Annotated in this window: 59 protein-coding genes, 1 tRNA gene and 2 pseudogenes (1 of these 62 only partly in view); 38 read left to right on the forward strand and 24 right to left on the reverse strand. The window is 64.7% G+C overall.

The features are described from left to right. Nucleotides 1-67 precede the first annotated feature (67 nt). Nucleotides 68-919, reverse strand: coding sequence for an MBL fold metallo-hydrolase (locus ACZZZM_RS00005; RefSeq protein WP_463593062.1), 852 nt, complete (start codon nucleotides 917-919; stop codon nucleotides 68-70). A gap of 69 nt (nucleotides 920-988) precedes the next feature. Continuing rightward, a complete protein-coding gene (locus ACZZZM_RS00010; RefSeq protein ID WP_463593063.1) occupies nucleotides 989-2509 on the reverse strand; it encodes an MFS transporter in 1521 nt (506 codons plus the stop codon). A 168-nt stretch (nucleotides 2510-2677) separates the two neighbouring features. On the opposite strand from ACZZZM_RS00010, the gene ACZZZM_RS00015 reads away from it, so the two are divergent. Both ACZZZM_RS00015 and hemW read left to right on the forward strand, forming a co-directional pair. Next, nucleotides 2678-2751, forward strand: a tRNA-Gly gene (locus tag ACZZZM_RS00015). 14 nt (nucleotides 2752-2765) lie between these two features. Continuing rightward, complete coding sequence (gene hemW / locus ACZZZM_RS00020) at nucleotides 2766-3896, forward strand: radical SAM family heme chaperone HemW (RefSeq protein WP_463593064.1); 1131 nt, start codon at nucleotides 2766-2768, stop codon at nucleotides 3894-3896. Between the two features lie 35 nt (nucleotides 3897-3931). On the opposite strand, the gene ACZZZM_RS00025 is transcribed toward hemW, so the two are convergent. Further along, nucleotides 3932-5137 carry a penicillin-binding protein activator gene (locus tag ACZZZM_RS00025; RefSeq protein ID WP_463593065.1) on the reverse strand — a complete coding sequence of 402 codons (1206 nt, stop codon included), beginning with the start codon at nucleotides 5135-5137 and terminating at the stop codon, nucleotides 3932-3934. Nucleotides 5138-5148: 11 nt separating this feature from the next. On the opposite strand from ACZZZM_RS00025, the gene rsmI reads away from it, so the two are divergent. From rsmI to ACZZZM_RS00045, 4 genes are read left to right on the forward strand one after another with little or no spacing between them, the layout of a single operon-like run. Next, nucleotides 5149-5985, forward strand: coding sequence for a 16S rRNA (cytidine(1402)-2'-O)-methyltransferase (rsmI, locus tag ACZZZM_RS00030; protein WP_463593066.1), 837 nt, complete (start codon nucleotides 5149-5151; stop codon nucleotides 5983-5985). Next, the gene (locus ACZZZM_RS00035) at nucleotides 5982-6335 is read left to right on the forward strand and encodes a YraN family protein (protein WP_463593067.1); all 354 of its coding nucleotides are present in this window, start codon (nucleotides 5982-5984) and stop codon (nucleotides 6333-6335) included. Before rsmI ends, ACZZZM_RS00035 begins: the two co-directional genes overlap by 4 nt. A gap of 43 nt (nucleotides 6336-6378) precedes the next feature. Further along, on the forward strand, nucleotides 6379-7335 hold the full coding sequence (gshB, locus tag ACZZZM_RS00040) for a glutathione synthase (protein WP_463593068.1): 957 nt from the start codon (nucleotides 6379-6381) through the stop codon (nucleotides 7333-7335). 10 nt (nucleotides 7336-7345) lie between these two features. Further along, nucleotides 7346-7930, forward strand: a complete 585-nt coding sequence (locus tag ACZZZM_RS00045) for a DedA family protein (protein WP_463593069.1) — start codon at nucleotides 7346-7348, stop codon at nucleotides 7928-7930. On the opposite strand, the gene ACZZZM_RS00050 is transcribed toward ACZZZM_RS00045, so the two are convergent. From ACZZZM_RS00050 to ACZZZM_RS00065, 4 genes are all read right to left on the reverse strand, one after another. Further along, entirely contained in the window at nucleotides 7908-8387 is a 480-nt protein-coding gene (locus ACZZZM_RS00050) for a GAF domain-containing protein (protein ID WP_463593070.1), read from the reverse strand. The two genes, ACZZZM_RS00045 and ACZZZM_RS00050, sit on opposite strands and share 23 nt — an antisense overlap. A gap of 31 nt (nucleotides 8388-8418) precedes the next feature. Continuing rightward, nucleotides 8419-9309 carry a tyrosine recombinase XerC gene (locus ACZZZM_RS00055; protein WP_463593071.1) on the reverse strand — a complete coding sequence of 297 codons (891 nt, stop codon included), beginning with the start codon at nucleotides 9307-9309 and terminating at the stop codon, nucleotides 8419-8421. A gap of 150 nt (nucleotides 9310-9459) precedes the next feature. Continuing rightward, nucleotides 9460-10113: a fructose-6-phosphate aldolase gene (gene fsa / locus ACZZZM_RS00060; protein WP_463593072.1), complete on the reverse strand. Its 654-nt coding sequence runs from the start codon at nucleotides 10111-10113 to the stop codon at nucleotides 9460-9462. A 61-nt stretch (nucleotides 10114-10174) separates the two neighbouring features. Beyond that, complete coding sequence (locus ACZZZM_RS00065) at nucleotides 10175-10570, reverse strand: hypothetical protein (protein WP_463593073.1); 396 nt, start codon at nucleotides 10568-10570, stop codon at nucleotides 10175-10177. 85 nt (nucleotides 10571-10655) lie between these two features. Between ACZZZM_RS00065 and ACZZZM_RS00070 the strand changes: the two genes are divergently transcribed. The 6 genes from ACZZZM_RS00070 to ACZZZM_RS00095 all read left to right on the forward strand — a co-directional run bounded on the left by ACZZZM_RS00070 (nucleotide 10656) and on the right by ACZZZM_RS00095 (nucleotide 18148). Continuing rightward, the gene (locus ACZZZM_RS00070; protein WP_463593074.1) at nucleotides 10656-11306 is read left to right on the forward strand and encodes a DUF2490 domain-containing protein; all 651 of its coding nucleotides are present in this window, start codon (nucleotides 10656-10658) and stop codon (nucleotides 11304-11306) included. A gap of 46 nt (nucleotides 11307-11352) precedes the next feature. Beyond that, nucleotides 11353-13521, forward strand: coding sequence for a primosomal protein N' (locus ACZZZM_RS00075; protein WP_463593075.1), 2169 nt, complete (start codon nucleotides 11353-11355; stop codon nucleotides 13519-13521). Between the two features lie 104 nt (nucleotides 13522-13625). Further along, complete coding sequence (locus ACZZZM_RS00080) at nucleotides 13626-13943, forward strand: hypothetical protein (RefSeq protein WP_463593076.1); 318 nt, start codon at nucleotides 13626-13628, stop codon at nucleotides 13941-13943. A 55-nt stretch (nucleotides 13944-13998) separates the two neighbouring features. Further along, nucleotides 13999-14904: a hypothetical protein gene (locus tag ACZZZM_RS00085; RefSeq protein ID WP_463593077.1), complete on the forward strand. Its 906-nt coding sequence runs from the start codon at nucleotides 13999-14001 to the stop codon at nucleotides 14902-14904. Between the two features lie 73 nt (nucleotides 14905-14977). Next, nucleotides 14978-16513 (forward strand): tetratricopeptide repeat protein, encoded by a 1536-nt coding sequence (locus ACZZZM_RS00090; RefSeq protein WP_463593078.1) that lies wholly within the window; start codon nucleotides 14978-14980, stop codon nucleotides 16511-16513. 93 nt (nucleotides 16514-16606) lie between these two features. Next, complete coding sequence (locus tag ACZZZM_RS00095) at nucleotides 16607-18148, forward strand: S1C family serine protease (RefSeq protein ID WP_463593079.1); 1542 nt, start codon at nucleotides 16607-16609, stop codon at nucleotides 18146-18148. A gap of 115 nt (nucleotides 18149-18263) precedes the next feature. Here the strand turns inward: ACZZZM_RS00095 and ada are convergent, their stop codons facing one another. Then, nucleotides 18264-19301 (reverse strand): bifunctional DNA-binding transcriptional regulator/O6-methylguanine-DNA methyltransferase Ada, encoded by a 1038-nt coding sequence (gene ada, locus ACZZZM_RS00100; RefSeq protein WP_463596348.1) that lies wholly within the window; start codon nucleotides 19299-19301, stop codon nucleotides 18264-18266. 177 nt (nucleotides 19302-19478) lie between these two features. On the opposite strand from ada, the gene ACZZZM_RS00105 reads away from it, so the two are divergent. From ACZZZM_RS00105 to ACZZZM_RS00120, 4 genes are read left to right on the forward strand one after another with little or no spacing between them, the layout of a single operon-like run. After that, complete coding sequence (locus ACZZZM_RS00105; RefSeq protein WP_463593080.1) at nucleotides 19479-20909, forward strand: MFS transporter; 1431 nt, start codon at nucleotides 19479-19481, stop codon at nucleotides 20907-20909. After that, entirely contained in the window at nucleotides 20906-22513 is a 1608-nt protein-coding gene (locus ACZZZM_RS00110) for a glycoside hydrolase family 43 protein (RefSeq protein WP_463593081.1), read from the forward strand. The genes ACZZZM_RS00105 and ACZZZM_RS00110 overlap by 4 nt, the downstream gene beginning before the upstream one ends. Before the next feature lie 5 nt (nucleotides 22514-22518). After that, on the forward strand, nucleotides 22519-22920 hold the full coding sequence (locus ACZZZM_RS00115; RefSeq protein WP_463593082.1) for a cupin domain-containing protein: 402 nt from the start codon (nucleotides 22519-22521) through the stop codon (nucleotides 22918-22920). Further along, nucleotides 22917-23453 (forward strand): hypothetical protein, encoded by a 537-nt coding sequence (locus ACZZZM_RS00120; RefSeq protein WP_463593083.1) that lies wholly within the window; start codon nucleotides 22917-22919, stop codon nucleotides 23451-23453. Before ACZZZM_RS00115 ends, ACZZZM_RS00120 begins: the two co-directional genes overlap by 4 nt. On the opposite strand, the gene ACZZZM_RS00125 is transcribed toward ACZZZM_RS00120, so the two are convergent. Both ACZZZM_RS00125 and ACZZZM_RS00130 read right to left on the reverse strand, forming a co-directional pair. Further along, nucleotides 23450-24382, reverse strand: a complete 933-nt coding sequence (locus ACZZZM_RS00125) for a 3-keto-disaccharide hydrolase (protein ID WP_463593084.1) — start codon at nucleotides 24380-24382, stop codon at nucleotides 23450-23452. The genes ACZZZM_RS00120 and ACZZZM_RS00125 overlap by 4 nt on opposite strands. 60 nt (nucleotides 24383-24442) lie before the next feature. Next, nucleotides 24443-24874, reverse strand: coding sequence for a PilZ domain-containing protein (locus ACZZZM_RS00130; RefSeq protein WP_463593085.1), 432 nt, complete (start codon nucleotides 24872-24874; stop codon nucleotides 24443-24445). Nucleotides 24875-25155: 281 nt separating this feature from the next. Between ACZZZM_RS00130 and ACZZZM_RS00135 the strand changes: the two genes are divergently transcribed. After that, the gene (locus ACZZZM_RS00135; protein ID WP_463593086.1) at nucleotides 25156-26616 is read left to right on the forward strand and encodes a DEAD/DEAH box helicase; all 1461 of its coding nucleotides are present in this window, start codon (nucleotides 25156-25158) and stop codon (nucleotides 26614-26616) included. A 131-nt stretch (nucleotides 26617-26747) separates the two neighbouring features. On the opposite strand, the gene ACZZZM_RS00140 is transcribed toward ACZZZM_RS00135, so the two are convergent. The 3 genes and pseudogenes from ACZZZM_RS00140 to ACZZZM_RS00150 form a co-directional block, all read right to left on the reverse strand. Continuing rightward, the gene (locus tag ACZZZM_RS00140; protein WP_463596477.1) at nucleotides 26748-26882 is read right to left on the reverse strand and encodes a hypothetical protein; all 135 of its coding nucleotides are present in this window, start codon (nucleotides 26880-26882) and stop codon (nucleotides 26748-26750) included. Between the two features lie 210 nt (nucleotides 26883-27092). Next, nucleotides 27093-27167: pseudogene (locus ACZZZM_RS00145) on the reverse strand (hypothetical protein); the annotation flags it as partial. A 171-nt stretch (nucleotides 27168-27338) separates the two neighbouring features. After that, a complete protein-coding gene (locus ACZZZM_RS00150; RefSeq protein WP_463593087.1) occupies nucleotides 27339-28250 on the reverse strand; it encodes a tetratricopeptide repeat protein in 912 nt (303 codons plus the stop codon). A 213-nt stretch (nucleotides 28251-28463) separates the two neighbouring features. Here ACZZZM_RS00150 and ACZZZM_RS00155 point away from each other — a divergent pair, with 213 nt between their 5' ends. The 5 genes from ACZZZM_RS00155 (at nucleotide 28464) to ACZZZM_RS00175 (ending at nucleotide 33373) form a co-directional block, all read left to right on the forward strand. Further along, on the forward strand, nucleotides 28464-29018 hold the full coding sequence (locus ACZZZM_RS00155) for a F0F1 ATP synthase subunit delta (RefSeq protein WP_463593088.1): 555 nt from the start codon (nucleotides 28464-28466) through the stop codon (nucleotides 29016-29018). Nucleotides 29019-29020: 2 nt separating this feature from the next. Then, nucleotides 29021-30550 carry a F0F1 ATP synthase subunit alpha gene (atpA, locus tag ACZZZM_RS00160; protein WP_463593089.1) on the forward strand — a complete coding sequence of 510 codons (1530 nt, stop codon included), beginning with the start codon at nucleotides 29021-29023 and terminating at the stop codon, nucleotides 30548-30550. A gap of 80 nt (nucleotides 30551-30630) precedes the next feature. Beyond that, nucleotides 30631-31521: a F0F1 ATP synthase subunit gamma gene (locus ACZZZM_RS00165; protein ID WP_463593090.1), complete on the forward strand. Its 891-nt coding sequence runs from the start codon at nucleotides 30631-30633 to the stop codon at nucleotides 31519-31521. A gap of 20 nt (nucleotides 31522-31541) precedes the next feature. Continuing rightward, a complete protein-coding gene (gene atpD / locus ACZZZM_RS00170; protein ID WP_463593091.1) occupies nucleotides 31542-33065 on the forward strand; it encodes a F0F1 ATP synthase subunit beta in 1524 nt (507 codons plus the stop codon). Nucleotides 33066-33115: 50 nt separating this feature from the next. After that, nucleotides 33116-33373, forward strand: coding sequence for an ATP synthase F1 subunit epsilon (locus tag ACZZZM_RS00175; RefSeq protein WP_463593092.1), 258 nt, complete (start codon nucleotides 33116-33118; stop codon nucleotides 33371-33373). A 137-nt stretch (nucleotides 33374-33510) separates the two neighbouring features. Here ACZZZM_RS00175 and ACZZZM_RS00180 read toward each other — a convergent pair whose 3' ends face one another. Beyond that, on the reverse strand, nucleotides 33511-33972 hold the full coding sequence (locus ACZZZM_RS00180; RefSeq protein WP_463593093.1) for a DUF6265 family protein: 462 nt from the start codon (nucleotides 33970-33972) through the stop codon (nucleotides 33511-33513). Nucleotides 33973-34114: 142 nt separating this feature from the next. Between ACZZZM_RS00180 and ACZZZM_RS00185 the strand changes: the two genes are divergently transcribed. Next, entirely contained in the window at nucleotides 34115-34576 is a 462-nt protein-coding gene (locus ACZZZM_RS00185) for a hypothetical protein (RefSeq protein ID WP_463593094.1), read from the forward strand. Between the two features lie 2 nt (nucleotides 34577-34578). Here the strand turns inward: ACZZZM_RS00185 and ACZZZM_RS00190 are convergent, their stop codons facing one another. Continuing rightward, entirely contained in the window at nucleotides 34579-35670 is a 1092-nt protein-coding gene (locus ACZZZM_RS00190; protein ID WP_463593095.1) for a GNAT family N-acetyltransferase, read from the reverse strand. 60 nt (nucleotides 35671-35730) lie between these two features. On the opposite strand from ACZZZM_RS00190, the gene ACZZZM_RS00195 reads away from it, so the two are divergent. Then, entirely contained in the window at nucleotides 35731-36189 is a 459-nt protein-coding gene (locus ACZZZM_RS00195) for a DUF2721 domain-containing protein (protein WP_463593096.1), read from the forward strand. Next, nucleotides 36186-36581 carry a DUF4345 domain-containing protein gene (locus tag ACZZZM_RS00200; protein WP_463593097.1) on the forward strand — a complete coding sequence of 132 codons (396 nt, stop codon included), beginning with the start codon at nucleotides 36186-36188 and terminating at the stop codon, nucleotides 36579-36581. The genes ACZZZM_RS00195 and ACZZZM_RS00200 overlap by 4 nt, the downstream gene beginning before the upstream one ends. Here ACZZZM_RS00200 and ACZZZM_RS00205 read toward each other — a convergent pair. Further along, nucleotides 36574-38175, reverse strand: coding sequence for an amidase (locus tag ACZZZM_RS00205; RefSeq protein ID WP_463593098.1), 1602 nt, complete (start codon nucleotides 38173-38175; stop codon nucleotides 36574-36576). The two genes, ACZZZM_RS00200 and ACZZZM_RS00205, sit on opposite strands and share 8 nt — an antisense overlap. Before the next feature lie 133 nt (nucleotides 38176-38308). Between ACZZZM_RS00205 and ACZZZM_RS00210 the strand changes: the two genes are divergently transcribed. From ACZZZM_RS00210 to ACZZZM_RS00220, 3 genes are all read left to right on the forward strand, one after another. After that, the gene (locus ACZZZM_RS00210; protein ID WP_463593099.1) at nucleotides 38309-40267 is read left to right on the forward strand and encodes a hybrid sensor histidine kinase/response regulator; all 1959 of its coding nucleotides are present in this window, start codon (nucleotides 38309-38311) and stop codon (nucleotides 40265-40267) included. A gap of 535 nt (nucleotides 40268-40802) precedes the next feature. Next, entirely contained in the window at nucleotides 40803-42731 is a 1929-nt protein-coding gene (locus tag ACZZZM_RS00215) for a ribonucleoside-diphosphate reductase subunit alpha (RefSeq protein ID WP_463593100.1), read from the forward strand. Nucleotides 42732-42790: 59 nt separating this feature from the next. Beyond that, nucleotides 42791-43270: an SPFH domain-containing protein gene (locus ACZZZM_RS00220; protein ID WP_463593101.1), complete on the forward strand. Its 480-nt coding sequence runs from the start codon at nucleotides 42791-42793 to the stop codon at nucleotides 43268-43270. A 68-nt stretch (nucleotides 43271-43338) separates the two neighbouring features. On the opposite strand, the gene ACZZZM_RS00225 is transcribed toward ACZZZM_RS00220, so the two are convergent. Continuing rightward, entirely contained in the window at nucleotides 43339-43608 is a 270-nt protein-coding gene (locus tag ACZZZM_RS00225) for a DUF2171 domain-containing protein (protein ID WP_463593102.1), read from the reverse strand. 86 nt (nucleotides 43609-43694) lie between these two features. Between ACZZZM_RS00225 and ACZZZM_RS00230 the strand changes: the two genes are divergently transcribed. From ACZZZM_RS00230 to ACZZZM_RS00260, 7 genes are all read left to right on the forward strand, one after another. Further along, entirely contained in the window at nucleotides 43695-44021 is a 327-nt protein-coding gene (locus tag ACZZZM_RS00230; protein ID WP_463593103.1) for a hypothetical protein, read from the forward strand. Continuing rightward, on the forward strand, nucleotides 44018-44230 hold the full coding sequence (locus ACZZZM_RS00235) for a hypothetical protein (RefSeq protein ID WP_463593104.1): 213 nt from the start codon (nucleotides 44018-44020) through the stop codon (nucleotides 44228-44230). Before ACZZZM_RS00230 ends, ACZZZM_RS00235 begins: the two co-directional genes overlap by 4 nt. A 25-nt stretch (nucleotides 44231-44255) precedes the next feature. After that, a complete protein-coding gene (locus ACZZZM_RS00240; protein WP_463593105.1) occupies nucleotides 44256-45314 on the forward strand; it encodes a ribonucleotide-diphosphate reductase subunit beta in 1059 nt (352 codons plus the stop codon). A 92-nt stretch (nucleotides 45315-45406) separates the two neighbouring features. Further along, nucleotides 45407-46774: a hypothetical protein gene (locus tag ACZZZM_RS00245; RefSeq protein ID WP_463593106.1), complete on the forward strand. Its 1368-nt coding sequence runs from the start codon at nucleotides 45407-45409 to the stop codon at nucleotides 46772-46774. Nucleotides 46775-46868: 94 nt separating this feature from the next. Beyond that, on the forward strand, nucleotides 46869-46994 hold the full coding sequence (locus ACZZZM_RS00250) for a hypothetical protein (RefSeq protein WP_463593107.1): 126 nt from the start codon (nucleotides 46869-46871) through the stop codon (nucleotides 46992-46994). Nucleotides 46995-47073: 79 nt separating this feature from the next. Next, on the forward strand, nucleotides 47074-47592 hold the full coding sequence (locus ACZZZM_RS00255; protein WP_463593108.1) for a CHRD domain-containing protein: 519 nt from the start codon (nucleotides 47074-47076) through the stop codon (nucleotides 47590-47592). Between the two features lie 110 nt (nucleotides 47593-47702). After that, a complete protein-coding gene (locus tag ACZZZM_RS00260; protein WP_463593109.1) occupies nucleotides 47703-48368 on the forward strand; it encodes a hypothetical protein in 666 nt (221 codons plus the stop codon). A gap of 103 nt (nucleotides 48369-48471) precedes the next feature. Here ACZZZM_RS00260 and ACZZZM_RS00265 read toward each other — a convergent pair. Beyond that, nucleotides 48472-48849, reverse strand: a pseudogene (locus ACZZZM_RS00265) (OmpA family protein); the annotation flags it as partial. A gap of 353 nt (nucleotides 48850-49202) precedes the next feature. On the opposite strand from ACZZZM_RS00265, the gene ACZZZM_RS00270 reads away from it, so the two are divergent. Further along, a complete protein-coding gene (locus ACZZZM_RS00270; protein WP_463593110.1) occupies nucleotides 49203-49805 on the forward strand; it encodes an opacity protein in 603 nt (200 codons plus the stop codon). Between the two features lie 50 nt (nucleotides 49806-49855). Here the strand turns inward: ACZZZM_RS00270 and ACZZZM_RS00275 are convergent, their stop codons facing one another. Beyond that, nucleotides 49856-50791 (reverse strand): lipase family protein, encoded by a 936-nt coding sequence (locus tag ACZZZM_RS00275; RefSeq protein WP_463593111.1) that lies wholly within the window; start codon nucleotides 50789-50791, stop codon nucleotides 49856-49858. Between the two features lie 294 nt (nucleotides 50792-51085). Here ACZZZM_RS00275 and ACZZZM_RS00280 point away from each other — a divergent pair, with 294 nt between their 5' ends. Then, nucleotides 51086-51343 carry a YjhX family toxin gene (locus ACZZZM_RS00280; protein WP_463593112.1) on the forward strand — a complete coding sequence of 86 codons (258 nt, stop codon included), beginning with the start codon at nucleotides 51086-51088 and terminating at the stop codon, nucleotides 51341-51343. A 49-nt stretch (nucleotides 51344-51392) separates the two neighbouring features. Here ACZZZM_RS00280 and ACZZZM_RS00285 read toward each other — a convergent pair whose 3' ends face one another. The 3 genes from ACZZZM_RS00285 to ACZZZM_RS00295 all read right to left on the reverse strand — a co-directional run bounded on the left by ACZZZM_RS00285 (nucleotide 51393) and on the right by ACZZZM_RS00295 (nucleotide 52878). After that, nucleotides 51393-51758: a hypothetical protein gene (locus ACZZZM_RS00285; RefSeq protein WP_463593113.1), complete on the reverse strand. Its 366-nt coding sequence runs from the start codon at nucleotides 51756-51758 to the stop codon at nucleotides 51393-51395. Between the two features lie 88 nt (nucleotides 51759-51846). Next, nucleotides 51847-52308, reverse strand: coding sequence for a thermonuclease family protein (locus ACZZZM_RS00290; protein WP_463593114.1), 462 nt, complete (start codon nucleotides 52306-52308; stop codon nucleotides 51847-51849). A gap of 93 nt (nucleotides 52309-52401) precedes the next feature. Continuing rightward, entirely contained in the window at nucleotides 52402-52878 is a 477-nt protein-coding gene (locus ACZZZM_RS00295; protein WP_463593115.1) for a c-type cytochrome, read from the reverse strand. Nucleotides 52879-52990: 112 nt separating this feature from the next. Here ACZZZM_RS00295 and ACZZZM_RS00300 point away from each other — a divergent pair, with 112 nt between their 5' ends. After that, nucleotides 52991-53188 carry a hypothetical protein gene (locus tag ACZZZM_RS00300; protein ID WP_463593116.1) on the forward strand — a complete coding sequence of 66 codons (198 nt, stop codon included), beginning with the start codon at nucleotides 52991-52993 and terminating at the stop codon, nucleotides 53186-53188. Nucleotides 53189-53248: 60 nt separating this feature from the next. Here ACZZZM_RS00300 and ACZZZM_RS00305 read toward each other — a convergent pair whose 3' ends face one another. Both ACZZZM_RS00305 and ACZZZM_RS00310 read right to left on the reverse strand, forming a co-directional pair. After that, on the reverse strand, nucleotides 53249-53692 hold the full coding sequence (locus tag ACZZZM_RS00305) for a hypothetical protein (protein WP_463593117.1): 444 nt from the start codon (nucleotides 53690-53692) through the stop codon (nucleotides 53249-53251). Beyond that, a protein-coding gene (locus ACZZZM_RS00310; protein WP_463593118.1) for a S9 family peptidase crosses the window boundary here: on the reverse strand, nucleotides 53689-54474 show its final stretch. It continues 1278 nt past the right edge of the window; the window shows 786 of its 2064 coding nt (coding positions 1279-2064); the start codon falls outside the window, past its right edge; its stop codon occupies nucleotides 53689-53691. The genes ACZZZM_RS00305 and ACZZZM_RS00310 overlap by 4 nt, the downstream gene beginning before the upstream one ends.

Here is a 54474-nt window from a genome sequence, read left to right on the forward strand (position 1 = left end):
GCGGTCGCGTCACCACCGGGCTGATGGCCGGGCTGGCAGCGATGATGTTCCTCGACACCACTTTCGGCTAGAGTAAACTACCCGCCACTGCCCGCTCGAACTCCACCGGATCGTGCGCGCAAAGGACCTTCAGCTCCCCGCTCTTCTCGACCGACAGCCGCCGCAGCCGCTCCTGATTGGTCATCCGCAGTTCGCGGCTGACTTCCATCATCGTCTGATAGCCGCGCAGACCCGGCGTGCATTTGCGCACCGCCTGGCGCATCTCGCCACGATAGAAATAGGCGTCGCCGGCATGGAGCAGCCAGCCTTCGGGCTGCCGGATCGCCACGCCCGCATGGCCCCAAGTGTGCCCCGGCAGCGGTACCATCAGGATTTCGGGCGGAAGCCCTTCGAGATCGCGAACGGCGTCGAAGCCGAACCACGGCTCGCCCTGCGCGCCGTAACCCCGCCAATTGCGGACCTCGTCGAATTGCGACGGGCGATAGCGGTTGCGCAGCACGAAGCCCGGGCGCGGGCCGGTCGCCGCCGACCATTCCTTCTCCAGCACATGGATCGTCGCATGGGGGAAATCCTCGAGCCCACCGGCATGATCGAAATCGAGATGCGTGAGAACGATGTGGCGCACGTCCTGCGGCGAGAAGCCCAGAGCCGCGATCTGCCGGACCGCAGTCTCCTCTTCGCGCAGCCTGATGTTGAGCAGCGTCCGCATAGCCCTCGTGATCCGCGGGCTCGGTGGCCGGTGCGGATGATCCACGTCGCGCAGGCCATAGCCGGTATCGACCAGCACCAGCCCGTGTGCATCCGTTTCGATCAGCAGGCAGTGGCACACCAGATGCCCGAGCGGCCCCAGGCTTCGCCCGTCGAACAGCGCCCCGCCCAGCGGGCAATCGGTTCCGCAATTGAGGTGATGGATGCGCATGCCGGTCTCCTGCAAGGGTCCACCGGCCAACGACTGCGCCCTGCGCCGGTTCACGCGAACCAACTCAGGTTATCGAGATTGTTGCTTGATCCGCGCCGCCTTGCCGCGCTGGGCCCGGGCCAGCCGGAAGCGCACGCTGGCGTCCTTCAGCAGCGACACAGGCAAATCGGTCGCCGCGCGCAGCCCCGCGACGGTCGAGACGTTGCGGATCGCCCGCCTGGTCAGCGCGAGCACTTCGTCCAGCACTTCCCCGCGCTCGACTTCGCCTTCCTCGCGCACCAGCGAAAGCCGGTGGATCGCATAGAGCCCGAGCAGCCCCGCCATCAGGAAATAGAAGTCCCAATGGCTCAGGCGGAAGGGGAAAGACCAGATGCCGTTGGGGCTTGTCCACCGCACCAGCAGTTCGAGCTGGCGGCTGCCGAAGAAGTCGGCGAGCAGCCCGCCCAGGATCGGCGCAATGCCCGCCGCCACTGCGGTTGCGAGCGCAATCGCCGCGACATAAGCAGTCGCCGAGCCCTTGGGGGAAAGCTTGAGCGCAATGTTGGTCGATGCGAGCGTGACCCCCGCGACCGACGCGCCCATCAGCACATGAAGCAGCACCAGCCAGCCGAGGATCAGCGAGCGCGTCTCCATCTGCGAGGCGCCGATCATCGCGACGATGCACAGGATATAGACCGGCGCGCAGACCAGCATCACCGACTTGTTCGAGAACCGGTCGCTGAGATGCCCCCAGGTGCGCAGCGCGAGCAGATTGGCGAGCTGGCTGACGGCGCTCAGCACCATCACCAGGCTGACATCGAAGCGCAACTGTTCGACGATGAAGACCGTGAAGAAGGGCGTGGCGAGGTTCACGGCGAACTGCCAGCTCGCGACGAACGCCATCAGTCGCGAGAAATTACGATCGGCAAAGGGCGCGCGGAGCAGTTCGGCCAGATGAATGCGCTCGGCCGCGGGCGGCATCTGCGGCTCGGGCATCCGGCTGACGATCCGCGCGCTGATCAGCCCGGTCACGCAACCGACCACGAACATGCCCGCAAAGGCGAAGCTGCGCGCCATTGAACCGTCCGCGGTCTGCTCAAGGATCAGCGCCGCCGCGAGCCCGCCCGCCAGGCTGATCGCCGCGGTCCAGGTCGTCCGCTTGGCGAACACCCGCCCCAGCCGGTCCTCGGGCGCGAGATCGCGCATCCACGCATTCCACGCGCACGCGCCCACGGCGCTGAGCCCGCACAGCACATATTGCGCCGCCAGGAAGACGAGCAACGGCACGGTGCCCGCCGCGAAGGCCGTCGCTGCCATCACCAGCAGCATCAGCCGGCCGAATATGCTGGTCAGCACTGCGATGCGCTTGCGCGCACGCAGCCGCTCGACGATCAGAATCGCCGGCACCTGCAGCAATTGGGTGAGGAAGGGCGCGCTGGCGAGGATGCCGATCATCAGGTTCGATGCGCCCAGATGCAGCGCGAATGCAGTCAGGATCACGCCGCTGGTAAGCGCCACCGTCCCGCTCGAATAGGCCGCCTCGGTCACCAGGCGGCGCATCCCGGCCTCGCGCTCCTGTTCGGTGATCACCATCTGGGGGTCGAGCGCCATTCGTGCTTCCGGATTCACTTCGACGGGTAAGTCCGCATGTGCGGCGATGGCCTTTCGAACCTCGCGCGTAGCGCGATGTTCCGTCGAAATGCTGATAGGCGTTTGGGCACGTCCGGCCGGTACGTTGTTGACCATCTCGGGATCGATGTGGCAGGGGGCACGCGGCTCGCGGGTATAGCACAATGGTAGTGCAGCAGCCTTCCAAGCTGAATACACGGGTTCGATTCCCGTTACCCGCTCCAGCCTCCAGGCGACCATGGCATCCGAGATACCCCCGCTCGCACTCTATGTGCATTGGCCGTTCTGCGTGTCCAAATGCCCTTATTGCGACTTCAACAGCCATGTCCGCGAGAGCGTGGACCAGGAAGCGTGGCGCGCGGCGATGCTTGCCGATTTGGGGCATGAAGCCCGGCTACTGCCCGGGCGCAGGCTGGGCTCGATCTTCTTCGGCGGCGGCACCCCTTCGCTGATGCCCCCGGAAACGGTGGCCGCAGTCATCCAGGTCGCCGGACAGGCCTGGCAATTCGAGCCCGGCATTGAAATCACGCTCGAGGCGAATCCCTCGTCGGTCGAGGCTGCGCGCTTCGCCGATCTTGCCGCCGCGGGAGTCAACCGAGTCTCGCTCGGACTGCAGGCGCTCGACGACGATGCACTGCGGTTCCTTGGGCGCGCGCATGGCGTCGCCGAAGGGCTGGGCGCGCTCGACACGGCGCAGCGCCATTTCGCGCGGGTCAGCTTCGATCTCATCTATGCTCGTCCCGATCAGATCCAGGCGCAGTGGGAAGCCGAATTGCGCCGCGCGATCGGCTTCGGCACCGAGCATCTTTCGCTCTACCAGCTCACCATCGAGCCCGGCACGCGCTTCGCCACCCTGTTCGAGAAAGGCGAGCTGACCGCCTATGATCCGGACGCGGCTGCCGATCTGTTCGAAGCCACCCGCTCGATCACCGCGGCGGCGGGCCTCCCCGCATATGAAATCTCCAACCACGCCCGCCCCGGCGCCGAGAGCCGGCACAACCTGACCTATTGGCGCTACGGCGATTATGCCGGGATCGGCCCCGGCGCGCACGGCCGCCGCGGTGGTCTCGCCACCGTGCGCCACAAAAAGCCCGAAAACTGGATCGCCGCGATCGGGCGCAACGGCCACGGACTGCAGATCGAGGACGCGCTGACGCCGCACGACCGCGGCGTCGAAGCGCTGGTGATGGGGCTTCGGCTCGCCGAAGGCGTGGACCTCACGCGCATTCCCGATGCGCCGCTCGACCCCAAGGCAATCGACATGGTCATCAAGGAAGGCCTGATCGTGCGTGAAGGCTCGCGCCTTCGCATCACCGACACCGGGATGCCGGTGCTCGAGGCAATTCTCCGCGAGATCGTCCTAGCCTGATTCCTCCCCTGCTAGAGCGAGCGGAGGAACGAGCCCTAGTTCCCCCGAAAGTTCGCTGGCGCCGCCGAAACCGTCACTGTCGTCCCGCCGCGCACTTCCTGCACTTCGAGCGCGCGCTGCGCGACGCCGTCGCGGCCGAAGCGGAATGCGCCGTCTAGCCCCGCGAAGCCCTCGCGCTCGATCAGCCGGCTCTCGGGAAATGCATCCCCCGGACGCCAGTCGCGTGCGATTCGGATCGTCAGCAGCACCGCATCATAGCCGAGCGTCGACATGCGATAGGGCGCCGCGCCAAAGCGCGTGCGATATTTAGTCGCATATTGGCGGTAATAATTGTCCGGCACGCTCGCGAACCACGCCCCGTTCAGCGCGGCATTTGCGCCGATCCCCGAATCGGTGTTCCACAATTCGGTGCCGAGGATTCGCGCGGTCTTGCCACCGGCGGAGCGCCGGATCACCGGCACTGCGGCAACCGCGCTGCCGCCCGAGCCCGCGATCAGGATCGCCTGATAGGGCGCGCGGCCGAGCTTGGTGATCGCGCTGGTCATCGATCCCGGCCGGCTGTCGAACGTCTCCATCGCGAGCACCTTGCCCCCGGCGTCCTCGACGGCGCGCAGCATCGCAGTCGAGGCACGTTCGCCATAAAGACCCGCCGGGATCAGCCCCGCAAATTCGGTGACGCCTGCGCTCTTGGCATAATCCACCACGCGCTCGATCGATTGGGCGGGCGAATAGCCGAGCAAATAAGTGCCGTTGCCCGCAACGCTGGTATCGTTGGAGAAGCTGAGCACCGGCACCCGCGCGCGCCGGGCGATCGGCGCGACTTCGCGGGCGTCTTCGGCGAGCAACGGCCCCAGGATCAGCGTGTTGCCGTCGGCGATGGCCTGGTTGGCGGCATTGGCCGCGCCGCTCGCCGTGTCATAAGTCGTGATGCGGACGGCATCGCTGCGGGTGTCGAGAATCGCCAGCTGCGTCGCATTGGAAAGCGATTTGCCGACGCCCGCATTGGGCCCGGTGAGAGGCACGAGCAGTGCGACACGATGACGCGCGGCGTCCTGCGGCAAAGCATTGGTGATCGGACGCGGCGCCACCGGGCGCGGCGCTTCGACCACCGGCGGGCGCTCGGCCTCGGGAATAATTCGCGGGCCGGTCGAGCAAGCGGCGAGTAATGCCGCCATGCCAAGCGCCGCAAAGCGGAGCATCCCCGAAAGCTTCCGTTGCGGATTTGCTGCGCGGTCTGCCATGACTCTCCCCGATGAACTCATTACTTGCGCCCGGCCTCTACATCGTCGCCACGCCAATCGGCAATCTCGGCGATCTATCCCCACGCGCTTCGCAGATACTCCTGAACGCCGATGTGGTTGCTGTCGAGGATAGCCGCGTCACCGCGGGGCTTTTCCGGCACCTGGGCGCGAAGGGGAAAATGACTCCCTATCACGATCACAATGCCGATGCAGTGCGCCCGGGGCTGATCGCGCGGATGGGAAGCGAGGTGGTCGCCTTGGTTTCGGATGCGGGCACGCCGCTGATCTCGGACCCCGGCTTCAAGCTGGTGCGGGATGCGCGCGCGGCGGGCCATGCCGTGACGACCATCCCCGGCCCCTGTGCGGCGATTGCCGCGCTGACCCTCGCCGGACTCCCCACCGATCGCTTCCTTTTCCTAGGATTTCTGCCCAGCAAGCAGCAGGCACGCGCCGACTCGATCGCCGAGATCGCCGCCGTCCGCGCCACGCTCGTCCTCTACGAATCGGGCCCGCGCCTCTCCGCCTGCCTCGCCGCGCTGGCCGAGGGACTGGGCGACCGCGAGGCCGCAGTCGCCCGCGAGATCACCAAGCGATTCGAGGAATGCGTCACCGGATCGCTCACCCAGCTCTCAGAACGCTACGCCGAAGCCCCGCCAAAGGGCGAGATCGTCATTGTGATCGCCCCCCCCGGCGACGCGCCCCCCGCCAGCGCCGAAGATGCCGATTCGGCGCTGGCCGAAGCGCTCACTCGCCTCCCCGTTTCCAAGGCTGCAGGCGAAGTCGCCAAGAAGCTCGGGCTGGACCGCCGGAAGCTCTACGCCCGGGCAATGGCTATGAAGGCCGAATGAGGGACCGGCGCGCCGCCGAGCTTTCCGGCCGCGACGGGGAGCGACGCGCTGCCTGGTGGCTGTGGCTCAAGGGCTGGAAGATCCTCGCCCGCCGCGTCCGCACCCCCGCAGGAGAAGTCGACCTCGTCGTCCGCCGCGGCAATCTCGTGGCATTCGTCGAAGTGAAGACCCGTGCCACGCAGGCCGGGCTCGATTTCGCGATCGATGAGCGCCGGCTCTCGCGTGTCGCGCGCGCCGCCGAATATCTGATGCCGCGCTATGCCGGCCCCGGAGACGATATTCGGGTCGACGTGATCCTCATTGCCCCTCGCGCGCTCCCTCGCCATATCGAGAACGCCTGGATAGGGTGACTTAGTCGAATAAGTCACCTACGACGGTCTTGAGGAGCAAGAAATGTCGCTTACCGTCGCCGTGCAGATGGACCCGATCGATGCGATCAACATCGCGGGCGATTCGAGCTTTGCACTGATGCTTTCGGCGCAGGCGCGCGGTCACAAGCTGTTTCACTATGCTGCCGAGGACCTCAATTACCGCGACGGCCGCGTCTGGGCGAAAGCGCATTCGGTCACCGTCCAGCGTGTCGAGGGCGATCACTTCCAGTTCGGTGAGTCGGTAAATCTCGATCTCGGCGAACAAGCCGATGTCGTGCTGATGCGGCAGGATCCACCCTTCGATCTCGGCTATATCACCGCCACGCATCTGCTCGAGCGAATCGCGGACCGGACCCTGGTGGTCAACGACCCCGCCAGCGTCCGCAATGCGCCCGAGAAGGTCTTCGTCCTCGATTACGCCCAGTTCATGCCGCCCACGCTGATCACGCGCAGCCTCGACGAAGCCCGCGCCTTCCTGGCCGAGCACGGCGAGATCGTCATCAAGCCGCTTCACGGAAATGGCGGCAAGGCGATCTTCAAGGTCGGCAGCGACGGCGCCAATCTCTCGGCGCTGATCGAAGTCTTCAACACCGCGTGGCGCGAACCGCACATGATCCAGGCCTTCCTGCCGAGCGTCGCCGAAGGTGACAAGCGCATCGTATTGGTCGATGGCGAAGTCGCCGGCGCGATCAACCGCATCCCTGGCGAAGGCGAGATCCGCTCGAACCTCGCGGTCGGCGGATCGGCCGCCAAGACCGAGCTCACTACCCGCGAGCAGGAAATCTGCAACCTGCTCGGCCCCGAGCTGAAGCGCCGCGGGCTGCTGTTCGTCGGCATCGACGTCATCGGCGGCGAATGGCTCACCGAAATCAACGTCACGTCTCCCACCGGCATCGTCGCCATCGATCGCTTCAACGGCACCGATACAGGCGCGATGATCTGGCAGGCGATCGAAGCCCGCGTCGCGGCACGGGGCTGAGCAACAAGTCATGTGGGAAGCGGCGAATTGGGGCTATTGGGGCGTATTCCTGCTCATGGTCCTCGAAAACGTGATCCCTCCGGTCCCGTCTGAGGCGATCATGAGCATGGGCGGCATCGCCGTCGCCAAGGGGCAGATGAACTTCGCCGCCTTGGTCGCGGTCGGCACGGCGGGCACCGTGCTCGGCAATCTCTTCTGGTGGGAAATCGGCCGTCGGCTCGGCTATATGCGCCTCAGGCCGCTGGTCGATCGCTGGGGCCGCTGGTTGACGATGGACTGGCACGAAGTCGAGCGGCTCAAATCCTATTTCGACAAATATGGCGGGCCGACGGTGCTGATCTTCCGCTTCATGCCGATCGGCCGCACGCTGATCTCGATCCCCGCCGGGCTGATGCACATGCCCTTCTGGCGCTTCGTCGGCTATACCGCGGCGGGCAGCACCATCTGGAACGTCATCCTCGTCAGCGTCGGCTACGGCCTCGGCAAGGGCGTCGAGGATATCGAGCATTATGTCGGCCCGGTGGTCACCGCGATCGTCGTGTCGATCGTCCTGCTCTATCTGTGGCGCGTCTTCACCTGGAAGCCGCGTTCCTGATCCGATCGAACTCGCCGGCAATATCCGCTGCCATTGCCGTCATCCGCGGGACCACGCCCTCCAACCCCTTGGTGCGCGGCGCCGGATCGATCGCGCAGAGCGTCCCGAAGAAGCTGCCGTCGGGAAGCGTGATCGGGATCGAGATATAGCTCTCGAAGCCGTACATGGCCGGCGTGTGATGCCTGCGCCAATGCGGGTCGTCTGAAACGTGATCGATGAACACGCATTGGCCGCTGGCGCGGATTTCTTCGCAGATCGTCGTCTTGATCTTGAGTTCGTCGCCCGGCTTGAGCCCGAATTCGATGCGGTCGAGCAACTGGCACGCCACCCAGCGGTCGGCCGTCACTCGCGCCACTGCGGCAAACCCCATTCCAGTCAATTCGCAGACCTCGGCGAGCATCGCCTCGACTTCGGGGATGTGCTGGACGGCGGCAATATCATCGGCAAAATCATGCATTTGGCCGCATTATAATTTAATTGCGGCGGGATCACGCCCGCGGATGGGCATTGCGGTATACGTCGAGCAGGTGCGCGGCATCGACTGCGGTGTAGATCTGCGTGGAACTGAGGCTCGCATGGCCCAGCAATTCCTGCAGCGCGCGCAGATCGGCGCCACGCCCGAGCAGATGCGTTGCGAAACTGTGCCGCAGCGCATGCGGCGTCGTGCGCTCGGATAGCCCCAAAGTCCTCCGCGCCGAGCGCACTGCCTTGCGAATCGCCCCCGGCGGAAGCGGCCCACCCTTGGCTCCGCGAAACAGCGGCGCATCCGCGGCAATCGCCCAGGGCGTAGCCCCGGCATAAGCCTCGATCGCCTCGCGAACCTGCGGCAGCAGCGGCACGATCCGCGTCTTGTCGCGCTTGCCGGTCACGCGCAGCGTCGCGTCGAGCGGCAGCACGGCCCCGGTCAATCCCACAGCCTCGCCGATCCGCAGTCCGGCGCCGTAGAGCAGCAGCAGCACCGCCCAATCACGCGCTGCGATCCAAGGCTCGCTCGCCTCTTCGGACGCCAGCTCGGCAAGCGCCACGGCCTCGTCCGGGGCGATCGGGCGCGGCACGCCCCTTTTTACGCGCGGCCCGCGCAGCCGCGGCATCTCCGCGCTGTCCTCGCCCGCGAATTTCAGGAACCCGCGCACCGCGGAAAGCTCTCGCGCGGCGGAAGCATTGCCGATCCCGTCGCTGCGGCGCGCCGCCAGGAAGGCGCGCAGATCGGCGGCGGTGATCTCCGCCAGCGCCCCGCGCGTCACCGCCCCGCCCCAATGATTCTGCAAGAAAGCCACCAGCCGCATCGCGGTCGCTTCATATGCCCGCACCGTATGCGCCGACCGCCGCCGATCGCGCGCGAGATGCTGGGCGTAGAGGAGGGGGAGGGCTTGGGTCACAGGGGCAACCCTAAACGATCTTTCCCGGCACGGGGAGGGGGACCAGCCGCAGGCTGGTGGAGGTGGCGTGCCGCAAGCGCTCTGCTATGTGGAGAGCCCCCTCCGTCAGCGCTTCGCGCCGTTACCTCCCCCGTAGCGCGGAGGATCAGCTCAGCCGATCTTCTGCCCGGTCTTCGCCCAATCGGCCATGAACCCCTCGATGCCCTTGTCGGTCAGCACATGCTTGACGAGCTGGCGGATCACTGCGGGCGGCGCGGTCATCACGTCGGCGCCGATCTTGGCGGCCTCAAGCACATGGATCGGGTGCCGCACGCTGGCCACCAGGATCTCGGTCTCGAAATCGTAATTGTCGTAGATCATCCGGATGTCGGCGATCAGCTGCATCCCGTCGAACCCGTTATCGTCGTGTCGCCCGACGAAGGGCGAGACGAAGGTCGCGCCCGCCTTCGCTGCGAGCAGCGCCTGGTTTGCCGAGAAGCAGAGCGTGACGTTGACCATCGTACCGTCATTGGTGAGCGCCTTGCAGGTCTTGAGCCCGTCGAGCGTCAACGGCACCTTGACCGCGACATTGTCGGCGATCTTCCGCAGGATTTCGGCCTCGCGCATCATGCCTGCATGATCGAGCGCGACGACTTCTGCCGAGACCGGACCTTCGACGATCCCGCAAATCTCGCGGACCACTTCAAGGAAGTCGCGGCCGGCCTTGTGGATCAGCGAGGGATTGGTGGTCACCCCGTCAAGCAGCCCGGTATCGGCAAGATCGCGGATATCGGCGGTGTCGGCAGTGTCGGCGAAGAACTTCATTGCGGCCTCCCGGGCGTTGATCCCGTCCGCCTAGCCGCTTCCAAGGACACGGGCAAACCCGTCAGCGCGCGCTTCCGTGCACCAGCATCAGCCGCACGGGCTCGGCCTTGAGCCTGGCCACGGTCACGCGATATTCGCCCGGCCGCAGCCGATAGCGGACGATCTTGCGGATGCCCGAACAGCGCGGGCCCCGATTCTCGGAGGTCATGGGCAGCGGCTTTCCCCGTGCCGGCGCCACATCGATCCAGCCTTCGCGGTCGATCGCGATCCCGAAGGTCCCGGCCTTGCGGATCGTCACGCGAGTCTCGACGCCGCCATCGCGCGGCTTCAGAACGGTCGCATGGCGCGTGCCGAGTCCTTCGCCGCTCCGCACCCATCCCGAAAGCCCCGCCGGCAAGTCCACTTGCCGGGCACATTGCGGCGCGGCCATGGCCAGCGCGAACGCAGTCAGAAGCACAGCGATCCTCCCGTTCGAGTCGTATGTTCTATATTTGTTCTTAGGCGAGATTGCAACAAAGTCGGATGAATGCTGTTAAGCCGGAATGATGCTCCGTCTCGCGCTTCCGTTTCTGATTCTCGCCGCTCCGGCCGCCGCCCAGCGCGTCGATGAGCAAATCTGGCTCCAGGCCAATGCCGAAACCGAAATCGGTAAGGACACCTCCGTCACGCTCGAGAGCATCGGTCGCTTTTCGGATCGCGCCGACGGCTTTTCCCACAGCGAGTTCGGCGGGATCGTCGGCCACAAGCTGAGCGACAGCGTCGAGATTGGCTTCGGCTATCGCCACGTCCAGGATTACGATCACGGCCGTGCAGTCCCCAACGAAGAGCGCCTGCGCCAGCAAGTCACCTTCAAGCTCGGCAGCGGCTTCTCCACTCGCACGCGCGTCGAGCAGCATTTCAGCAGTGCCGGTCCCGGGGTCGGGGTGCGCTGGCGCCAGCAGCTCCGCTACACCAGGCCGATCGGCAAAAGCGGTCTCGCCGCATTCGCCAACCATGAGAGCTTCATCAACCTGAACGATACTCGCCAGAGCAGCGGCTATGACCGGATGCGCAATACTGTCGGCCTGAGCATCCCGCTCAGCGAAGCGCTCAAGACCGATATCGGCTATCTCAACCAATACCGCTTCGGCCGCGGCGGCGCGCGCGACCAGATGGATCACATCGCCAATCTGAGCGTGACGATCGAGCTCTGACGATCGGGGATTCCGCTTCGCCCACAAATCCCCATATGAGGCGAGAATGACCCGCGCTCGCGTCCTCGTCATGAATTCCGCGCTCGGCCCGCTCGACTATCGCGTGCCCGCGGGCATGCATGTGGAACCGGGCTCGATCGTTGTCGCGCCGCTCGGCCCGCGCCAGCTTGCCGGTGTGGTGTGGGAGGCCGATCGCATGCCTTCGGATGCAGAGGTTGGCGACAATCGCTTGCGGCCGTTGCTTGGCGTATCCGATGCGCCGCCGATCCCCGCCGCGGTCCGCCGCCTCGTCGAATGGACCGCCAATTATTATCTGAGCCCCCCCGTCGCGGTGCTGGCGATGGCGCTGCGCACTTCGGCTGCGTTCGAGGCCGCGCCGACGATCACCGAATATCGTGCGACCGGCATGGTCCCCGATCGTCTCACCCCCCAGCGCGCCCAGGCTTTGGAACGCATCGGCGACCGCCAGGGGCTGGTTCGCGAACTCGCGACCATCGCCGATGTCTCGGAAGGAGTAATCCGCGGCCTGTGTAAGATCGGCGCGATCGAGGCGGTCATCGTCGATACCGACAGCCCCTATCCGCTCCCAGATCCGCATTTCGCCCCGCCCGATCTCTCGCCCGAACAGGCCGATGCCTCCAGCATCCTCCGCCAATCGGTCGGCGCGGGCGCTTTCCAGACCTTCCTGCTCGACGGCGTCACCGGATCGGGCAAGACCGAAGTCTATTTCGAAGCCGTCGCGGCAGCGCTCGCCAGCGGCAAGCAGACCCTCGTCCTCCTCCCCGAAATCGCGCTCACCGAGCCCTTCCTCACGCGTTTCGCCAAGCGCTTCGGCTGCGAGCCCATCGCCTGGCATTCGGGCCTACGCACCTCGCAGCGCCGCCGCGCTTGGCGCGCGATCGCCAGCGGCGAGGCGATGGTGACGGTCGGCGCCCGCTCGGCCTTGTTCCTGCCTTATCCGAACCTCGGGCTCATCGTAGTCGACGAAGCGCACGAGACCAGCTTCAAGCAGGAGGAAGGCGTCCATTATCACGCGCGCGATGTCGCCGTGATGCGCGGCTTCTTCGAGGAATGCACCGTCGTCTTGGCCTCGGCTACGCCCGCGATCGAGACGCGCCACCAGGTCGAGCTCGGCCGCTACGAGGAACTCAAGCTCCCCGTCCGCTTCGGCACTGCGGAAATGCCGCACATCGAAGCGATCGACCTGATCCAGGAGCCGCCCGAGCGCGGCCGCTGGCTCGCGCCGCGCCTCGTGAAAGCACTGGAGGAAACCCTCGCGCGCGGCGAGCAGTCGCTGCTCTTCCTCAATCGCCGCGGCTATGCCCCGCTCACGCTTTGCCGCCATTGCGGCCACCGCTTCCAATGCCCCAATTGCACTGCCTGGATGGTCGAGCACCGGCTGATCCGGCGCCTATCTTGCCACCATTGCGGCCATGTCGACGCGACTCCCGAGATCTGCCCCGAGTGCAAATCGGAGGACACGCTGGTCGCCTGCGGCCCCGGCGTCGAGCGCATCGCCGATGAAGTCGCGGCGATCTTCCCCGATGCGCGCACCGCCGTGGTCACTTCGGACACGATCTGGTCCCCCGCCCGCGCCGCCGAGTTCGTGAGCCGCATGGAGCATCACGAGATCGACATCGTCATCGGCACTCAATTGGTGACCAAGGGCTATCACTTCCCCAACCTCACCCTGGTCGGCGTGGTCGACGCGGACCTCGGACTCGACGGCGGCGATCTGCGCGCCTCCGAGCGCACCTTCCAGCAGATCATGCAGGTCTCGGGCCGCGCCGGCCGCGGCGAGAAGCCCGGCACCGTCTATATCCAGACCCACGCGCCCGAGGCGCAGGTGATGCAGGCTTTGGTCTCGGGCGATGCCGAGAGCTTCTACGCCGCCGAGACCGAGGCCCGGCGCGAAGCGGGCGCGCCACCGTACGGCCGCTACGCCGCCATCATCGTCTCGTCCGAAGACCGCGCCGCCGCCGAGGAAACCGCCCGGATGATCGGCCGCAGCGCGCCGCAGGTTGACGAGATGCATGTCTATGGCCCCGCCCCCGCCCCGCTCGCGATGCTCCGCGGCCGCCACCGCTTCCGGCTGCTGGTGCATGCCCGCCGCGCCTTCGACGTGCAGGACATGATCCGCGAATGGCTAGGCGGTTTGAGCTGGAGCGCCAAGGTCCGCGTAGCAGTCGACGTCGATCCCTACAGCTTCGTCTGACGAGCCATTTTGGCGCTATCCTGGTAGGCGAGGGCAAACTAGGTCCTTACTTGACATATATATACAAATATTATCTGTCTTAAGCTCCTGCTGTGGAGAGCATCATGAGCATCTTTCTTTACGCTGCCGTTGCCATTACTAACCCTGTAGGGATTTACGAGGGAGCATCAAGTTCCATTCCGACAAGAACTTTTCAATGCATTTGTGGGCGCGGCCAAGATGTACCGGGGGGCGACGAGCCTCTACAAGAAGAAATTATTGTTACCGGAACTGAAAATCAGATTCGAGATTATGTTTTGAACAATCGAGAATCTATAGAAATGTTGACTGGATTTATTGATTTTGAAAGTCTGGAATCCGCGGGATTGATAGTTACAACTTCTTATTCTTCTGCTCTTCGTCATCTATTAAGGTGTCTATAAATTAATCAAGAAATTCCGGTTTAGCATCGGGCCGGGAGGGTTTGCTATCCTGCGGGTGGGCGCCCCGGCGCGGCGCGGCCAACTCGGCAAATATCTTGACGGGATCAACGAAGGCACGCCGCCGATCCAGGCGGCGAGCGCGGCGTTCGGCGATTTGCGCACACTCGATCGCGAGCTCGAGCGCTACAAGATGGGCACGCTACGCGCGACTCAGTTGGCGGGTCCCGCGCTCGCCATCGGCGAAGTCGCGATCCGCGAACTGACCCAGGGCGAGTCCGCGACGATGAAGGTGCGCATCCGCTCCAAGGTCGGCGTCAATTCCAAGACCGCGCCCGGAGTCTATGCCGATGCGCGCAAGGCCGCCGCGCCGTTCCCGAACGATCCCGGCGCGCAGATCGTCCTGGCTGAAACGGCCTTCGGCGCGCGCGATTTCGACGGCGCCATAGCCGCCGCCGATCGCGCCATCGCCGCGGATCCCAAGGCAGTGGACGCCTATCTGTTCAAGGCGCGCGCGATGATGAGCGCTGCGCGCAAGGCGGGCGACAAGGACAAGGAGCGTTGGAGTGCGATTCGCAAGATCATCGTCACTGCAAACCGGCTCGACACGCAGAATCCCAAGCCGCCCATCCAATATTTCCTGAGTTTCCTCGGCTCCGGCGAGCCCCCGACCCAGGCCGCCAAGGTCGGACTCATCCACGCGTTCGAGCTTGCGCCCCAGGATCGCAGCCTGCGCCTCCTCGCCGCGACGCTGTATCTGCGCGAGGGCAAGAAGGATTCGGCGCGGGCCCTGCTCTCCCCCCTCGCCTATCAGCCGCACAACCGCGCGCTCGCCGCCCGCGCGCAGAAGCTGATCGCGCTGATCGACGCGAGCAAAGTTCGCGACGCGATCGAGGACCTCGACGGCAAGCCCGAGGCCGATGACGATGACGACGGCGGCGAAGGCGGGGACGACAAACCTTAGAAATTCACCGCGCTTGCGGCAGATGAACGCCGGCTATACAAATCCCCAATCAATTTCGGGGGCAAAAATCATCATGTTTCGCAAAGCCATACTGGCACTGAGTCTGGTCATTCCAGCGGTCGCGCATGCCGACTGGTACGAAGCCAGCTCGAAGCATTTCGTCGTCTATTCGGACGATTCGCCGGAGAAGGTGACCGCGTTCACCGAGCGGCTCGAGCGATTCGATCAGTCGCTGCGGATGATCACCGGCACGCCAGACAGCCCGCTCAGCCCCAACCTGCGCGTCACTGTCTACACTACCTCCGATGTCAGCGCGCTCCAGAAGCTCGCCGGATCGAGCAGCATTGCCGGCTTCTACATCCCCCGCGCCTCGGGCCCGACGGCGTTCGTGCCGCGCAACAGCAGCGGACCGCTCGATGCGGCTTCGATCCTCCAGCACGAATATGGCCACAGCTTCATGTTCTCGAGCTGGCCCAGCGCCGTGTTCGCGAAGTGGTTCGTCGAAGGGTTCGCCGAGTTCGTCGGCACGGCCTTCTTCCGCACCGATGGCAGCCTCGTCTTCGGCAAGCCGCCCGAATATCGCGGCTATGGCATGCTCGAAAAGGGCCAGATGCCGGCAAGCCAGATGCTGATGCTCAATCCGGGCAAGCTCGGTGATCTGCAAACGCACATCCTCTATGGCCGCGGCTGGCTGCTCACCCATTATTCGATTCTCGGCGGTCATGCCGAAGAGCTCGGCAATTACATCAAGCTCAGCAACGAGGGTAAGACCGACGAGGCGAGCCGCGCTTATGGCGATCCGAACGCGCTCGACAGCAAGCTCAACATCTATGCCAAGCGCAAGAGCGTGCCGGTGATCACGCTTACCAAGGACAAGGTTCCGATCGGCCAGGTCTCGATCCGCAAGCTGAGCGCCGGCGAAGCGGCGACGATGCCCGCGCGCATGGCCTCGAATCGCGGTGTCGACGAGAAGCAGGCGCCCGGCGTCGCGGACCTCGCTCGCCGTCTCGCCGCGCCCTATCCAAATGATGCGGCTGCGCAAAATGAACTGGCCGAAGCCGAGTTCGACGCCAAGAATTATGCCGCGGCCGAAGCCGCGGCGGACCGCGCCATCGCCGCCGATCCCAAGTCGATCCACGCTCTGCTGTACAAGGGCATGGCACAGATGGAGATTGCCAAGGCCGCCAAAGACAAAACTCCGGCGCGCTGGAAGTCGATCCGTTCGTGGTTCCTCAAAGCCAACAAGCTCGATACCGAATATCCGCAGCCGCTCGTCCTTTTCTACGACAGCTATGAGGCGGAGGGCGTTCCAGCCACTGCCAACGCCCAGACCGGGCTGCTCGGTGCCTATGTGCTCGCGCCGTATGACGCGGATCTGCGCTTCAAGGCGGGCAAGGTTCTGCTCCGGCAGGATAATGCCAAGGCCGCCCGCGTCGCTTTCGAGCCGCTTGCCTACAGCCCGCATGCCAAAGCGGACAATCTCTCGTTCAAGGCGGTCAAGTCGCTCGACGAAAAGGGCACCGAGGAGACGCTCAAGATGATCATCGCCGCCGAAGCGGAGGCGAAGAAGAAGGAAGAAGAGGCCAAGGCTAAGAAAAAGGCGGCCTGACGCAGTCCCAGGCGGTTCGGGCGGGCATCGCTCGCTTGAACCGCCCGGATTTTTGTCCGAAAGCTTTCTGCAGGTGTGCGTAGGGCGGGACATATGATGCGGCGTTTGCTGATGCTGGTGGCGCTGGTGCTCGCTTGGGGTGCAGCCCCGGCACGCGCCGACGACATTTCCGCCTCGGGCCGCGGCGTCGTCCGCATCGTCACCATCGCCGTCGTCGGCGACGAAGTCGTCGGGTTCGGCCATGGCAGCGGCTTCGCCGTTGCCCCCAACCGCATCGTCACCAACGCGCATGTCGTCGAGCTCGCCTCGCGCTACCCCGACAATGTCGTGATCGGCGTCGTCCCGTCGGAAGGCGACAAGTCCTTCCAGGGCAAGCTCATCAAGATCGACAAGGAACGCGATCTCGCACTGATCGAGTTCACTGGCGTCCGCCTGGCGCCGCTCACGCTCTACACGGGCTCGCCGACCGACGGCGAAGCCATGTTCGCGCTCGGCTATCCGGGCAATGTCGATATCGCCACGGCGCGCTCGGCCGCCGATTTCATCAAGCCGCAATCGCCTGTCCGCTCGCAGGGCGGGTTCGCCGGCATGCGCTCGCTCCAGGGCACCAGCGTGTTGCTCCACACTGCCAATATCGCCCGCGGCAATTCGGGCGGGCCCTTGCTCGATCGCTGCGGCCGCGTGCTCGGCGTCAATTCGGCGATCACCCGCGCCGACGAAGGCGATGCGACTTTCGCCTTCGCCATTTCGGGCAAGGAGCTCGCCGCCTTCCTCGCCGAAGCCAAGCAGCCGATCGGTCAGGTCGCGGTGCCGTGCACCAGCGTCGAGGAGCAGATGGCGCTCGAGCGTACCGCCGAGGAAAAGGCGCGCACCGAAGCCGAACAGCTCGCCCGCGCCAATGCCGCCAAGTCTGAATCCGAACGCCAGGACGCCATCGCCCAGGCCCGCTCGCGCAGCGAATCCGCCCGCGAGAATTACATGGCCGGCGCGGCCTTGCTGCTGGTCCTAGGCGCACTCGGTATGGGCGGCGCCGGGTTGCTGCTGTCGCGCGATCGCCAGCGCGAGGCAATCTGGGTCGCGGCGGGCGGCGGCGTGCTGATGATCGGCGCCATCGCCCTGTTCTTCAGCCGCCCTGGCTTCGACGAATCCAAGGTCATGCCGGTGCCCAAGACCGCAGGCGCGGCGCTCCCGGCGGAATCGGCGCAGGGCCGCATGGTCTGCACCCTGGTCCCCGAACGCAGCCGCGTCACCGTCACTTCCACCGATAAGGTCGATCTTGATCTCGGCGAAGATGGTTGCATCAACGGCCGCACCCAATATGCCGAGGCGGGCACGCACTGGCAGCGCATCCTCGTGCCGGACCAGGAGCAGACCGTCTCGGTGCTCGATTACGATCCCGGCTCGGCCACCTACACCCAGACGCGCTATCTGCTCTCGTCCGAGCAAATGACCAAGGCCCGCGCGCTCCGCAAAGGCGTTCCGCTCAAGACCTGCTCCCCCGACCAGGCCAAGCGCGCCGAACTCGCGACGCAGCAACAGGCGATCCGCACAGCGCTGCCCGCAGTGTATAACGAAAAGCTGGTCTATCGCTGCGAAGCCGCGACCGAGGGCCCGCCGGCTGTGCCCACCAAATAATTGTCACCCCGGCCTCGTGCCGGGGTCCAGTCTTCCGCAAGTGAAGCGCTTTCAGCTCAAGCATTTCCCGAGCCGCACGGTGGATGCCGGAGCAAGTCCGGGATGACGGAAGGAATTATTTGGGGAGTCTCTCCCGCTTGAGCAGCATCCGCTTGCGATCCACGCCATAAGCGTACCCGCCCATGCTCCCATCCGCCCGCTGCACCCGGTGGCACGGGACCACCACGGCGATCGGATTGGTGCCGCACGCCGTACCCGCTGCCCGCACGGCTTGTGGTTTGCCCGCCGCCGCCGCCAACTGCGCATAGCTCCGCGTCTCGCCCGCCGGGATTGCCCTGAGCGCATTCCACACCGCTTCCTGAAACGCCGTCCCCTGCACGTCCACCGGCAGGTCCGTATCCCGACCCGGCGATTCGATTTCATTCACCACCCGTGCCGCGAGCGCCGCCAAGGCTGCACCCCCCGCCACGATCTCTGCCGCCGGAAAACGGCGCGCGAGCCCGAGCGAATCCTCGTCGAATGCCACTCGGCACAGTCCCTTGTCGGTCGCCGCGATCAGCAGCGGCCCCAGGCTGGTCTCGGCCACGGTCCAACGGATCGTAACCCCCGCCCCGCCGCGCTTCCACACGCTCGGCGTCATCCCCAACCGGGCATTGGCGGTCTCGTAAAAGCGGCTCGGCGCCGAATAACCCGCCTCATAGATCGCGCTGGTGACGCTCGCCTCCTGGGTCAGCGCCTCCGCCGCACGCCGCGCCTTGAGCCCGCGCGCATAGGCCGCGGGCGTCACGCCGGTCGCGCGCTTGAACAGCCGATGGAAATGATGCGGCCCATAGCCGACCGCTGCCGCCACCGAGTCGAGCGAAACACTCTCCTCCGCCGCCTCAATCAGCGCCACCGCCCGCGCGACCGCCACCCGGTCGCGTCCCACTTCGTCCGGCTTGCACCGCAAACACGGACGATACCCCGCCGCCCGCGCCGCCTCCGCGTCAACATAGAAGACCACGTGTTCCCGCTTAGGCCGCCGCGCCGGACAACTAGGCTTGCAGTAAATGCGGGTGGTCGTAACTGCGCCGATCACCCGCCCGTCATAGCCGCGGTCGCGCGCCTCGAAGGCCGCCCAGGCAATGTCGTCGGTGATCGGTTCGCGGGTCATGAGTTCGATATAGGCGCATCTGCTCCACGCCACATCCCGCGCTTTGCGCTCAAACATTCCCCTCCCTGCAGGGAGAGGAAAAGCAATTAACTCCTACAAATCACCCCTTGCTCTCCGTGCCGCCTGCCGTCACTGTTAGCGCTAACGGACGCACGATGTTCGAGGGGAGAGGCGGCCATGACCTTCTGGCAACGCACGCGCGCATTGCGCTGGTGGATCATCGCCATCGTGATGCTCGGCACGATCATCAATTATCTCGTCCGCCAGACATTGGGCGTCGCGGTCGCCACCGATGCCTTCAAGGCCGACGTGCCGATGACCAAGGAGCAATATAGCTGGGTCACCGGCGTGTTTCAGGGCTTCATCATGATGCAGCCGGTGGTCGGCTATATTCTCGACCGCATCGGCTTGCGCACCGGCATGGCGATTTTCGCCACTGCCTGGGCCGTGCTGATCGCGGCGCATGGCTGGGTGACCAATTGGCAGACCCTTGCAGCACTGCGCGGGGCGCTTGGCTTTGCGGAAGGCACTTCGCACACGCTCGGGCTCAAGGTCGTCTCCGAATGGTTTCCCGCCAAAGAACGCGGCTTTGCGGGCGGCATCTACAATCTGGGCGCTTCCGCGGGGATAGCGCTGGCCGGGCCCCTGGTGGCTATCGCAATCGTCTGGTGGGACTGGCGTGCCGCTTTCTATGCGGCCGCAATGCTCGCGCTCCTCTGGGTCCTCCTGTGGCTGCGTTATTACCGCTCACCCGAGGCGCATCCCGATCTCTCGCCCGAGGAGCTCGCGCTGATCCAGTCGGGCCAGGAAGCGCATATCCAGGCGGCAGGCGACAAGCCCCCCGTACTCTCGCTCCTCGGCCGCCGCAATTTCTGGGGCATCGCACTCCCGCGCTTCCTCGCCGATCCGACCTGGGCGACGCTCACCTTTTGGTTGCCGCTCTATCTCAGCGAAGTCCGCGGCTTCGATCTGAAGGAACTGGCGATCGCCGTCATCCTGCCCTTCATCGCCGCCGATCTCGGCTGCCTGTTCGGGCCCGCAGTCGTGGTCTGGCTTGAGCGCCGCGGCGTGGCGCTGATCGATGCGCGCCGCTGGACCTTCACCTTGGGCGCCGCATTGATGACGAGCATGCTCTTCGTCGGCAGCGTCACCAGCCCCTATATGGCCGTCGCCCTGCTCAGCATTGGCGCCTTCGCGCACCAGACGCTCTCGGTCACCTGCATCACGCTGGCCACCGACCTGTTCCGCAAGAACGAGATGGGCACCGTCGCCGGCATGGCGGGCACGATGGCCAATCTCGGCGTGATGATCTTTACTTTGCTGATCGGCGCGCTGGTCACCCAGATCGGCTACACCCCCTTCTTCATCGCCCTCGCCATATTCGACCTGATCGCCGCCGCGATCCTCTGGACGCTGGTGGTCAAGCCCGGCACCGCAAGCCGCGAGAGCGGCTGGATTCCGATCCTGCTGGGCGGCGCCACCGCGGCGTATCTCGCCTGGCATGGCATCGGCACGGTGGGCGTGGCAGGTTATGTAGGCTTCGGCTTCGGACTGCTGCTGCTCGTGCTAGGTCTGGCCATCGAAATCCGCGCCCGGAAGACCACATGATCCGCAACCCAATCCTCCGCGGTTTCAACCCCGACCCCTCGATCGTCCGGGTCGGCGAGGATTATTATATCGCCACTTCGACCTTCGAATGGTTTCCCGGCATACAGATCCACCACAGCCGCGACCTCGAAAACTGGCAGCTGATCGCCCGCCCCCTCAACCGCGCCGCCCAGCTGGACATGCGCGGTGACCCCGATAGCTGCGGCATCTGGGCGCCCTGCCTCTCCCACGATGGCGAACGCTTTCACCTGATCTACACCGACGTGAAACGCTACGGCCGCACCACCACCGGCGGCGCATCGGGCGCGTCCCTCCGCGACTTCCACAATTATCTGGTGACGAGCGAGACCATAGACGGGGAGTGGTCAGACCCCATCCACCTCAACAGCAGCGGCTTCGATCCCTCGCTGTTCCACGACGGGGACGGCCGCAAATACTTCGTCAATCAGCTCTGGGACCACCGCCCCGGCCGTAACCGCTTCGCCGGCATCGTCCTCCAGGAATACAGCCCCGCCGAGCAGCGCCTGATCGGCGAGCGGATCAACATCTTCCCCGGAACCGCGCTCGGCCTCACCGAAGCCCCGCACCTCTATAACCGCGACGGGTGGTACTACCTGATCACCGCCGAGGGCGGCACTGGCTGGAACCACGCCGTCACCATGGCCCGCTCGCGCAATCTCACCGGGCCCTACGATCTCCACCCCGACAACTATGTGCTGAGCAGCCGCACCCGGCCAGACGCCCCCCTCCAGCGCGCCGGCCATGCGGACCTGGTTGAAACTCCGGAAGGCGAGCCCTACCTGGTCTATCTCTGCGGTCGCCCCCTCCCGAACCGCGGCCGCTGCGTGATGGGGCGCGAGACCGCGCTCCAGCCGATGCGCTGGGAGGACGGCTGGCTCTACACGCTCGACGGCCAAGGCATCCCCACCGTCGAAGCCAGCCCCCACCCCAACACCCATCAGCGCGACGAGTTCGACACCGCTGAACTCCCGATCGACCTGCAATGGCTCCGAACCCCCGAGCCCGACACTATCTTCAGCCTCACCGCCCGCCCCGGCCATCTCCGCCTCCACGGCCGCGAGACCATCGGCAGCCTCTTCACCCAGGCACTCGTCGCCCGCCGCCAGCAGGCTTTCTGCTATTCGGCCACCGCAAAAATGGACTTCGAACCTCAGCACTTCCAGCAAGCCGCCGGCCTCGTCGCTTATTACAACGGCGCCAAATTCCATTATTTTCACGTCACCCATGACGAAGAAATCGGCCCCCACCTGCGCGTGATGTCGGCGCTCCCCGACAGCCCCCAGACCGACGCCTTCACTGCCCCGGTCCCCATCCCCTCCGGACCCATCGAACTACGCGCCGAAGTCGACTACGAACGCCTCCGCTTCGCCTACCGCCTCGAAGGCGGCGCATGGCAGTGGCTCCCCGAACAATTCGACGCCTCGATTCTCTCTGACGAAGCCACCCAGCCCGGCCTGCCCAACTTCACCGGCGCCTTCATCGGCATGGCCTGTCAGGACATGAGCGGCGCCGCCCACCCCGCCGATTTCGACTGGTTCGAATATCGAGAGCGGGAATATATGGCGGATCCAATCAGGGGCTGACCGCCATGCGCATCCTCCTCCTCACCCCGCTCCTCCTCGCCGCCGCGCCGATGCTCGGCCAGGACAGCCTGCCGCCGCCGCCCGACCTTCGCTTCGACATTCCGGCGAACGCCGCCCCCCAGCAGGTCCAGCTCCGTGGCGGCAATTACGCGCCCGGTGAAGGCGTCGCACTCCACATCCATCCCGGCGTTGAGATGGCCTATATCGTCGCCGGTACCATCGAGTTCCGCATGGGCGGCAAGCTGATCGTCAAGCACGCCGGCGACAGCAATCTGATCCCGCGCGGCACGCCGCATTCGGCCAAGAACATCGGCACCGACACCGCCCGCATCGTCAGCGCCTTTGTCATAGACCAGGGCGCCCTGCTCCGCGTGCCCGTCGGCGAAGACGGCAAGCCGCTGCAATGAGCCGCAACATCCTTACCAGCGTCGCGACCGCTATAGCGCTCGCTGCAATCGCGCTTCCGGCCTGGGCAGTCCTTACTTACGCGCCAGCCCTGGATCCGTCGGCAATGCAGAGCTTGGCGAGCAAAGCCTGCAAATGCGAGCGCGCGACCACCGGGCGTAGCAAGAACAAAAAATGCTGGGAGGCGTTCGAAAAGCTGCTGCCGATCGATCCGGATCGCCGGGGCGGCACTGCCTGCTTTCCGCTCTCGGAAGAGAGCTATGAGATTCCCGGCACCGATAACCGCGTCGTCCTTCGCTACTCGATTGCCGGCAGCAAGGGGCTGTATCTCTGTTCCGAGGAAGAGGCGATCGCAGGCGAGGCCATCTGGTATCGCATCGATTCACAGGCAACGACCGACGAGGAACGGCAAATCAGCTTTCAGCGCGCCAATGCGGCGCTCGAGCAATTTGCCGAGGAACTCGCGAAGGGCCGGCCATTGGACAAGGTCGTCCCCGAGATGGGCTGCGTCACCGGCTATCCCGGCACGCCTTAATCCGCCGCCACCACCTTTGGCAGCTTCCTGATCGGGGTCAGCACGATGTTGCGAAAGAAGGTCTCGGCTCCTTCCGACTGGAGCTGGATACGGCCATGGGTCAGCGGCAGCCGCTTGCCCGCCTCGATGCGCGAAAGGCCGGTCAGCACCATCACCGGCACGCCGTTCACCACATAAACCGCCTCGTCGCCCACTGCGTAGAGATCGACGCGGTTCCATTGGCCCGCTGGCTTCTCGGCGTCGCGCCCGGCCTCCACGTTCCAATTGGGGTTGCTGTCATTGACCACTTCAATCTGGCGCCCGCCCAGGCGATAGCGGCGGTGCGGATAGATAATCGCATTGTCGCGGGCCACGCCGGCCTTCGCGCGGACCTGCGAGCCAACGGGCACGACCATGCCCGTGGAGCCGAGCATGATCTCGAATTCCACTGCCGCCATCCACGTGCCGAACACCGCCCCGTGGGGGCCATGCGAATGGAACAGTAGCCCGTTATTCTGTGGCTCGGTCAGCCGCGGCGCCCAGACCTGGTCTCCCCATTTGAATTCCAGGCTCAGATGATAGTCGCGATAATCGCCCTTATGGACCAGGCTTCCCCAGGTCTGGCCGAGCACGCGCAGCGCCGGCGCACCATCCTCCTGGACCACGCTGAACGCCGATGCGGTATCGCCCGTCGTCCCGATCGGCACCACCATCGGGCGCGTATAGGTCAGCGCCGGATCGGCATAGCCGAGCCACGGCTCCCAATCCGCCAGATCGCGGCCGTTGAACAAAGCGTGCGCAGGCCCCGCGGCCTTGGGCAAATCGCGCAGCGCCAGCTTCTGCGGCGCGGCGACCGGATCGCCCGCGATCAGCACCTCGCGCTGCTCCGCGGTCTGCGCCTGTGCACTTCCCGCCACCAGCATTGCGCCCAATAACAAGCTCTTCAGCACCGCCGCCCCTCCCCGATTGTTAGCGCTAGCATGCCGCAAAGCGTTGCGGTGTGCCAGAGCTCAGCGCCGCAGCCAGCGCTTCAACTGATCGAGCATGCGCCTGGTCTTGCGGTCGCAATCCTCCTCGCTTGCGCGAAAGCGCGCGTCGAGCTTCGCCGAGAGGTCGGCCAGCACGCTTTCCTGCCCTTTGAACGCCCGCGCGATATCCTCGTCGCTCAACGCAGCCATGAAAGCGCAGCCATAGCTGTTGCCACGCCGCCGCATGATCCGCGCCGCGCGCGAACCCGCGCCCGACAGCCCCAGCGAAACCAGCGTGCCGATCGGCAGATCCAGTTCGGCGACGAAGCGGAAACCGGTCTGCGAAAAATCCTGGACGGTCACGTCGATCGGCTTGCCGTCGGGCACGCGTAGGGTGCTCGGGCTGTCCGCATCGAAACGGATCGCGCCGCGGCGGTCGATATCGCCCAATATCTCGAGTTTGGTAATGAGCATGCGGTGCGCCTGCAAAGGAGCAGCCAGGCTATGCCCCGTTCGTTAACGAGTTCTTGCCGCGCGCCATCCGCTGACAACCTTGACATATGTCAGTTATCCTGCCATATGCACCGTCATCGAGGCATCATGCAGCGTGATGGAGCTCCCATTCAAGGATGGCAGCTCTGGCTCTGCCTCGGTCGAAATTTCCGGCTACCCTTATCACGCGGGTTGTCATTTTTGACACCGCTTCCGTGCGCCCTTTTGTCGGCGCGCGTCGGCCGATTCCATAAGGTTACAAAATGCAGTTCAAGCATCTCGGTCTCTCTGAGGCCGTTCTCTCCGCGCTCGCCGCGAAGGGCTATACCGAAGCGACTCCGATCCAGGAGCAGTCGATCCCGTCGCTGCTCGAAGGCCGCGACTTGCTCGGCATCGCCCAGACCGGCACCGGGAAGACCGCCGCGTTCATGGCGCCCTCGATCGATCGCCTCGTCGCCAGCGGCAAGCGCGCCCAGCCCCGCGGCTGCCGCATGCTGGTCCTCGCGCCGACGCGTGAGCTCGCCAGCCAGATCGCCGAAAGCGCCCGCGCCTATTCCAAGGGTTCGCACCTCAGCGTGATGACCTGCTTCGGCGGTACTTCGGTTCACAAGAACAAGACCGATCTTGCCCGCGGCGTCGACATCCTCGTCGCCACGCCCGGCCGTCTCGTCGATCTGCTCGATCAACATTATGCGATCATGCTCGGCATCGAGATCCTCGTGCTCGACGAAGCCGATCAGATGATGGACCTGGGCTTCATCCATGCGCTCAAGCGCATCGTGAAAGAGCTGCCGAGCAAGCGCCAGACGCTATTCTTCTCGGCGACCATGCCCAAGACGATCCGCGATCTCGCCACGCAGTTCATCCGCAATCCGATCGAAGTGAAGGTCACGCCCGAGGCGACCACCGCTGAGCGCGTCGAGCAGCGCGTCACTTTCGTCCAGCAGGCCGAGAAGCAATCGCTGCTGACCATCGCGCTGCGCGATCCGAGCATCGACCGCGCTTTGATCTTCACCCGTACCAAGCACGGCGCGGACCGCGTCGTGAAGCTGCTTGCGGGCAGCGGCATTGCTTCGAACGCCATCCATGGCAACAAGTCGCAGCCGCAGCGTGAGCGCGCACTCGGCGAGTTCAAGGCGGGCAAGGTCAAGTTCCTGATCGCGACGGACATCGCAGCGCGCGGCATCGACGTTTCGGGCGTCAGCCACGTCTTCAATTTCGAGCTACCGAACGTCCCCGATCAGTATGTCCACCGCATCGGCCGCACCGCACGCGCCGGCGCGACCGGGCTCGCGATCAGCTTCTGCGCCGAGGACGAGCGTCCCTATCTGCGCGATATCGAGAAGCTGACCCGCCAGAAGGTCACCGTGGTGCCGTTGCCCGAGGGCTTCATTGCCGAATCGTCGAAGATCAAGTCGAGCCGCTCGCCGATGCCGGTCAGCCGTGACGAAGCGAACGGTCGCAACGGACGCGCGATGCAGCACCAGCGCGGACCGCGTCCGAATCCTGCCGGCGGGCAGCGCCGCGAGGGCAGCAATTTCGAACGCCGCGAAGGCCAGCCGCACGGCGATCGCCGTTCGGCGCAAGGCGAGCAGCGCCGTCCCGATGCTCCGCGTTCGGATGCACCGCGCGGTGACACGCCCCGCAACTATGCCCGTCCCAAAAGCAAGTTCCACGCGCGGCCCGCACGCCCGGCGGGGGCCGGCGGCGGGCGCTCGCGCTGAACTTACGGACCTAGCACAACAGAAAGGGCCGGGGGTTTGTCTCCCCGGCCTTTTTTTGTTGAGCTCAATGCCGGTGCCGGTCAGTCGATAGTGAAACTGTCGCTAGCATCGCCTTTGCAGGGCGACGGCAGTCAGCTGGCATCATATGCCGTGACGAAGCTTTTGCCTGTGGGCGCCTCGACCGTGATCGCCCCGATGCCCTGGCCGGACACGATCGCTGCCGGCGCGGATACCGACCAAGCGATCCCCACATTGCCTGGCGGCATCGGGGGGGGCCGTGGCGCTGAACACAGCCTCGCTATTTGGCCCCTTGGATTGCGCGATGCCGAACGCCGGGCATGCCGATGCGTCGATTTCGCTGATCTCGGTCGTCGCGCTATTGGTCTCGAGCACTCCCGGGGATAGCCTCCGATATCGACCGTCGCAATGGCGTTATCCCCCGGATTGGCTTCGACCGAAATCGATGCGGTGCCCTGGCCGGCACTGATCGTCCCTGCCGATACGCTCCAGTTGAACGTCGGGTCGCCCTTCCCCTCGCCGCCGTAGATCATCGCGCTGAAGGTCGCCTTGCCCTTTTCCGAAGAAGACCGGCTGACATAGACGGACGGACAGGCATCCTGCGCCGACGCGGCTGCCCAGGTCGTGCTTCTTACCGGTCAACAGCGCCCGCGAGAGGGTGCTGAGCACCATCGGCGCCTTCCCTTCGCCATGGCCATCGCAGCCTAGTTCTGCCGCGCCCGCTCCTTCGCATCCACGCGGCCCGCGATCAGCCGCTGCGCGCGGTTGGCACCTTCGCCGCCTTCGCTCGCGCCATATTGCGAGGCCTGGCGGTACAGCGCCAGCGCGCCGTCATAGTCGCCGCGCTGTTCGGCGCAGAGCCCCAGGTTAAAGAGCAGCGAGGCATTGCCCTGCAACTCCGGCTGCATCGCGTCCCAGCCGGCACAGGCGCCGCGCACATCGCGCTTGGTCAGCTTGATCAGATCCTTGAAGCGCTTGGCAGCGTCCTTCGCCATGCCCTTGGTGCTTTCGCGCACGCGGATGTCATAGGTCCGCACGCTCGGCGCGATGTCGTAGCGCACCTCGTTGGCGATCTGCTGGATCGCGGCCTGAACGGTGTCCTCGACGCTGCGATAGGGGTTCTGCCCCTCGCACCAGCTGATCTCCTCGCGAAACGGCTTGCTCTCGGAATAGACCACGCGCCCGTCCTGGTTGCGCACCAGCCGGAAATCGGCGCGCAAATTGACGACGCGGCGGCGGCAGCGAACATCGACCTCGGCCTCCTTCAGGCACTTGCCGTCCTTGTCCTTCTCGACGCAGCGTTTCTCTTTCTTCTTGAACTGGTTCTCCTCGACCCCGGTCACTGCCGATCCGTCCAGCGAGCCCTCGGCATTGCCGCGCCCGGCGCGCCCGCCCATCAGCGCGAAATGCGTGCCGCCCAGCGCGCGCTCGACTGCGTTGGCCAGCGCGATCCCGTCCTGCCCGTCGAACCGCCCGATCGCCAGCGAATGCAACAGGCTCGCCTCGCGATGGCCCGCCGCGAACTCGCCAGTGATCCGCAGCACTTCGGCCCGTGCGGTTCCCGCCGTCGCCAGCGCGATCGCCGCACTGGCCGCCCAAAGCCTGATTCCCCGCATCGGACCTGCCCCCTTCCCTTGTGTCGGGACGCAGAGCATCATGACGCTCGCGTAATGTCCAGCCCCCAGCCGTTTCGCTCGCGTGTCCGGACTCGGGTTGCATCCCTCGCCCCCCGATGCTAACCGCGCCGCGACCCATCGGGGCTGCCTTTGCGGCGTGCCCCTTTTTCGTATGGGACGACATTTCAGACCCTCCAAGAGGAACTCGATCGCGTGGAGAATTCCGGCGGTATTCAAGCCAGCCTAAGCGGACGCTACGCTACCGCTCTGTTCGAGCTGGCACGCGAATCGAATTCGCTTGCGGCAGTCGAGGCGAGCCTCGCCACCGTGCGTCAGGCGCTCGACGAATCGGCAGATTTCAAGGCGCTGACCGTCAGTCCGCTGGTCGGGCGCGGCGCGGCCGCCGCTGCAGTCGCGGGCGTGGCGCAGCACCTCAAGCTCGATTCGATCACCACGAAGTTCCTCGGCGTGCTTGCCGACAATCGCCGGCTGTCCAAGCTGCCGCAGGTGATTGCGGCCTTCCGCGCCCTGGCCGCGGCGCATCGCGGCGAAGTGAGCGCGCAGGTCACTTCGGCACATCCCCTTTCGTCCGATCAGGTCGACGCGCTGAAGGCTCAGCTGCGCACCCGTATCGGCCGTGACGTCTCCGTCGACCTCTCGGTCGATTCTTCGCTCCTTGGCGGGCTGGTCGTGAAGATCGGCAGCCAGATGATCGACTCGTCGATCAAAACCCGACTGAACTCCCTCGCGAATGCGATGAAAGGCTGAAAATGGACATCCGCGCCGCAGAAATCTCGAAGGTCATCAAGGACCAGATCGCCAATTTCGGCACCGAGGCCCAGGTCTCGGAGACCGGCCAGGTGCTCAGCGTCGGTGACGGCATTGCGCGCATCCACGGGCTGGACAATGTCCAGGCCGGCGAGATGGTCGAATTCTCGAATGGCATCCAGGGCATGGCGCTCAACCTCGAGGCCGACAATGTCGGCGTCGTGATCTTCGGCTCGGACGCCGAAATCCGCGAGGGCGACACCGTCAAGCGCACCGGCACGATCGTCGACGTCCCCGTCGGTAAGGGCCTGCTCGGGCGCGTTGTCGATGGCCTCGGCAATCCGATCGACGGCAAGGGCCCGATCGTCACCGATCAGCGCAGCCGCGTCGAAGTGAAGGCCCCGGGCATCATCCCGCGCCAGTCGGTCAGCGAGCCGATGCAGACCGGCCTCAAGGCAATCGACGCACTCGTGCCGGTCGGCCGCGGCCAGCGCGAGCTGATCATCGGCGATCGCCAGACCGGCAAGTCCGCCGTCGCTGTCGACACCTTCCTCAACCAGAAGACGGTCAACGCCGGTACGGATGAGTCGAAAAAGCTGTACTGCGTTTATGTCGCGGTCGGCCAGAAGCGCTCGACCGTCGCGCAGCTCGTCAAGACGCTCGAAGAGAATGGCGCGATGGAATATTCCATCGTTATCGCCGCGACCGCTTCGGAACCCGCACCGCTGCAGTTCCTCGCACCGTATACCGGCACTGCGATGGGCGAGTATTTCCGCGACAACGGCATGCACGCGCTGATCGTGTTCGACGATCTCTCGAAGCAGGCAGTCGCCTATCGCCAGATGTCGCTGCTGCTGCGCCGTCCTCCGGGCCGCGAAGCCTATCCCGGCGACGTTTTCTATCTCCACAGCCGCTTGCTCGAGCGCGCCGCCAAGATGTCGGACGCCAATGGCGGCGGCTCGCTGACGGCGCTGCCGATCATCGAGACCCAGGCAGGCGACGTGTCGGCCTACATCCCGACCAACGTGATCTCGATCACCGACGGCCAGATCTTCCTTGAGACCGATCTGTTCTTCGCCGGCATCCGCCCGGCGATCAACGTCGGCCTGTCGGTCAGCCGCGTCGGCTCGGCGGCGCAGACCAAGGCGATGAAGAAGGTCGCCGGCTCGATCAAGCTCGAGCTCGCCCAGTATCGCGAGATGGCGGCGTTCGCGCAGTTCGGCTCGGACTTGGACGCTTCGACCCAGAAGCTGCTCAACCGTGGTGCTCGTTTGACGGAGCTGCTCAAGCAGGCCCAGTTCTCGCCGCTGCCCTTCGAAGAGCAGACGGTATCGATCTTCGCCGGCACCCAGGGTTTCCTCGATACGATCGCGGCTACGGACGTGGTGCGCTACGAGGCGGCAATGCTCGCCGATATGCGCGCCAATCACGCCGGCGTGCTCAGCGCGATCCGCGAGACCAAGGACCTCAAGGACGATGTCCGCGCCGAGCTCAAGGAAGCGCTTGAAGCTTTCGCGAAGACATTTGCCTGATAGCCGTCGCCCCGGCGAAAGCTGGGGCCTCGTGCCGCACAAGATGCCAGCTCGCGCTGGCATGACGATGGTAGGATAGAATGGCCTCTCTCAAGGCGCTAAAACTTCGGATCGGCTCGGTCAAATCGACCCAGAAGATCACCAAGGCGATGAAGATGGTCGCCGCTGCCAAGCTGCGCCGTGCGCAGGAGGCGGCGGAAGCCGGCCGTCCCTATGCCCAGCGCCTCGAAAGCGTCGTCGCCAGCCTCGCCAGTAAGGTGACCGTCAGCGAGTCCAGCCCCAAGCTGCTCGCCGGCACCGGCAAGGATCAGGTACATCTGCTCGTCGTCGCAACATCGGACAAGGGCCTGGCCGGCGCGTTCAACACCAACATCGCCCGTCTCGCCCGCAAGCATGCCCGCGACCTCACTGCGCAGGGCAAAACGGTCAAGATCTACACGATCGGCCGCAAGGGCCGCGCCGTGCTCAACCGCGAGTTCCGCGCCAACATGGTCCATGGCATCGAGCCCGGCGATCTCGGCAAGCTGAGCTTCGCGGACGCACGTGGCTATGCCGACGATCTGATCGCACGCTACAATGCCGGCGAGTTCGACATCGCGACGCTCTTCTTCTCGAACTTCAAGTCGGTCCTGACGCAGGAGCCGACCGCGCAGCAGATCATCCCGGTCGCGCCTCCCGTGGCCGGCGCCACCGGCGACGTCACGTCCTCGGGCGCGGCCGTGACCTATGAGCCCGACGAGGAATCGATCCTCGCCGATCTGCTCCCCAGCAACGTTGCGATCCAGCTCTACCGCGCGATGCGTGAGAACGCCGCTTCGGAGCAGGGCAGCAAGATGACCGCGATGGACAACGCCACGCGCAACGCCGGCGATCTCATCAAGCGTCTCTCGATCCAGTATAACCGCGCCCGTCAGGCCGCGATCACGACCGAGCTGGTCGAAATCATTTCCGGCGCCGAAGCGCTCAAATAGTCCGAAGCAAGGAAGAACCGATGGCATCCGCAGCCCCCACCACCGAAAAGCCCGCCCGCAAGCCGCGCGCCCCCAAGGCAGAAGCGACTCTCGGCGCAGCGCCCGCGACGGCCACCAGCACCGGCCGCATCAGCCAGGTCATCGGCGCCGTCGTCGACGTGTCGTTCGATGGCGAGCTCCCGGCAATCCTCTCGGCACTCGAGACCGACAATAACGGCACGCGCCTCGTCCTCGAGGTCGCCCAGCATCTCGGCGAATCGACGGTCCGCACCATCGCGATGGACACCACCGAGGGTCTGACCCGCGGCCAGGCCGTCACCAACACCGGCTCGCAGATCCGGGTGCCCGTCGGCCCCAAGACGCTCGGCCGCATCCTCAACGTCATCGGCGAGCCGATCGACGAGCGTGGTCCGGTGGGTGCTGAGAGCACGATGCCGATCCATGCCGAGGCGCCGCTTTTCGTCGATCAGTCGACCGAAAGCTCGATCCTCGTCACCGGCATCAAGGTCATTGATCTTCTCGCGCCTTACGCAAAGGGCGGCAAGATCGGCCTGTTCGGCGGCGCTGGCGTCGGCAAGACCGTGCTGATCCAGGAGCTGATCAACAACATTGCCAAGGGCCATGGCGGCACTTCAGTGTTCGCAGGCGTCGGCGAGCGTACCCGTGAGGGCAACGATCTCTATCACGAGTTTCTCGACGCCGGCGTCATCGCCAAGGACGCCGACGGCAACCCGACCAGCGAGGGCTCGAAGGTCGCCCTGGTATTCGGCCAGATGAACGAGCCCCCCGGCGCGCGCGCACGTGTCGCCCTCTCGGGCCTGACCATCGCTGAATATTTCCGCGACGTCGAAGGCCAGGACGTTCTGTTCTTCGTCGACAACATCTTCCGCTTCACTCAGGCGGGCGCCGAAGTCTCGGCACTGCTCGGCCGTATTCCTTCGGCCGTGGGCTATCAGCCGACGCTGTCGACCGACATGGGCGCCCTCCAGGAGCGCATCACCTCGACCAACAAGGGCTCGATCACTTCGGTGCAGGCCGTGTACGTCCCCGCCGACGACATGACCGATCCGGCCCCGGCCACCTCGTTCGCCCACTTGGACGCCACGACGGTTCTCAACCGCGCGATTTCGGAGCTGGGCATCTACCCGGCAGTCGATCCGCTCGATTCGTCGAGCCGCGTTCTCGAGCCGCGCATCGTCGGCCAGGAGCATTACGAGACTGCCCGCCGCGTCCAGGAGACGCTGCAGAAGTACAAGTCGCTCCAGGACATCATCGCGATCCTCGGCATGGACGAGCTTTCCGAAGAGGATAAGCTGGTCGTGTCGCGCGCCCGCAAGATCCAGCGCTTCCTCTCGCAGCCGTTCCACGTTGCCGAAGTCTTCACCGGCATCCCCGGCGCGTTCGTGCAGATCGAAGACACGATCAAGTCGTTCAAGGCGGTGGTGAACGGCGAGTATGATCACCTGCCTGAGAGCGCCTTCTACATGGTCGGCGGCATCGACGACGCCATCGCCAAGGCCGCCAAGATGGCCGAAGACGCGTAAGACTAACTCTCCCTCTCTCCGCTCGCGGGGAGAGGGATTAAGGTAAGAAAATGGCTCTGCACTTCGAACTCGTCACTCCGGAAAAGCTTGTTCGCTCGGAAGGCGTCCACATGGTGGTCGTCCCCGGCAGCGAAGGCGATTTTGGTGTGCTCCAGGGCCATGCCCCGCTGATGTCGACCGTCCGCGACGGCAATATCGAGATCTACCGGACCTCGATGAGTGAAACCCCCGAGACCATCCGTGTCGAAGGCGGCTTCGCCGAAGTCAACGAACGCGGCCTGACGGTCCTCGCCGAGCGCGCCGAATAAGCTCCTTCTCCATTCCTCCCTCGCGAAGCGGGGGGGAGGGGGCCTCTCCAGCAGCGATCGCGCAAGCGACCAATACTCCCTCCGTCAGCCTGCGGCTGCTACCTCCGCCGCTTCGCGAGGGAGGAATTCGTGAGGCCTCACTTCCTTAGCCCATACACCCATCGCTGCGGCTTGCTCCCATCCGCCAGCGAAATCTCCGCGTTCAGCACATCGCCTTCGCGCCAATAGCGCACCACTTGCGGATAATCGTGCGCGCGGTTCTCGAAGCGCAGCGCCATTCCCGGCTGCCCGCCCACCGAGCGGAAATCCGTCGGCTTCTGCCGTATAGGCTGAGCGTGAAAGACGAAGCCATCGCCTTCCGGGCGGATCTCCATATGCTCGTCGATCGTCACGAAGCGCTCGTGCCAGGTCTTGCCCATGCCGCGCAGCACGCCATTCCCCATCGCCCGCCAACTCTCGCAAGTGGTACCCTTGAGTCCCGTCCCCTCCCCTTGCGTGCACCATTCGCCGACCAGCCAGTCCAACGGGCCGGCTTCCTGCGCCGAAGCGGGCGCGGTGAAAGCGAGTGCGGCCAGCGCCGCCACAGCGTGCAACTTCATCATGGCGTCCCATGCCGTCCCAGCTGACAATTCAGCCGCGGGAGCCTGACTCGAACCGGGGCTACAGTCCAGTCCCTGCGGAAATGCGCAGGTTTGCCGCAACACCGCGACTGGGTTAGCCTGGGTAACCAGGGAGGATTCGATGATGCGCTTGGCTGGTTTGGCGGTGGCACTGATGCTCGGTTTGTCAGAGCCCGCTCGGGCGCAAACCGCCCCCGCCCCGGCCACCGATCCCGGCGGCTTTGAAGGCTCATGGACGTTCGGCGGAGAGGTCAGGCCGCGGGCTGCGGGCGGCAGTTATTATGTGCACGGCGTAGCCATTCCCAAGCATCTGGTCGGCGGCGCCTACACCATCCAGATCGTGGCGATCGAACCGCATTGGAAGCCCGGCGAAGTGATCCAGCCTTTTTCCGCCCGCCAGAAGTGTAAGGGGCAGCTCACCGGCACCGCGCTCAGCATCACTTGCACCGTCACTTCCGGCACACCGGGCTATCATCCAGACGAGTTCAAGCTGACTCGTACCAATAGCGTCAGCTGGGGTGGCAGCATGGCGATCGGCACGAGCACCAATCGCATGGCAGTCAGCTTCTACAAGGTGGGTTGAGCCTAACGGCCGCTGCGCCGCCAAGCCCCGGAAAGCAGCCTGGCCGCCACCGCAGAGACTCCTGGCCGCACGAACAGCCAGTCGCGGATAGCCGGGCCCTTCTCGGCTCCGATCACGCGCTTATAGCCGCTGTCGCCCGCACCCCAGTCGACGCTGGCAATGCCATCCTCAAGCGCGCGGACGAGGTTGCGGTAATAAAGCAGCTTCCCGGGCGAATGCTTGCCGAAGGCCGGATCGTAGCTGTTGGCGATCGCATATTTGAGCGCACCGGCATTGAGATCGAACGAAAAGGCCGCGGGCGCACCCTCGACGCGCAGCATTGCCGCCCACATCATGCCCGCGAGTACCGGATCCGCCGCCGCCGCGCGCCAGAATGCGCCATGGCCGCTGGTAGTGAATTTGGCATCCGAACCATCAGTCCGCGCCGCGATCCAGCTCTTCTCCTCGACGAACGCCAGCGCATCGAATGCCGCCGCGTCCCAGTCGCCGCCCGAGACGAACGACCAGTCTAGCGCGCCGTGGGCGCCCAGATGCTTCTCGTGAAAGCGGTTCTTGCGCAGCGTCGAATTACGCGGCCAGCCACCGTCTTCCCCCTGCGCCGCGCGCATATCGAGCAGATAGGAATCCGCGACGAACCGGTCGAGCACTGCCCAGCCTCTCGCCTTCGCGGCTTCCTTGAGCAGCTCCAGGCCTGGATCGCCATCATAGACCGGCCCGATTCGCAGCGCGCGCACCTCGCGCGCCAGCCGCGGCAGCAAAGCCTCCATCACCTCGACGCCTGCATCTTCGCGCACCGGGAAGCTGCGGAACGGCCAATAGCATCCCGGTATCTCGGCCAGCCCCAGCCAGCCCGGCCCCTTTGCCACCAGTGGCAGGGCCGCAACCGGCTCACCCTCACGCGACACCATCAGCGTCCGCGCCGATCCGCCATAGGCCCGCAGCGCCGCGGCGAACCAGCCATAGCGCAGGAAGCGATGCGAAACCGCCGCGCGCTCCGCCACGGCATCGATCGAACCCGCCAGCCCATCGACGCAATCCACCCCATGCGCCGGCGGCAGGCGCGTAAACTGATCGAGCGGCATCGGCTTGGACATGCCGCGCTTTTAGCACCTACCTCTTACCAACAGGTTTGAACCCCGTCATAAGGGCAGGTGATGTTCCCCAGCCCCTATCTCTCCACGGTATCCGACACCATCCAGGCGGCGATCGCCCCGGTGTTCCTGCTCGCGGGCATCGGCGCGTTCCTCAACGTTATGGTCGGCCGCCTCGCGCGGATCGTCGATCGCGCGCGCTCGATCGAGCAATTGCATCCGCGCTCGACCGGGCCCGAGCATGACCGCCACGTCTGGGAATTGCGCATCATCGACAAGCGCATCGCCGTGATCAACCACGCCATCTTCTTGTGCACCGCGAGCGCGCTGGCGATCTGCGTCGTCGTCGCTTTGATGTTCGTCTCGCGCCTCGCCAATCTCCATGTCGGCCTCTGGGTCGCTATCGCCTTCATCCTCTCGATGCTGCTGCTTATGGCGGGGCTCATCTATTTCCTGTTCGAAGTCCGCATGTCGCTCAAGGCGATCCATGTCCGCAAGGAATTGCTCGAGCTCGACAAGTGAGCCGCACCGCCGAGAAGCGCCTGCTTCAGGCGCTGATGGCGCTGACTCTGCTGCTGCCCCTCAGCGCCGCGCTCGCAGGCACGCTCGGCGGCCCCGGCTTCCTCAAGCCACCAATCATCCCCACCGATCTCGACAGCCATTTTCGCTACATATCGGGGCTGTTCCTGGGGATGCTGCTGCTCTTCGCCTCCTGCATCCCCAACATCGAGCGCCGCGGGCCGCGGCTGCGCATGCTCGCCTTCATGGTCTTTATCGGCGGACTGTTCCGCTTCTATTCGCTGGTGGCGATCGGCACGCCCTCGATCGGCCACCTCATCGGCCTCGGCATCGAACTGGTCGAGCTGCCGCTGATCCTGGTCTGGCAGGCGCGACTCGCCCGGCGCTTCACTTGATCTTGCGCGGCCCCAGGTCGGCGGGCGCGCTCGGCGCATAGGTCGGCGCCACCCGCGCCTTTGCCGCCTGCTCATATGCATAGCCCGCACGCAGCATCCGGTCTTCGGTGTAACGCGATCCGATGAACGACAGTCCCACCGGCAATCCCTGCACCAGCCCCATCGGCACGGTGAGGTGCGGCCATCCCGCCACTGCTGGAAGCTCGCTCGCGCTCGGCCCCTGGAACTGGTCGCCATAGACCGGGTCGGAAAGCCACGGCATCCCATAGGTCGGCTCGACCAGGAACGAGACATTGCCCGCGCGCATCATCTTCGCGAGCCCGTCCGCCGACGCCATCCAATAGGATTTCTCGCGCGCCGCCTTGTAGTCCGGATCGTCGAGCCCCTTGGTCTTCTCCGCGTCGATGAAGATTTCCTGCCCGAAAAAGGGCATCTCCGCCGCCTTGTTGGTTTCGTTGAAGGCAATCACGTCGGCCAGCGTCCGCGTCTTCACCGCTGCCGGCGTAGTCGCCAGATACGCGTTGAGATCGGCTTTCAATTCGGTCTTGAGTACGATGAATTCGGCATCGCCCAGTCCCTCCAGCTTCGGCACCGTGATATCGACCAGCACCGCGCCCTGCGCCTTCAAAACGCCAAGCGCCTCCTCGAACTTCGCTGCGAGCGCCGCGGGCATATCGGGGCGGATCACGCCCAGCCGCACGCCCTTCAACCCGTCAGCAGACAGCTTCGCGGCAAAATCGCTGCGCCAGCTATCCGCGCTGCTCGTCGTCGAATCGGCGGGATCGGTGCCGACCATCGCGGTGAACAGGATCGCCACATCCTTCACCGTCCGCCCCATCGGCCCCGGTGTATCCTGGCTATGGCTGATCGGCACGACATGCGTGCGGCTCACCAGCCCGATCGTGGGCTTGAGCCCGACCAGCCCGTTCATCGATGCGGGGCACACCACCGAACCATCGGTCTCGGTCCCCACCGCCACTGCTGCGAGGCTCGCCGCGACCGCCGCGCCTGATCCGCTCGACGACCCGCACGAGGAGCGGTCGAGTGCGTAAGGGTTACGCACCAGGCCGCCGATCGCGCTCCACCCGCTCATCGATTTGGTCGAGCGGATGTTTGCCCATTCGCTGAGGTTGGTCTTGCCGAGGATCACGGCACCCTGCGCGCGCAGCCGCGCGACCACCGGAGCGTCGCGCTTGGTCATATTGTCCCTAAGCGCCAGGCTCCCCGCCGTGGTCGGCAGTTCCTTCGTCTCGATATTGTCCTTGATCAGCACCGGAATCCCGTCGAGCGGGCCCAGCAATTTGCCCGCCTTGCGCCGCGCGTCGCTCGCGCCCGCCTGCTCGCGCCAGTTCGGGCTGATCGCGATCACCGATCGAAGTGTCGGTCCGCGCTGGTCGAGCATCTTGATTCGCTCGATATAAGTGTCCGCGATCCGTTCGCTGGTCCATTCGCCGGATGCCAGCTTGGCGCCGAGTTGGTCGATGGACATTTCGCCGATGGTGATCGTATCCACCGGCGGCTCTTGGATAACGATATCCTGCGCCATCGCCGGCCCGCCCGCTGCCAGTGCCGCCGCCAATATCCAACCGCGCATCGCCAACCCCCTGAGTTCGTTCGGATACACAGGCTAGGCGAACGCCGCCCCCGATGCCAGCCGCCCGAAGCGCGGAACGCGGCTGTCCCCGGCACGTTCTAAACGCTTGCCGTCGCCCCGGACCACCGCCACGATGCCTTCCACAATGATAGACGATTTGCCGGGCAACCGCTTCGAACTGCTGGTCCAGAGCATAACCGATTACGCGATCTACATGCTCGATGTGGAAGGCAATGTCGCGAGCTGGAATCCGGGCGCCCAGCGTTTCAAGGGCTATGCCCCCGCCGAGATCATCGGATCGCATTTCTCCCGCTTCTACTCCACCGAGGACCAGGAGGCGGGAACCCCGGCCCGCGCGCTGAAGACTGCGCTCACCGAAGGCCGCTTCGAGGCCGAAGGCTGGCGGATGCGCAAGGACGGCTCGCGCTTCTGGGCCAATGTCGTCATCGATCCGATCCACGACGCCGCCGGCCGCCATGTCGGCTTCGCCAAGATCACCCGCGACCTGACCGAGCGCCGCGCTGCCGAGGAAGCATTGCGCCTGTCGGAAGAACGCTTCCGCATGCTCGTCCAGAGCGTGACCGATTATGCCATCTACATGCTCGACGCCGGTGGCCATGTCGTCAGCTGGAATCCCGGCGCGCAGCGCTTCAAGGGCTATACTGCCGACGAGATCGTCGGCGAGCATTTCTCGCGCTTCTATACCGAAGAAGACAAGGCGACCGACCTCCCCACCCGCGCGCTCGAAACCGCCGAACGCGAGGGCCGCTTCGAAGCCGAAGGCTGGCGGATGCGCAGGGACGGCACGCGCTTCTGGGCAAACGTCGTGATCGATGCGGTCCGCGACGATCACGGAACGCTGGTCGGCTTCGCCAAGATCACCCGCGACCTGACCGAACGCCGCAACGCTCAGCTCGCGCTCGAACAGGCACAGGAAGCGTTCTTCCAGTCGCAGAAGATGGAAGCCATCGGCAAGCTCACCGGGGGCGTCGCGCACGATTTCAACAATCTGCTTGCCGCCGTGATCGGCAGCCTCGATCTCGCGCGCCGCCGCATCGCCGGCGGCGGCGATGCGTCGCGTTTCATCGACAATGCGATGAAGGCGGCCGAGCGCGGCGCCACGCTCACCCAGCGCATGCTCGCCTTCGCGCGCAAGCAAGAGCTCACGCTCGGCACGGTCGATCTGGCGCAGCTCGTCCGCGGCATGGCCGATCTGCTCGAGCGCACAATCGGCGGCGAGACCACGATCGAGACGCGCTTCCCGCTTACGCTCAAGCCCGTCCATGCCGATGCCGCCCAGCTTGAGCTCGCCTTGCTCAATCTGGCAGTCAATGCGCGCGATGCGATGCCCGCGGGCGGCGCGATCACGATCTCGGCGCGCGAAGAGCATGTCGAGGGGCGCTCGCACGGGCTTGCCCCGGGCACCTATGCCTGCCTCTGCGTCGTCGACGAAGGCGAAGGCATGAACGCGGATACGCTATCCCACGCCACCGATCCCTTCTTCACCACCAAGGGCGTCGGCAAGGGCACCGGGCTCGGTCTGTCGATGGTCCAGGGCTTTGCCGAGCAATGCGGCGGCAAGCTCGTCCTGCTCAGCAAGCCCGGCCAGGGCACCACTGCCGAGATCTGGCTCCCCGTTGCCACGGTCGCGGCCAAGGCTGCCGCTGCAGAAAGCCTGCCTTCGCCCGCCCCCCGCGCCAGCGAGCCGCTACTGATCCTGGTAGTGGACGATGATCCACTGGTGCTGACCAACACCAGCGCGATGCTTGAGGATATGGGCCACAAGGTCGTCGCCGTCGCCTCTGGGCGTGAGGCACTCCGCTCGCTCGGCAATCTCCCCGCCGATCTGCTGCTCACCGATTTCGCGATGCCCGACATGAACGGCGCCGAGCTCGCCGACGCCGCCCAGACCGGCTGGCCCGATCTCCCCGTCCTGATGGTCTCGGGCTATGCCGATCTCCCCGCCGGGGCCGCGAATCACCTGGTAAAACTCGCCAAACCCTTCCGCGAAGAACAATTGGCCGACGCCATCCGCGAAGCTACCGCCCATCGCCGCAGCCCGGGACAAGTCGTCCAGTTTCCTGGGCGCTAAGACGTAGGCTCGAAGATTTCTCATCTTAAGCCCCTCCCCTTCAGGCGTATCGGGTCGGCCATGCCCCACCCCCAACCCTCCCCTGAATGGGAGGGGCTAGAAAAGCGTAAGCCCGCTCAACCCCACAGATTGTGTCCACAGGATTCACAGCGGCATTAATTTTTTTCGCCTTCGTATTTCTCCTCTTGCCTTCCAAAAACCCTAGGAAGGTCCACGCGTCGCGGCATCTCGGGACGATTTGGCATGCCACGAGCCGAGTCATTTTAGCGACGAAACGTTGGCCCGATTAACCATTTAGCATCTTGTGCCCGGACTCGGTTTGGCACAATCTGTAGTGGTTGCACTGAGGGGCAAGCTCAAGCACTGGTAGAACCAGCGCCGCATAGCTATATGCGGAACAGGTTGCTGCGTGTCTGGCTGCAGCGCGATGGACACTTTTTGTTCTCATTGCGCGGGTCTATGCTGACCGTCCCCCGAGTCGAACGGAGCCTTCCCGTGAATGGAGGCGTGTTGTGGGCGATAGGGGCTTTAAGTCATGGAATTCAGGGACACCGATAGCGTGAGCGAAACCGTCACCGAAGCACCGATCATTGCCAAGGCAGCGCCCGAAGCGGCTGCGCCCAAGCCCGCTCGCGCCAAGAAGGCCAAGAGCGATTCGCACAGCGTCGACGTCCAGCTCTTCGCAGTCGAAGTCGATCATTCGCGCGACGCGTTGCTCACCGAATTCGGCAAGGACACGCTCAAGGATCGCTATCTGCTTCCGGGCGAGAATTTCCAGGATCTTTTCGTCCGTGTGGCCTCGGCTTATGCAGACGATCAGCCGCACGCCCAGCGTCTCTACGATTACATCTCGAAGCTGTGGTTCATGCCCGCCACCCCGGTTCTCTCGAACGGCGGCACCGGGCGCGGTCTGCCGATCTCGTGCTTCCTCAATTCGGTGCCCGACAGCCTGGGCGGCATCGTCGATACCTGGAACGAGAATGTCTGGCTCGCGTCGCGCGGCGGCGGCATCGGCACCTATTGGGGCAATGTCCGCGGCATCGGCGAGCCGGTCGGCCTCAATGGCAAGACCAGCGGCATCATTCCCTTTGTCCGCGTGATGGATTCGCTGACCCTCGCGATCAGCCAGGGCTCGCTGCGCCGCGGCTCGGCCGCCTGCTATCTCGATATCTCGCATCCCGAGATCGAGGAGTTCCTCGAAATCCGCAAGCCCTCGGGCGATTTCAATCGCAAGGCATTGAACCTCCACCACGGCGTCCTCATCCCCGACGCCTTCATGGAAGCCGTGCGTGACGGCGCCGAATGGACGCTGCGCAGCCCCAAGGACCAGAGCGAGCGCGGCAAGGTCGATGCCCGTGCGCTGTTCCAGAAGCTCGTCGAGACCCGTCTCGCGACCGGCGAGCCCTATATCGTCTTCGCCGATCACGTGAATTCGAACATGCCCAAGCATCACCGCGATTTGGGCCTCAAGGTCTCGACCTCGAACCTTTGCTCGGAAATCACCCTGCCGACCGGCACCGATCACCTCGGCAACGATCGGACCGCGGTGTGCTGCCTGTCCTCGCTCAATCTCGAAAATTGGGATCAGTGGAAGGACGAGAAGGGCTTTATCGAGGACGTAATGCGCTTCCTCGACAATGTGTTGCAGGACTATATCGACCGGGCCGAGCCGGGCATGGAAAAGGCCGCCTATTCGGCGATGCGCGAGCGTTCGGTCGGTCTCGGCGTGATGGGCTATCACAGCTTCCTTCAGGCGCGCGGACTCCCTTTCGAAGGGGCGATGGCCAAGTCGTGGAACCTGCGCATGTTCAAGCACATCCGCGCACAGGTCGATGAGGCTTCGATGCAGCTCGCCGTCGAGCGCGGCGCCTGCCCGGATGCCGCCGATATGGGCGTGATGGAGCGCTTCAGCTGCAAGATGGCGATCGCACCGACGGCGTCGATCTCGATCATCTGCGGCGGCGCTAGCGCCTGCATCGAGCCGATCCCGGCCAATGTCTACACCCACAAGACGCTTTCGGGCTCGTGGTCGGTGCGCAATCCATATCTGGAGAAGCTGCTCAAGGAGAAGTCCAAGAACAGCGACAATGTCTGGAATTCGATCCTCGAGATGGGCGGCTCGGTCCAGCATCTCGATTTCCTCAGCCAGGAGGAAAAGGACTGCTTCAAGACCAGCTTCGAGATCGATCAGCGCTGGATCCTCGAGCTCGCCGGCGATCGCACGCCCTATATCGATCAGGCCCAGTCGCTGAACCTGTTCATCCCCGCGGACGTCGAGAAGTGGGACCTGCTGATGCTCCACTTCCGCGCGTGGGAATTGGGCATCAAGTCGCTTTATTACCTGCGCTCGAAGTCGGTCCAGCGCGCCGGCTTCGCGGGCGGCGTGGAGGCCGACAACACGATCGACGCCCCCAAGTTCGAAGTCGAATCACGCGATTACGACGAATGCCTGGCGTGCCAGTGAGTGGCAGCCTCGGCTTGCCTGAGTAATCCGGGGACTCGTCACAACGGTTGGCGGGCGCGGTGAAGCCGCCTCGCATGTCGGTGTGGCTGAAGGAAGGGCGGCCGAAGCCGCCGGTCGGCGAGGATGGAAGCATGGACCAGAAGACAGGGTGCACGATGATAGCAGCCGTCGTCGGCGCGATTGCGCTGGTCGTCGTGCTGTTCGGCTATCCGCAATACCGTGTCTATTCGCAGCGGCTAGCGGGTGAGGCGGCGCTGGCCGAGGCGCAGTCGTCACGCCAAGTCGCGATCCTGGAGGCGCGGGCCAAGAAGGAAAGCTCGATCCAGCTGGCCGAGGCCGAAGTCATTCGTGCAAAGGGCGCGGCAGAAGCCAATGCGATCCTGCAGAACAGTCTCGGCGGCCCCGAGGGTTATCTCCGCTACCTGCAGATTCAGGCGCTCGAATCGAGCAAGGCGTCGCTGATTTACGTTCCGACCGAGGGCGGCCTGCCGGTCACCGAGTCGCGCCGCCTGGCAATCAGCAAGCCGGAAGCGGATTGATGCACGCCCGCGATTTCACAAACGAGGGAAGGGGCGCGGAAACGAGTTCCGCGCCCCTTCCACGGGCCTCAGCCCTCGCTTTCTTCCTCCTCGAACGTCACCGCCACATCGGCATTGGCGCTGAGCCGCACCTGGTCGCCCTCGACGTCGGCGATCAGGCCGGTCGAGATGTAGTGGTGGTGCCCGGCATGCGCGCCCTCGGCGCCTTCGATCTGCGCGCCCGAATCCTTCTTGGTGAGCTTGATGCGGTCGCCCTCGACATGGTCGACGGTGCCGACATGGACGCCGTCGGCGCCGATGACTTCCATATGCTCGCGGATGTTGCTGGTATCGGCCATATTCGATCTCCTTTGGGGGGTTCGGGCGCTCAACGCGTGCGCCGGAAAATCGATGCACGGCCGCGAAACGATGCAAGGATCGCCGCATGACCAACCTCCGCCCATGGTTCGCCCTCGCCGCACTCGCGACGCTCGCCGCCTGCGCCACCCAGGCCGTGGGCTCGACTGCGCCGGCAGCACCCGGCTTCCTGTTCGGCCTGTGGCACGGCTTCATCTTCCCGGTCGCCTGGTTCCTGTCGCTCATCGTCCCCGACGTTTCGATCTACGCCGTGCCCAACAATGGCGGCTGGTATGATTTCGGCTATTTCCTCGGCATCTGCGTGTTCGGCGTCGGCGCCAATCGCGGCCGCAAGGTGGTGGTGCGCGAGCGCGTCGTCACGCGCGATCGCGGCCGCGTGATCGATCACGAATGACCCGCAGCCTCGCCATGATGGCCGGAGTGGCCGCCGTCGCCGGCAGCGCGGGCCTCACCACCCTGGTGCGCCCGTCGCTGGTTCGCCGCGCCCTCGGCCTGCCCGATGCGGAGGCGACCACCTACGCCCTGCGCATCGCTGGCATGATGCTCTTCGCCCTCGGCCTGTTCCTCGGCGGCTTCGCGGCCGCCTTCCGCCTTTCCCAATAATCAAGTTCGTCTCGGAGTAACCGCCATGTCCCTTCTCGAAGCCCGCAACCAGTACAAGCCCTTCGAATATCCCTGGGCCTATGATTTCTGGAAGCGCCAGCAGCAGATCCACTGGATGCCCGAGGAAGTGCCGCTCGGCGAGGATTGCCGCGATTGGGCGCAGAAGCTCACCGATCACGAGCGCAATCTGCTCACCCAGATCTTCCGCTTCTTCACCCAGGCCGATGTCGAGGTCCAGAATTGCTATCACGAGCAATATGGCCGCGTCTTCAAGCCCACCGAGATCAAGATGATGCTCGCCGCCTTCTCCAACATGGAGACGGTGCACATCGCCGCCTACAGCCATCTGCTCGACACCATCGGCATGCCCGAGAGCGAATATGGCATGTTCCTCGAATATGCCGAGATGAAGGACAAGCACGACTATCTGCAGAATTTCGGCGTCGAGACCGATGTCGATATCGCCAAGACGCTGGCGATGTTCGGCGGCTTCACCGAGGGGCTCCAGCTCTTCGCCAGCTTCGCGATGCTGATGAACTTCCCGCGCTTCAACAAGATGAAGGGCATGGGCCAGATCGTCAGCTGGTCGGTCCGCGACGAGAGCCTCCACTGCGAAGGCATCATCAAGCTGTTCCACACCTTCGTCCGCGAGCGCGATTGCTACACCAAGGCAGTGAAGTCCGACATCATGGACATGTGCCAGACGACGGTGCGCCTCGAGGACAATTTCATCGATCTCGCCTTCGAACAGGGCCCGGTCAACGGCATGACCCCCAAGGAGATCAAGAAGTATATCCGCTACATCGCCGATTGGCGGCTGGGCCAGCTCGGCCTCAAGCCGATCTACATGATCGACGAACACCCCCTCCCCTGGCTCGCGCCTCTGCTCAACGGCGTCGAGCACGCCAATTTCTTCGAACAGCGCGCGACCGAATATTCGAAAGGCGCGACGCGGGGGGCGTGGAACGAAGTGTGGGATTCGTTCGACAAGCGGCAGAAGGCGAAGGCCGGGCCTGTTGCGAATGAGGATGTCGCGAGCGGCGAAGGGGATATGTTTGCGAAGGCTGGGATTGCGGCGGAGTGAGGATTTGAAAATTGCCTAGGATCTCAGAGCATTTTCAACTCGGCGTGAGTCAACCAAGTCTCGACTTCGTTGACACTCACACTGAACGTGACGTGCTTTTATTTGTCGATCCTTTCGCAATTTCTCTGAAAGACGATAGCTGGTCCACACTATGCTTGGATCACATAAATTCATTTTTTCAGAGGGCGCTTGCGCTCATCCATGCTGGTGACAGAGATGCGGCAACGCGAATTCTCAGCAACTTAAAAGAGCCTAAAGAGACTGGCTTGGGTTATGGTACTAAACCGCGCCGAGGCCGTGGTGTTGGTGGGGAGAAAGCTCTTGATCTCTACGCGGCACTTTCCAGCAGTCGCGCTGCTCAAAGTGGCCTATTGCAGGACTTAGGTGAGTTTGATCTTTTTGTTGATGGCATCGGCCCCGATGGGCTGTCTGATATCACCACCAATATCATTAAGCGCCCTCTCATTGAGTACACTCAACAACAAGCTAAACTCTGGAATATTCCTGTACGTCCTAACGTGGCCGTCTCGCGGATCTGGGACATCGCGTCGGAGAGTTGGGTAACTGGATATTTCGACCTTCCTATTGTTGGGAACTCTGGCTTGCTTTTGGTGCCGAAATTTAGTGTTCGGCGACAAATGACCCTCACCAGCCAAGAATTTTATAGTGATTTCGTGCTGGATTATCTTGAGCAGGAAGAGGTCGCCAGAGGCTCCGGCTTGGTGCACGTTATTAAGAAGTCCGGAGAGCGAAAGGTATTTAAGAAGGACTTGAAGCAAAAATATGAATTTTCTAAGGATTTCTTAGCGCAGTTTGCGGGTGCAACTCCACAAGTATTGGAAAATTACAAGCGGTTCTATCGAGAGCTTCCGGGCGGCGTGGGCGCCGCCTCCAATTCAGACATACTCGAAAACTTTGATGAGGTAGTTTTTGCACGGGCCTTGATCGCCGAGCTTCCAAATATTCCGCGCGGGCCGGATGATGCCACCCGTTACCATCGTTTCATGGTCGGCGTGTTTGAGTTCCTATTTTATCCCAACCTCATATATCCCGTTATGGAACAGGAGATCCATGAAGGGCGCAAACGAATTGATATCTTGTACACCAATGCATCGCAGCATGGATTCTTCCGACGGGCTCAAACGCAACCCCAGATGCGGAGCCAGTTCGTGCCAGTCGAATGTAAGAACTATTCGCGCGACATGGCAAATCCTGAACTCGATCAAATTGCTGGTCGCTTCTCGCCACAACGTGGTCGGTTTGGCATCATTTGTTGTCGGGAACTCCAAGATAAAGAACGCTTTATTGCTCGTTGCAGGGATACAGCTCGCGATGACCGCGGAGTAATTCTGCCACTGGACGATCAGGACGTCATTACCTTGCTAGATATGGTCGCTCAATGGCGTCGGACCTCAGCCGATGAATTCATCGATCAAAGAGTCAGACAGATCCTAGCCTAGCTTAACCTTCCAAGGACACGCTACGTAATCCGCGCCTCACCCCCCGGATACCGCCGCCGCGGAGACCAAGCCCTTCCCCGATCGCTTCGAAGCGTTGGCGAAGCGCGAAGGCGTAAAGCCCGCCGACTTCCCCCATGTCGCTTTCTATCTCAAGGCCGGCGCGCGCTACGCCGAGACGCAGGATGTCTGGGCCGAGATCGCCAGGACCGGCACGCGCTGACCCCGATGCCCTGACGCCGTCGCTTGACGCCAGGCCATGAGGATCGCAGACCTCTAAGATCGCATCGAGGGGGAATGTCATGATCCGCAATGCCGCCATAGCCGCCGTCTTCGCCCTCGCCGCGATCGCCGCGCCCGCACAGGCCGAGACCCTCACCTTCCACGCCGTGCTCAACGGCGCCTATGGCGACGCGCCCACCGGCTCCGCCGCCACCGGCCGCGCCACAATCCGCGTCGATACCGACACCAAGCGCGTCTCGGTCGATCTCCAGGTCACCGGCATCAGCATGGACGATCTGTGGGACAAGCTCGTCGCCGCCCCGATCGGCCCGGTCCATTTCCACAAATACGCAACCGCCGCCGGCGGCCCCGCGGCGCTGGCATTGCCGCTGCCTTATGGCGCCGATTACCAGGCCACTCCCAACGGGCTGCGCGTCACGATGCGCGACTATGATTATGATACCGGCGCCGCCCTGCTCAAATCCACGCTGGGTTTCGACGCATTCGTCGCCGCGATGAAAAGCGGGCTCGTCATCCTCAACGTCCACACCGACAAGTTCAACGCGGGCGAGATCAGCGGGACCGTCGTCGCCGGTTGAACCGCTTCACCAGGCCGGACCCGGCAGCCGCAGCCAGCGAAAATAAACCTGTCCTACACCAACCAATATGGTTATCTGCCCGCGCTCCGAAAAACCATGAGGAGCCAGTCATGCGACACTATCCCGCGCCTGAAATCTCGAACGAGGAGTTCGACGCCTGGGTTGCGGCGGGCGATCGGGACGAGGCCATTGCCGAGGCGGCGGATGAGGAAGGCGGGCCGCGCCTGTCGCTCGTCGCCATCGCCGATCGCGCCCCGCCAGACCCGACCGACCTGCTGCCTCCGGCGGTTACTGCAGCCGGCGATGCCACGCCGTTTGACGGAATTGCCCTCCCCGACAGCCGCAGGCGTGCCGGGTGGAGCGCCGAGCGCCAGCGGCACTTCCTCGCCAGCCTTGCCGAAACCGGCTCGGTCCATCTCGCGTCTGCGGATGCGCGTCTTTCGGCGCGCTCGGCCTATCAGTTGCGGATGCGCTCGCCGGCCTTCGCCGCCGCCTGGGACACAGCGGAGCAACTGGCCGTCGGGCGGCTCTCGGCGCTCGCCTTCGATCGCGCGATCAATGGCCGCACCGAGCAGATCTGGCATCGCGGCGAGTTGATGGTCGAGAAGCGCCTGCCCAGCGACAAATTGCTGACATGGCTGCTCGCCCGGCTCGATCCCCGCCGCTTTGCCGCCCCGTGGGAGCGGGACAAGCAGACCGCCGCCGATCCCCAGGCCATGGCGCGCCAGTCCTTTCCGGGCCAGCTCGACGCGATCACCGATCTGCCCGCCGAATGACCTCCATGGTCACTGCGAAGATTGGGAAGATTGGGAAGATTGGGAAGATTGGCGGGCGCCGGGCCGGGAAGTGCGGGTCGCTTCGTCCCGAAACCTGCCGCGCTTACCAGCCGCTGCCTGGCCCGAACGTGACCTCGACGCGGCGGTTCTGCGGCTCGCGCACGCCGTCCGGGGTGTCGATCAGCGGGCGGCTCTCGCCAAAGGCCTCGGTGGTAATCACGCCGTCAGGGATTCCCCGGCCGGCCAGATAGCCGCGCACGTTCGCTGCCATCCGCTGCGACAGCCCGACATTATATTGATCGGTGCCGTCGCGATCGGTGTGACCGGCAATCATCACCTGAGCCTGGCCGCAGGTCATGTAGGCGGAGGCGGCATTGTCGAGGATCGCGGCGCCCGCGGGCGTGACCTTGTCGCTGTCGAAATCGAAGAACACCATGAACGGCCCGGCGACGCAGTTCGCGGTCTGGGCCGCAGCCGGTGGCGCAACGCTGAGCGCGCCGGCCGCGAGCAATGCAATTGCCAGGATCTTCCGCATCATTCTTCCCCTTTGAAAACCTTCGTTCCTGCACATGCGTGATCGGGTGGCCTGCCCAAGTCAATATGTCCAAACCTTACAAATCCTGACACATGTTAGACGCATCGCGGCTCGCCCATTTATCCTGTGTTCACAAACCGTTGCCGCACAGCCACACTTCATTGGCAACCCGCTTTAATCACTGCTGCGATGCAACAAAGCCCGTCCCCATTCGCTCCGCAGCCCTCCGATGCCCCCCGCGTCCATTCCGGGATGCGGCACGGCCATCGGCAAACGAAAAAAACCAAGGGTTCATTGTAATGCGTAAGCTCATCCTCCTCGCCGCCGTCGCCGCGGCGCTCCCCACCGCCGCCATCGCGCAGGAGACTGCGGACACCAGCGGCACCACCACCGAAACCGCCGCGCCCGATGGCACGTCCGCTTTCGGCATCGAGCCCTATTTCGGCGTGATGGGCGGCTATGAGCGCTTCGACGACGAGCGCACTCGCGCCGGCATCCCGCTCGTCGGCCGCGATCTCGATGGCAGCGTCGTCCAGGGCGTGCTCGGCGTCAACGTCCCGCTCGGGCCGCTGTTCGTCGGTGCCGAGGGCAATGTCGTGAAGGGCGTCAAGGGTGCGATCGATTGGGAATATGGCGCTGCCGGCCGGTTCGGCGTGCGCGCCGGCGATAGCGGCCTGATCTATGGCAAGGTCGGCTATCAGTGGGTCAATTTCGACACGTTCGGTGAGAATAGCCGCGATTTCCACGACATGACCTACGGCGTCGGCGTCGAAGTCGGCCCCAAGGATATCGGTCTCGGCGGCCTTACCGGCAATAGCGGCGTGCGCCTGCGTCTCGAAGCCAACACCTTCGGCGATTTCAACAGCTTCCGCCCGATGGCGGGCCTGATCGCTCACTTCTAAAGCCGATTGGCGGCGGGGCGTCCTTCTTGCGGAAGGGTGCCCCGCTCCTTTCACGCCCGCATGCGCTCCCCGCCGCGCCCGTGATCGCACGCCGCCTCGCCCAGACAGATCAGCCGATCGTAACCGCTCCCCGGGCAGATTGAGTGCGCCGCCACTTGCGGCACCAGGCCCGATAGCCGGAAGCCGCGCGGCCGCAGCAGCCCGGCCAGCCGCCGCGTCCGCCGCGCCCCGTCCCACGGCTTGAGTTCCTTGCCCTCGCCTGCAGAGACTCGCTCGCCGACCGCCGCATAGTCCGCGGTCGCCAGCTGCGGAAACAGCGCCTTGGCCAGCGCCCGCACAAAGCTCGGCGCCTGCGGTCCCGGCGGCAGATGCGGCACAGGATCGCCCTCGATCTCGTAGCGCAGGCACGCAATCCGGCTCTCTGCATAGCTCCTGGCAAAGGCGGCATTGCCCGCCCGCGCCGCGGCGATCGTCGCCACGCTCACGCCCAAGTCCGCCCAGCAAGTCTGCCGCGCCGCGCGCATGGCAAACAGATTGGCCAGCGCGCCGCCCTTGCTATGCCCGGTCACGAACAGATGCCGCGCCGATCGCCGGTCGAGCAGGCTCTGGTCGAGCATCGCCTGCACCGCGGTATGCAAACCCGGCCTGCCCTCGGCATCGCTCCACAGCCGCCGCAGCGAGTCGGCAAAGCCCAGATGCACTCCGCCGCCATAGATCGGATCCTCGACGCACAGCGACAAACCGCCGTTGAGCCAGTCGAGCACCACGCTCCACTCGTCATGCCCGGTGCCGAAGAAGGGCGGCAGCGACCCGCGGAACGCGACCACCACGCCTTCATTGACGCGCCCGACCAGCGCCAGGTCGATGCCGCGCGCAATCGCCAGCGGCGGTTCGATCCAGCCGACGCGGCGCTGCTCCATTTCCATCCGGGGCTGATAGGCTTGCGAAGCCGCATAGAGCATCCGCCGTTTCATGCAGTCGCGCATCCTCGCTCCTTTCGTCCGCTCCCTGGCCTCCCGTGGCGAGTCGCCGCAATTCAGTGGAGTCCCAGGTCCGGGTTGGCCCGCAGGTCTGCCGCGCAGCGGGCGAATGCGGGGAACGGGTTGACGAATGCCCGTTCCCTGCGCCAAAATGCATGCTTCACCGCCAGAGAGCGCCCCATGAAGGAAATTGCCGCCCGCTGATCGGCGGCCCGGGTCCCGCCCGGTGCGCCGTCGCGCATGCGCCGTCCCCGCTCAACAGCGGGGCGCGCCGACGCACGTCAGCGAAAAGGCATCACCTTGAATATCTCGAAAAACGAACAGCGCGTGCTCCACGCGCTGGCGCAAGGCGGGCGCATCGTCCACCGCCGCTGCCCCGAAGGCCGCATCGTCGCGGCGGACTGCTTCACGCGGGATGGCTTCGTCCTCACCGATTGCACGCTCGGCCTGTTCCGGCGGCTAAAGCGCCGCGGGCTCATCGCCAGCCAAAGCGGCCAGCCCTATCGGATCAACCGCGAGGGCCTGGCCGCAGTCCGCGCCCAGCTCGACAATCGGTAGCGCCTGAAAGGGAGCCGTCCCCGCGGAGGCGGGGCGGCTCCCGGAATGGCTATTCGTTGCCGTATTGCGCGATCGGCGTGCCATCGTCCTGATACTGGACGACCACGAAATTGTTCTCGCACAGGTTGATGCCCGTCCAGATCGAGGAATCGCCATCGTCATGGACGATCTTGAGATCGTAGACGCACTCGTCGACATCGTCGACGAAGCGGATCACGGTCTTATCTAGCTCGCCCAGCGTATCGACGCCGAGCACATCATCTTCCCAATCGTTGACGTTGGTCGGCGAGATATAGAGCTCGGAAATCGTCCGGCTGGTGACGTTGGTCAGCACGAAGTTGCGCTGGTCGGCCTGCGCCGCGCTTGGCAGCAGCAACGCCGCAGCCGAGATCGCCGCCATCGTCAGAGTACGCATGTGATATCTCCCCTTTGCCGATATACCCGCGCCCTTCAGGAACAATCCGGACATAATTTGCGAGGATGTGCAAGTCGGGCTTGCGCGCTCAGCACCAGGGTTGCCGCCGCCCCGTCCAGCGCCGCGCCAGTCCCTCGCTGACCAATTGCTCACCCAGCGATTTGCCTCCGCGCGTGACGATGCGCAGCGCCCGGCCATATTTGTCGGTATCGCGGTCGCCGATCTCGAGCGTTACCGGACCCGCGCTCAGCAGTGCCCGCAGCCGCTGCGTCGCGGCCGCACCGAGCCGCGCCTCCTCAGGGCAGCGCGAGGGGTGCGTCTCGGGGGCGTCGATATCCGAAACCCGGATCTTCTCGCCGTTCATCCAGAAGGTGTCGCCGTCCACCACGCAGTCGGTCCCGCCGCCGGAATGGCAGAAGCCGAAGGCACGCGCCGGGCCGCTATCGGCCGCGGCAATCGCCGGGGCGGGCGCCGCGCCGCGGGGGCCGGCGAGCATCCATCCGCCAAGCGCGGCACTGCCGATCAGCACGGCTTCGAGCACATATCGCATGCGCCCGATTCTGCGGCCACTCGGCTAACAAAGCGTGTGCAGGCCGCTCCACCGTGGAGGCTTTGCGGTGGAGATTCGCCGGTTTTGGAGGGATCAGCGCGGGGCCTGCGGCTTGCGATAGGTGTCGTGGCACGCTTTGCACGTGCCGCCGACGACTTCGCGTTGCGCCGCGAACCCTTCCTTGTCGCCCGCCTTGGCAAGGTCGGCGAGCTTGGTCGCCGCCTCGGCATAAGCGGCGGCACGGGCTTCAAAACCAGCGCGGTCGCTCCAGATTACCGGCAATGCCTCCGACTTGTCGGACATGCTTCCTGCGGGGAACATGCCGGGCAAGGCCGCCGCCCAACGCGCCATCGATCGCGCGGCAAAGGCCTGGGTCCTGACATCGTCGCCGCGATCCACCGCCGCCTTCATCCCGCCGAGCGACGCCGCCGACATCAGGAACGCTGCCTGCCTTCCTGCGATTACCCCATCATGCACGCCCGGCGCCGCTGCCTCGCCGTCCCGCGCCGATGCCATGGCCGTACCCAGCAGCAATGCTGCGCCCGCCATCGCCCATGTCGTCCGCCGCATGCCCGTCTCCTCTGTTTGCGCGCAGGCTATCCCTGCCGGGCGCCCGCGGCAATGCCGCGCGACTTGCTCCATTTCGGAGGAGCTTCTCGCCAAAACGGAGTTTCCCGCGTTTATGCTCGCCAGCGTGGCGGAAGGAATATCCCGGATCGAATATGGGTGCGATCGTTGCGGCGGCACCGCCGTCACGCGCGATGCCTGGGCCGAGTGGCATGTTCACAGACAGGAATGGGCGCTCAACGAAATGTTCGACTTCGCCTTTTGCCACCAGTGCCATCGCGAGACCCGGCTGGTCGAGCGGCCCGCAAGCTGACCGCGCGGCCGGCTGGGGGTCCGCACCCAATTCTCCCTAAAATCCGGATTGGGTGCGGACTCAGCGCGCCGGGCAGCCCTTGCCGGTCTTGGCGCAGAATGCCTTGCGCGTGTCGCCCTTGAAATCGATCGCGCCTGCCTCGCCCATCGCCGCCATGATCGCGGCCGGGGTCGCGTCGCGCCAGCGCTTCGCCACCGCGCCTTCGTTGAAGCTCACCAGCACGCGCAGATCCTCGATCGACAGACTCTTGGCATAAGCGCGCCCGGTCGCGTCCATCAGCAATTCGACTCCTGCCTGGCCCTGGACGGCCGCCTCGGCGCGCAACGCTTGCTTGTCGGCATCGCTCCAATCGGGATGCTCGGCGACCAGTTCCTCGGTCTCCTGCTTGATCTTGACCGGCAGCAGCGCCGCCAGCGTCCCCGCCTCGGCCAGCCGCCTGCCGAGCGCCAGCGCCTCCGGCGTCGGATCGGGCGCGAGCAGCGCCAGCGCATAGAACAGCATCATTGCTCGACTCCTAATTGCCAGAGGATGAAGGCCATCTCGTCCGCGGCTTCCTTCAGGCTCTCCCACCGGCCGGATTTGCCGCCATGCCCCGCGCCCATATTGGTCTTGAGCAGCAGCACATTGTCATCGGTCTTGGTCGCGCGCAGCTTGGCCGCCCATTTCGCCGGCTCCCAATAGGTCACCCGTGGATCGTTGAGCCCGCCCGAGATGAACAAGGGCGGATAGTCCTGCGCCTTCACATTGTCGTACGGCGAATAGCCGCGGATTAGTTCGAACGCCGCCGGATCCTCGATCGGATTGCCCCATTCGGGCCATTCTCCCGGTGTCAGAGGCAGGCTCTCGTCCAGCATCGTGTTGAGCACATCGACGAACGGCACATCGGCCACCACCGCGCCCCACAATTCCGGATCGCTATTGACCACCGCCCCCATCAATTCGCCCCCCGCCGAGCGCCCCGCAATCGCGATCCCGCCTGCATGGGTGAAGCCCTGCACGATCAGCCCCCTGGCGACATCGACAAAGTCGTTGAACGTATTGGCGCGCTTCTCGAGCTTGCCATCGAGATACCATTGCTGCCCGAGATCGTCGCCGCCGCGGATATGCGCAATGGCGAATGCCATGCCGCGATCGAGAAACGACATCCGGCTGGTCGAGAAGCCCGGCGGGATCGCATAGCCATAGGCGCCGTACGCATAGAGATAGAGCTTGCCGGTGCCGTCGCGCGGAAAGTCCTTCGGATAGACGATCGACACCGGAATTGCGGTCCCGTCGCGTGCTGCTAT

The sequence above is a fragment of the Sphingomonas sp. AC522 genome, assembly GCF_979258125.1.

Bases quoted from the DNA above. Each gene is read 5' to 3' on its own strand.
- ACZZZM_RS00005 (WP_463593062.1), bottom strand. From the start codon at position 919: ATGCGCATCCATCACCTCAATTGCGGAACCGATTGCCCGCTGGGCGGG.
- ACZZZM_RS00010 (WP_463593063.1), bottom strand. From the start codon at position 2,509: ATGGCGCTCGACCCCCAGATGGTGATCACCGAACAGGAGCGCGAGGCC.
- hemW (WP_463593064.1), top strand. From the start codon at position 2,766: ATGGCATCCGAGATACCCCCGCTCGCACTCTATGTGCATTGGCCGTTC.
- ACZZZM_RS00025 (WP_463593065.1), bottom strand. From the start codon at position 5,137: ATGGCAGACCGCGCAGCAAATCCGCAACGGAAGCTTTCGGGGATGCTC.
- rsmI (WP_463593066.1), top strand. From the start codon at position 5,149: ATGAACTCATTACTTGCGCCCGGCCTCTACATCGTCGCCACGCCAATC.
- ACZZZM_RS00035 (WP_463593067.1), top strand. From the start codon at position 5,982: ATGAGGGACCGGCGCGCCGCCGAGCTTTCCGGCCGCGACGGGGAGCGA.
- gshB (WP_463593068.1), top strand. From the start codon at position 6,379: ATGTCGCTTACCGTCGCCGTGCAGATGGACCCGATCGATGCGATCAAC.
- ACZZZM_RS00045 (WP_463593069.1), top strand. From the start codon at position 7,346: ATGTGGGAAGCGGCGAATTGGGGCTATTGGGGCGTATTCCTGCTCATG.
- ACZZZM_RS00050 (WP_463593070.1), bottom strand. From the start codon at position 8,387: ATGCATGATTTTGCCGATGATATTGCCGCCGTCCAGCACATCCCCGAA.
- fsa (WP_463593072.1), bottom strand. From the start codon at position 10,113: ATGAAGTTCTTCGCCGACACTGCCGACACCGCCGATATCCGCGATCTT.
- ACZZZM_RS00070 (WP_463593074.1), top strand. From the start codon at position 10,656: ATGATGCTCCGTCTCGCGCTTCCGTTTCTGATTCTCGCCGCTCCGGCC.
- ACZZZM_RS00075 (WP_463593075.1), top strand. From the start codon at position 11,353: ATGACCCGCGCTCGCGTCCTCGTCATGAATTCCGCGCTCGGCCCGCTC.
- ACZZZM_RS00080 (WP_463593076.1), top strand. From the start codon at position 13,626: ATGAGCATCTTTCTTTACGCTGCCGTTGCCATTACTAACCCTGTAGGG.
- ACZZZM_RS00090 (WP_463593078.1), top strand. From the start codon at position 14,978: ATGTTTCGCAAAGCCATACTGGCACTGAGTCTGGTCATTCCAGCGGTC.
- ACZZZM_RS00095 (WP_463593079.1), top strand. From the start codon at position 16,607: ATGATGCGGCGTTTGCTGATGCTGGTGGCGCTGGTGCTCGCTTGGGGT.
- ada (WP_463596348.1), bottom strand. From the start codon at position 19,301: ATGACCCGCGAACCGATCACCGACGACATTGCCTGGGCGGCCTTCGAG.
- ACZZZM_RS00105 (WP_463593080.1), top strand. From the start codon at position 19,479: ATGACCTTCTGGCAACGCACGCGCGCATTGCGCTGGTGGATCATCGCC.
- ACZZZM_RS00110 (WP_463593081.1), top strand. From the start codon at position 20,906: ATGATCCGCAACCCAATCCTCCGCGGTTTCAACCCCGACCCCTCGATC.
- ACZZZM_RS00115 (WP_463593082.1), top strand. From the start codon at position 22,519: ATGCGCATCCTCCTCCTCACCCCGCTCCTCCTCGCCGCCGCGCCGATG.
- ACZZZM_RS00120 (WP_463593083.1), top strand. From the start codon at position 22,917: ATGAGCCGCAACATCCTTACCAGCGTCGCGACCGCTATAGCGCTCGCT.
- ACZZZM_RS00130 (WP_463593085.1), bottom strand. From the start codon at position 24,874: ATGCTCATTACCAAACTCGAGATATTGGGCGATATCGACCGCCGCGGC.
- ACZZZM_RS00135 (WP_463593086.1), top strand. From the start codon at position 25,156: ATGCAGTTCAAGCATCTCGGTCTCTCTGAGGCCGTTCTCTCCGCGCTC.
- ACZZZM_RS00140 (WP_463596477.1), bottom strand. From the start codon at position 26,882: ATGCCGCCAGGCAATGTGGGGATCGCTTGGTCGGTATCCGCGCCGGCA.
- ACZZZM_RS00150 (WP_463593087.1), bottom strand. From the start codon at position 28,250: ATGCGGGGAATCAGGCTTTGGGCGGCCAGTGCGGCGATCGCGCTGGCG.
- atpA (WP_463593089.1), top strand. From the start codon at position 29,021: ATGGACATCCGCGCCGCAGAAATCTCGAAGGTCATCAAGGACCAGATC.
- ACZZZM_RS00165 (WP_463593090.1), top strand. From the start codon at position 30,631: ATGGCCTCTCTCAAGGCGCTAAAACTTCGGATCGGCTCGGTCAAATCG.
- atpD (WP_463593091.1), top strand. From the start codon at position 31,542: ATGGCATCCGCAGCCCCCACCACCGAAAAGCCCGCCCGCAAGCCGCGC.
- ACZZZM_RS00175 (WP_463593092.1), top strand. From the start codon at position 33,116: ATGGCTCTGCACTTCGAACTCGTCACTCCGGAAAAGCTTGTTCGCTCG.
- ACZZZM_RS00180 (WP_463593093.1), bottom strand. From the start codon at position 33,972: ATGAAGTTGCACGCTGTGGCGGCGCTGGCCGCACTCGCTTTCACCGCG.
- ACZZZM_RS00185 (WP_463593094.1), top strand. From the start codon at position 34,115: ATGATGCGCTTGGCTGGTTTGGCGGTGGCACTGATGCTCGGTTTGTCA.
- ACZZZM_RS00190 (WP_463593095.1), bottom strand. From the start codon at position 35,670: ATGTCCAAGCCGATGCCGCTCGATCAGTTTACGCGCCTGCCGCCGGCG.
- ACZZZM_RS00195 (WP_463593096.1), top strand. From the start codon at position 35,731: ATGTTCCCCAGCCCCTATCTCTCCACGGTATCCGACACCATCCAGGCG.
- ACZZZM_RS00205 (WP_463593098.1), bottom strand. From the start codon at position 38,175: ATGCGCGGTTGGATATTGGCGGCGGCACTGGCAGCGGGCGGGCCGGCG.
- ACZZZM_RS00210 (WP_463593099.1), top strand. From the start codon at position 38,309: ATGCCTTCCACAATGATAGACGATTTGCCGGGCAACCGCTTCGAACTG.
- ACZZZM_RS00215 (WP_463593100.1), top strand. From the start codon at position 40,803: ATGGAATTCAGGGACACCGATAGCGTGAGCGAAACCGTCACCGAAGCA.
- ACZZZM_RS00225 (WP_463593102.1), bottom strand. From the start codon at position 43,608: ATGGCCGATACCAGCAACATCCGCGAGCATATGGAAGTCATCGGCGCC.
- ACZZZM_RS00230 (WP_463593103.1), top strand. From the start codon at position 43,695: ATGACCAACCTCCGCCCATGGTTCGCCCTCGCCGCACTCGCGACGCTC.
- ACZZZM_RS00235 (WP_463593104.1), top strand. From the start codon at position 44,018: ATGACCCGCAGCCTCGCCATGATGGCCGGAGTGGCCGCCGTCGCCGGC.
- ACZZZM_RS00240 (WP_463593105.1), top strand. From the start codon at position 44,256: ATGTCCCTTCTCGAAGCCCGCAACCAGTACAAGCCCTTCGAATATCCC.
- ACZZZM_RS00255 (WP_463593108.1), top strand. From the start codon at position 47,074: ATGATCCGCAATGCCGCCATAGCCGCCGTCTTCGCCCTCGCCGCGATC.
- ACZZZM_RS00260 (WP_463593109.1), top strand. From the start codon at position 47,703: ATGCGACACTATCCCGCGCCTGAAATCTCGAACGAGGAGTTCGACGCC.
- ACZZZM_RS00270 (WP_463593110.1), top strand. From the start codon at position 49,203: ATGCGTAAGCTCATCCTCCTCGCCGCCGTCGCCGCGGCGCTCCCCACC.
- ACZZZM_RS00275 (WP_463593111.1), bottom strand. From the start codon at position 50,791: ATGCGCGACTGCATGAAACGGCGGATGCTCTATGCGGCTTCGCAAGCC.
- ACZZZM_RS00285 (WP_463593113.1), bottom strand. From the start codon at position 51,758: ATGCGTACTCTGACGATGGCGGCGATCTCGGCTGCGGCGTTGCTGCTG.
- ACZZZM_RS00290 (WP_463593114.1), bottom strand. From the start codon at position 52,308: ATGCGATATGTGCTCGAAGCCGTGCTGATCGGCAGTGCCGCGCTTGGC.
- ACZZZM_RS00295 (WP_463593115.1), bottom strand. From the start codon at position 52,878: ATGCGGCGGACGACATGGGCGATGGCGGGCGCAGCATTGCTGCTGGGT.
- ACZZZM_RS00300 (WP_463593116.1), top strand. From the start codon at position 52,991: ATGCTCGCCAGCGTGGCGGAAGGAATATCCCGGATCGAATATGGGTGC.
- ACZZZM_RS00305 (WP_463593117.1), bottom strand. From the start codon at position 53,692: ATGATGCTGTTCTATGCGCTGGCGCTGCTCGCGCCCGATCCGACGCCG.